The organism is Acinetobacter sp. N1-1 (genome assembly GCF_056711485.1).
This window is the reverse complement of record NZ_JBWXUO010000012.1, coordinates 2017649-2072354: the sequence shown is the minus strand read 5'-3', so window position 1 is coordinate 2072354 and position 54706 is coordinate 2017649. Positions and strand designations below refer to the sequence as shown.

Genomic DNA, 54706 nt, shown 5'->3' with positions numbered 1-54706 from the left:
ATCTGTACCAGATACGAGTACAGGTGATTCATAGCCTTTAGGGATTTTGCATAGTGCACCAAAGCCACCAAGTCCACCCATAACTTCTGGGCGAGTTGTACGCTTTGCGACTGATTTAATGCGACCAACAAGGGCATCACCTGCCTCAATGTCTACGCCTGCATCTTTGTAACTTAAACTGGTATTTTGGTTAGAAGTTGAGTTGCTCATGTATGAAGTCTCCGCTTTGCCCGCACAATTATAACCTATATACGAAACTGTTATGTTATTTATCCAACAAAATGTTATCTTTAAGTGCATTATCCTTATAAATATTTCAAAATTCTAATAGGCGAGTCGCAATGGTTGATCGTACGTTGAGTCGAATTTTTATATTGGCTGGGTTAGTACTCTTTTTTTGGTTGGTTTTTATACTTAAACCAGTAGTCATTCCTTTTGTTGCTGCTTTTGTAATCGCATATCTTTTTAGTGGTTTAGTAGGAAGGCTAACTAAAATTGGGTTACCTCGTTGGCTCTCTACAAGTATTGTATTTATAGGTATAGGCATAGGTATATTTTTTGCGACTTGGTATATTATTCCTGTATTGTGGAAGCAGATCATTTATGCAAGAGATGGTATTCCTAATGTGATTCATTGGATTAATCATACGGTCTTACCATGGGCAACGCATACTTTTCATTTAGAACCAATGTCTATAGATACAAATCAAATTACAGATACCATTATGCAATATGTTCAAACGAACTATAGTGTTAATAGTATTCAAAGCTTAGTTTTACGCTTGGCGCAATCAGGACTCAATTTTATACAATTGGGTGGTACAGTTGTTCTAATACCAATTATTTCATTTTATTTTTTGCTTGATTGGAACAGAATGTTAGAGCAAATTCATCGCTTGATTCCAAGACCTTATGAGCGTGTCACAATACAAATTGTGAAAGAGTGTCATGGTGTATTAGGTGCATTTGTAAAAGGTCAATTCCTTGTTATGTTTTTGCTTGGCGTTGTTTATGCTGTCGGTCTTCAACTTATTGGTTTAGAAGTTGGGCTAATGATAGGAATGATTGCGGGTTTGGCAAGTATTATTCCATATCTTGGGTTTGCTGTTGGTATTATTTCAGCGGTTGCTGCAACATTTTTCCAATTTGGCTTAGACTGGATGCAACTTATTTTTGTTGGAGTTGTCTTTATGATAGGTCAAGCAATTGAAGGATATATACTCCAGCCATTTTTATTGGGAGATAAGATCGGTCTATCTCCAGTTGCTGTTGTTTTTGCAGTACTTGCAGGTGCACAGCTTGGTGGAATTTTAGGTATGCTTATTGCACTACCTGTTGCTGCAATCCTAGTTGTGCTATTGAAGCATATACGTGATTTTTATGAAGGTTCTTCACTATATGGCCAAAAACATGACTTTATGAATATGTCAGTAGATAAAGATATGCATATCTCATCCGAGGAAATTGAAATTAAAACGAATACTCGCTTAAATAAAGATAAAAAATCTACAGATCGTGAATAGGTTGTGTCTAAATGCGTCAACTACAATTAAATATTGAACCTCAATTAGATGCACGTATTAGTGATTTTTCAGGCCCAAGTTGGGGAGGTGTCATTGATGCTGTACGTCAATTGCATACAGGGCTTATTCAGCAATTTTATATTTATGGTGAAGGTGGTGTAGGTAAAAGCCATCTACTATCTGCAATTTGTGACTCTTATTTAGAGTTAGGAAAATCTGCAATACATGTTTCTTTACTGGAACTACTAGATGCGCCAATAGAGGCCATTACATCCCTTGAAAAATATGATTTGGTTGCTTTAGATGATATTGAAACAATTAGTGGTGTTAAACATTGGCAGAAAGCTGTTTTTCATTTGATTAACTATAATAATCAAGAAGGTGGTCAGCTTATTTTTTCGTCAAGATGTGCACCTATTGAACTTAAACTAGAGCTTCCTGACTTACAGTCACGCCTAATGCAGGCGGTGAGTGTTAGATTACCTGATGGTCAATCTTATTTAGATAGAGCAGCTTTAGTAAAGTCAGTTTTAAATAGGAGGGGAATTCTTCTTGATCCAAAAATAGTTGAATACTTACTAGATCACGGACCTCATAAAACTGCATTGTTATTACAGATCGTTGAAAGGTTAGAAAGCTTATTAAAAGGCGAAAAAACAAAGCTATCGAATGCAACTTTGCGTCAAATCTATGCATTTATTGATGAGTATTAGTAAGAGGCATAGATACCTCAGTTGAATCTTGTTGAGCAATAACTTGATACTTATTTAAGTAGTTTTTGCGGATTTGATCTCTTTCCTCTTTTGAACTGGCCAGTTGCATTTGTTTTTTCATCTGCTGTCGCTCGGAAGTATTCATTTGTTGCCAAGCTTCTCTCATTTTTTGCTGTTCATCTTCAGGAAGCTGAGTAAACCAATCCATTTTTTGTTGTAATGCACTACGCTGTGCCTCAGGGATATCTTTCAGGCTTTGATAACGTTGTAGTAAACTTTCTTGTTGTTGTGTCGAGAGCTCACTCCAGTTGTCATCTACAGGTGTGATATCATTTTTATGAGTAGAAAACGGCCAAAAAATGTCAAAGCGAGCAGAGCTTGTTTGTAAAAAAAATAATGTACCAAACATGAGTAGTAGCTTTTTAGCTTCCATGAGTATGACTATCCTCGCCAAATACCATAACCATTTCTAAATCATCCACCATTTGTGGTGAAAGTTTCGTTGTACTCGTATTCATCATTGTTTGAGCGTTATGTCCTTTCGTTGTTAGGCTTATTGTATTTGGAAAAATAACAATACCTGCAAGTGTGGCTGCAATAGCAAAACCTGTTACTTTCCAAATAGGCGCTAACTTTTTGGAAGGTGTTGCTATTTCTTTTAAGACACTTTCCATAACACGTTGTTTGTTTTGATGTGAGTGTGCAATCTCATCAAGTTTTTGCGTTACATTTTTTGCAAAATCATCTTTATTATTCATGTGATGATCCTCCATATTCGTTATGAAGATGCGATAATTTTTGTTTTAAACTCTGTATCGCACGGTGATAATGTGTTTTGACACTTCCTTCAGTACATTGCATGATTTGGGCTGTTGTTTGCGTGTCAAATTCCTCCCAAGCGCGGAGCATAAATGCTTGTTGCTGTCGGGTGGGTAAGTCTTGGATTGCGTTTCGAATTTCTTCAATTGTAGCTGTTTTTACAAGGTGTAAAGATGGCTCAACTTGTTGTTCATCAGTGATATTGATTTCTTCATCAATTTCATCTTCCGATGGTGCCTTGCGAAAAAAAGAGAAAAGATTAGCATGCCTTTTTTCTTTTCGTCTCCAGTCGTGTAACTTATTATTTAAAATAGTATAGAAGAGAGGGTACCATTCATCTAAGGTCTTATCAGGATAAGCACGGTGTAAAGCAATAAATGCTTCTTGGACTAAGTCCATAGCAATACCTTGTTGATTTTGGGTTGCAGTTTCCATCATAACAAGTGCACGGCCTGTAACATCATGCATAAAAAACTTCAGGCGCTGTTCTACGGAAGTTTTTGGATGGTACACCAATGCTTTGGTTGGTTCATTCTCACTTGGTATTCGATCCATAGAGATGGAGTATCCTGTCATCCAATCCCCATCCTGCTTAATCTAATTGTTCAATATAACGTTAGAGAAGCAGAATAGGTTGACATAATAGAAAGATTTTTAATTTTAAATGATTTCTATATGTGAATAACTTTTTTATACAATAAATGCACGAATTTATTGTCTTTGTCTGACCATTTCAAAAAAACAGATTGAGCCTGCAATCGCAACATTTAATGATTCTTGACCACCAGGTTGTGGAATTGCAACAGCCTGTGCATTCGCTAGAGCATAAGTTGATGCACCTTGTCCTTCATTACCGAGTATCCATGCACATGGTTGAACTAGGTTCTGTGTGTAGAGGCTCTGAGGTTTATGAGAACTTGTAACATAAACTGGAATATTAAATTGAGGCAAAATGTCTTCAAGGTGAATATTTTCAAAGCATTCTAGAGAAAAATGTGCTCCCATACCTGCGCGTAATACGCGAGGTGACCATAAAGAGGCAACACCTTTTGTGCAAATGATCTGTTTAATATTTGCAGCAGCAGCAGATCTAAGTAATGTGCCTACATTTCCTGGATCTTGAACATCATCTAAAATGAGTGTATCCACATTAAAGTTTAGAGGTGAGTTTTGCTGAGGTGTTTCAATGACAGCAAGACAAGGTAGTGTTGTACCCAAGGTACTTAAGTCACGGTACAGCACTTCACTTAAAATAAAAATATGACCTTTATAAAATTGTTGGATCTTTTTTAAATCTATATGTTCAAGAGCAGCTTCAGTTGTAAATAATGAAGTAATAGCTTGATCTTGCTGTAACCAAGCGAGACTTAAATGTGTGCCTTCTAAAACAGTTTGTTTATGTTTTTTACGATAGTTGTTAAGCTCGATTAAAGCGCGTAAATGCTTGATTTTGGCATTTTCTTTTGATTCAAGATAAATAACTGACATAGATAGAGAATACCGATTAGATGTAAAACAGATACTATTTTACATCTAAGTTAAAAATTAGAAAATTAGTGATAGCTTTCGACAAGGCTAACTTCATCTTTTGCACCTAAAATAACAGGAACACGTTGATGTAAGCCTGTAGGTACGACATCCATGATACGCATGCGACCTGTTGATGCGATACCTCCAGCCTGTTCAATAAGCATACTCATTGGGTTTGCTTCATACATTAAACGTAAACGACCAGGTTTTTCAGGATTTTTTAAGTCATATGGATACATGAAAATACCACCACGGCTTAAAATACGGTGAATATCTCCAACCATACAAGCAATCCAGCGCATATTAAAGTTTTTACCACGTATACCAGTTTTACCTTCTAAAAGTTCATTAATATAGCGTTTAACGGGTTCTTCCCAATGACGTTGATTTGAAGCATTAATCGCAAATTCTTGTGTTTGTGCAGGAATAGTGAGTTTTTCCTGTGTAACCACAAATTCTTTGATATCAATGTCATATGTAAATAGAGTAACGCCATCGCCAAAAGTAAGTGCAAGCATTGTTGATGGACCATACATCACATAACCTGCTGCAACTTGACTTGTACCCGGTTGCATGAAGTCTTCTAAATCTGGAATGCTTTTTTTAGCAGGGAGCACAGAAAAGATTGTACCAACACACATATTAATATCAATGTTACTTGAACCATCTAATGGATCAAACAAAACAAGATATTCGCCATTTTCTTGTGCAGGTGTAAATTCTTCTAGCTCTTCTGATGCAAAAGCACCCACATTGGGGTGCTTTTGTAAGGCATCAATGAACTGTTGATTAGAGAAGATATCTAGTTTCTTTTGTGTTTCGCCTTGTACATTTTCATGTTCTGCACTTCCAAGAATACCTGCGATAGCACCTTGTTGTAGATTGTAGTCAATAACTTTACAGCATTGTGCAATTGTATCTATGACACTCGCCAGTTTAGGTGTTAATGTTCCCGTTTTTTGTTGTAAGTATTGGGATAAAGTTGTGTTCGACATACTGAGAATGCTCCAAAAACTGTGCAATTTTTTCTTGGCTAAATAAAAACTTGGCTATTTTAGATGAGATTTGTGAAAAATAAAATTTTTCTTAGTCATATTATCAATTTTTTTATACTTACAGGGTCTAAATAACATGCTATGTTAAATAATCATCGCAATTTACCAATGCGGGAGAATATCATGACAGTAAAAAAATTTGATGCAGTACCAACACCATCGGAAGCTTTAGACTTAGAAGGTATATCAGAAGAGTCTATAAAGCTTGCTTGGGAGAGTTATGAATCAAAACCTGAGTATAAATTATTTAATAAACATGACATGATTGAATTAATTCAAACTAATATCCATCTAAAAATAGATGAGAAGACCTCAAATTAAAAAGCGCCCAAATTGAGCGCTTTTTTATATTTTAGCGTAATAAAGGTGGTACTGCTTCGTAGTTAATTTCTACGCGGCGGTTTTCAGCCCAAGCAGCAGGAGTGTGTGCTGGATTAATAGGCATTTCTTTACCATAACTGATTGCTTCAAGTTGGCTTGGACTTACACCAATTGAAATAAGGTAACTTTGAACTGCTTTTGCGCGGCGTTCGCCTAAAGCCATATTGTATTCACGTGTACCACGTTCATCTGTATGACCTGTAAGTGCAACGTGTGATGTTGGATTTGCTTGTAAGAATTGAGCATGTGCTTGTAGTGTTTGATAGTCTTGTTGTGAGATAGAGCTACTGTCAAAGTCAAAGTGTACAACACGGTTAGCAAGGAATGCTTTATTTTCAGCTGTAACCCCTTTAGATGATGCACCAGTTAAATTTTTTGCATCAAGTGCAGCATCATCACTTAGACCATTGGTATTTACAGGCATAATAGGTGCTGCTGTAGATGGGTTCTGTGTTGTTGTCGCTTCTGTTGCAGGTTTACGACTTGCACAACCTGTAAAAAGGAGTGAAGAGGCAATCATCGGAATCACTAAATATTGAACTTTCATGTTATTCTCCATGTATAAAATAGGTTCTTATCAAGTTATTTAGGTGCCCAAGCAGGCTCTCGTACTTCTCCTTGTTCACTTGGCAAGTTCATTCGAAATTGCCCATTAATTGAAACGATAGATAATAAACCACGACTACCTTCTTGGGTTGCGTAAACAACCATTTGCCCATTTGGTGAAAAGCTAGGTGATTCATCTAATGTTGTTGGGGTTAGTATATTTACAACGCCACTATTTAAATCTTGAACAGCAATTTTATAATCGCCATCTGCCTGACGACTGACCATCGCAAGTTTACTACCATCTGCATTTAATGTGCTACGTGCATTAAATGAGCCTCTAAAGGTTAAACGTTTGCTTGAACCATCTGCAAAGTTATATCTGTAGATTTGTGGAGAACCTCCACGGTCAGAGGTAAAGATAAATGATTTACCATCTGGTGCATATCTTGCTTCGGTATCAATTGCAGAATCATTGGTAAGACGTTCAATTGCATGTGTTGCAAGGTTCATCTGATATATATCTGGATTGCCATCCATTGAACCTGTAAACAACATGGATTTACCATCTGGAGAAAAGCTAGGTGCGCCGTTTAAACCTTGATAATGGGTAAGTACTTGGCGTTGCCCTGTAGAAAGGTCTTGTAAATAAATACGAGGACGTTTTGTCTCGAAAGATACGTAACCTAGCTGTTTTCCATCGGGTGTCCATGTTGGAGATAAAATAGGATAGTGAGAGGATAAAACTGTAAAAGGTCTTTCGCCGTCAGTATCGGCAATTTGTAATGTATAGCGTTTGTCTGGTGTTGAAGCATTTCGTAGTACGTATGCAATACGACCGCTAAAGCTTCCAGGAACACCCGTTAGAGCTTGATATATTGCATCACTAATTGCATGTCCTGCTTGACGTGTACGTGAAGTAGGTGCAGTTAAAACTTCATTCAATAAGTATTTCTGATTATTGACATCATAAAGTTGATAGTGAATTTGGTTTGTGTTGGCATCTAATGCCGTAACTTTACCAACGACAACATAAGGAATATTGGCATTTTTCCAGCTATCTGCATTAATTTGACTGAGCTCTGCCGTTGTTGGTAAGCCTTGAGATGCGCTTGTAAATCGACCTGAATGGTTTAAGTCATTTTCAACAATAGGATAAATAGTCTGGTCGGTGGAGAATGGCACAATAGCAATTTTAGGTGCAGCATCCGGTGCTTTGGCAATTTCTAGATGTAGTTGAGCAGACGCAGTTTGTACAAAAAGAGGGGACGTCGCTAAAATAACTAAAGCCAGTAAAGATTTACGATTCATTTCCATAATTATTGTGCACACATAATGAGGTTTTGAATAAATGATTTTAAAGTAACATCATTTACATGACTGTAAATGATGTTACACCAATAAAGTATTACTTTGCTGTAAACGTTGCACTAAAAGAACGTGCATCACGTCTAGCGTCAGGGTTGCTTGGCATTGGGTAAGGTGCAGCCTGACGAATGGCTGCTTCGACACTGGCTTGTACATCAGGGTCACTTGAGTTTACTAGTACAGAAGTAACACTTCCTGAATCACTGAGGGTTACACGAACACTTGCGGTTTTTCCTTTTGAACCTGTTGGTACATCCCAAACATGGTAAATCTTCTGTTGAAAGTCATGCTTAGCTGATGATGCGATTCTTCGAGATTCAGCCTTTTTATTTGCTGCTGCCTCAGCAGCTTTCTGCTTGGCTTCGGCAGCGGCTTTTTCTTTTGCTTCAGCCTTTTGTTTAGCTTGTAAAGCTTCTTGGTGTTTCGCGTCAGCAGCTTTCTGCTTGGCTTCTTCAGCAGCTTTTTCTTTTGCTTCAGCGGCAGCCTTTTGTTTAGCTTGTAAAGCTTCTTGGTGTTTCGCGTCAGCAGCTTTCTGCTTGGCTTCGGCAGCGGCTTTTTCTTTTGCTTCAGCGGCAGCTTTTTGTTTAGCTTGTAGAGCTTCTTGGTGTTTCGCGTCAGCAGCTTTCTGCTTGGCTTCGGCAGCGGCTTTTTCTTTTGCTTCAGCGGCAGCTTTTTGTTTAGCTTGTAGAGCTTCTTGGTGTTTCGCTTCAGCAGCTTTCTGCTTGGCTTCTTCAGCGGCTTTTTCTTTTGCTTCAGCGGCAGCCTTTTGTTTAGCTTGTAAAGCTTCTTGGTGTTTCGCGTCAGCAGCTTTCTGCTTGGCTTCTTCAGCGGCTTTTTCTTTTGCTTCAGCGGCAGCTTTTTGTTTAGCTTGTAGAGCTTCTTGGTGTTTCGCTTCAGCAGCTTTCTGCTTCGCTTCGGCAGCAGCTTTTTCTTTTTCTTCAGCATCAGCCTTTTGTTTAGCTTGTAGAGCTTCTTGGTGTTTCACGTCAGCAGCTTTCTGTTTGGCTTCGGTAGCAGCTTTTTCTTTTGCTTCTAAAGCTTTTTCCTTAACTTGTTCAGCAGCGAGAAGCTGATTTAAATTAGGCTGTGGTGGTGTATCAGGTTTTGATTCAGGAGGCGTTGTAGGTTGAACCTGTGGAGATGGTTGGCTCTCTTTATTATTGTTAGTGTCTGCAATTTGATCGGCACTGACTAAATATGTTGTTAATTCTTTTTTAGGTTTAGGTGGTGGTGTTGTACCAAAATAGAGCAGAGCAATAAGAGCAACCGCATGTACACCAAGTGTAAATCCGATTGCTTTAGCTTTTTGCTGATCAAATGGCTGTTTATCAAATTTTTTCATATTACTTTAGATTACTTAGCAGGGTCGGTAAGTAGGCCAACTTGAGTCAAGCCTGCATCTTGTAAATTTGCCATAAGAACAACAACTTCACCATAAGGTCGAGATTGTGTACCATTAATGAGTACACTAAGTTCCTGCTGGTTATCTTGAGCATGCTGTTGTGCTTCAGACAATGTTTGCTTTAGCTCATCTAAAGACATCTTTTCATCTTTATGTTCATGATAGCGGAGTAAGTAGTTACCGCTTGCATCTAAGGTAACAATTGCAGGTGTATCTTTAGACTGAAATGGTGAGCTTTTTGCTTTAGGAAGATCAACCTTTAAACTGCTAGAGATCATTGGCGCAGTTACCATAAAAATCACAAGTAAAACGAGCATTACATCAATATATGGTACTACATTCATATCGCTTTTTAACGGCTTTTTGATGCGGCCAAAACGCCCACTACGCTGTATTGCCATTTTATTCAGACTCCTGAGAAGAGCCCATAGATTGACGTTGTAGTAATGCAACCATTTCTTCAGCAAATAATGCACGGTCTGAGTAAACAGCTTCACTTTTTGCAGTAAAGTGGTTGAAAGCGAGTACAGCAGGAATCGCAGCAAATAAACCAATTGCAGTTGCAATAAGTGCTTCAGCAATACCCGGTGCTACTGTTGCTAATGTAACTTGCTCAACACCTGCAAGACCAATAAAGGCATTCATAATGCCCCAAACTGTACCAAATAGACCAACATATGGTGCAACAGAACCAATACTTGCTAGACCATTTAAACCTGATTCAAGTGTGCCTTGATCGCGACTTAAACCGACACGTAGAATTCTTTCTGTACCATCTATTTTTTGTTGGATTGATGCCTGACGTTTTTTAAGTTTTAAATACTCTGAATAGCCTTCATAAAAAATATCTTCTAATCCACGGCGTTCTGAGTTGAGCTGTGCATTATTATAAAGCGTATTTGTTTCTGCGCCTGACCAAAACATTTTTTGGAAATGGTCATCCTGACGCGTCGCTTTTTTAAAGCCCATAGATAGTTTAGCAATAACATACCAGCTATATATTGAGGCAAGAAAAAGTAAAAGCATGACCAGTTGTACAACAGGACTTGCTTGTAAAATCAAATTGGTTATATGCAGTGTTGTTTCTACGTTTTGAGTGGTCATATCTAAAAAGCCATTGATGCCTAATTTTGTTCCATTTCTTTTTTAAGCAATGAACTAATTTCTTCAGGGAGTCTACGTGGCAGCATATTTTTATTTAAGCAAGCCAGTTCAACTTCACCCGTTGCAAGCAAGATTTCACCACGATAAATATTCTGTTGCAATATAAAAGATGCAGCTTTACAAGAAATAACACGAGCAGTTACAGTAATAAGATCGTCCATTAAAATTGGGCGTAAGTATTTTAGGCTAATTCCACGTACAACGAAATTATAGTCTTTTTGGTGCCAATAGTGATCTATGCCAGATGCACGTAACCATTCTGTACGTGTTCTTTCCATATATCGAATATGATTTGCATGATAGACAATGCCACCTGCATCTGTATCTTCAATATAAACACGAATTTTAAATTCAAAATGGCTAGGCATGAAAATTTTCCTATACAATAGGTTGAGGTTAAATATTTGAAAATAAATCAAATATTTACGATTTATTGGCGATATGTTTCTGCTTGCATTGCCCATATTTTAATATTATCGGTTGAAGCAGAATGCATGTAGAGTTATGTCTGTAGCCTGATGGATAAAGGATATATGTGTATATACTTTATTGGTGGGGAATTCTAACAGAATCCGTTGAGTGGACTATGGCACAAGATATCAATATCTTTGAGTGATGAAGCGATGTTTGGTGGATTTTTTAAGGTGAATAACAATATTTTTGGTTTTTTTGAGTAAAGAGATACATCTAAAATTACAAAAATATTTATAAATATGGTTGAGAGGTAATAGCTACTTTTTTGAGTTATGTAATAACGGAAAATTAAATAACCTAAGATTTACACATACACAATCATTTGAAATTTCAATTGACCCAAAATAATAGCTATTTATTTGAAGAACGGCGGTAGTAAGCTGATTTAATTGTATGAAAAGTTTCAACCGCTATGAACAATAGTCATAACGGTATTGCTTGAAATTTAGGATGCTTTAGGGTCTTCAGGAGGCGTAAGACCAAATTGCAAATAAGATTGTGTTGTAGCAATTCGTCCACGAGCGGTACGCATTACATAACCTTGCTGTATAAGATAGGGTTCAATAACATCTTCTAATGTACCGCTGTCTTCGGCCATAGCGGCTGCAAGTGCTTCAACACCTGCAGGGCCACCATTAAAACGTTCTAAAAGCATAGTTAAATAACGGCGATCTAACGTATCTAATCCTGATTTATCTACATTTAACATGTCTAATGCACGTTGAGCCATGTCTTGAGTAATTTCTCCTGTCCCCTTAACTTGAGCATAGTCGCGTACTCGGCGTAGTAAACGGTTTGCAATACGAGGTGTACCACGAGAACGACGTGCGATTTCTTGTGCACCACTACTTGTAATACCAACATCCATTAACCGAGAGGAGCGCTCAACAATATATGTAAGGTCTTCAACTGAGTAAAACTCTAGGCGTTGAACAATACCGAAACGATCACGCAATGGTGAGGTAAGTAGCCCTGCACGTGTTGTTGCAGCAACGAGAGTAAATGGAGGCAAGTCAAGCTTAATAGAGCGAGCAGCAGGCCCTTCACCAATCATAATATCTAATTGGTAGTCTTCCATTGCAGGATAAAGAATCTCTTCAATGACTGGTGATAGGCGGTGAATTTCATCAATAAATAAAACATCGCCTTCCTCTAGGTTTGTGAGTAAAGCAGCAAGATCACCCGCACGTTCTAAGACAGGCCCAGAGGTAGATTTTAGACTTCCACCCATTTCACGTGCAATAATATTGGCAAGGGTTGTTTTTCCCAAACCGGGAGGGCCAAAAATAAGCGTATGGTCTAGTGCTTCACCACGACCGCGTGCAGCACCAATAAAAATTTCCATTTGCTCACGTACAATGGGCTGACCAATATAGTCGCTTAATGTTGCAGGTCGAATGGCACGGTCAATTTGATCTTCAGGTTTTTCATGTCCGTTAATGAGTCTGTCTTGCATAACTTAGGATTTCATCATTGATTTAAGTGCAGCACGAATAATATCTGCAACTTCTGTATGTTGATCTTTGACGCTTGCAACCACTTTTTTAGCTTCTTGAGGTTTATAACCTAAAGACAGTAGAGCAGCCTCGGCTTCGGCAACTGCTGAGTTGACAGATTGTTGTAAAGGCATAGTGGTATTATTTGACTGATGAGGTGTATCTTGTTGTAAAGATTTTATACGATCTCTTAACTCGATAAGTAAACGCTCGGCTGTTTTTTTACCCACACCTGGTACTTTAACGAGCGTGTTAATATCATCATTTTCAATGGTTTGAATAAGTAAATCTGCACTAAGGGTAGAAAGTATACCAAGAGCCATTTTAGGGCCAACACCATTCACTTTAAGTAGTGTTCTAAAGAAAGTTTTTTCGCGTAAATCTAAAAAGCCATACAGAAGTTGAGCATCTTCTCTAACTGCAAGATGTGTCCATAAGGTAACTTTTTGACCTTTTTGTAGTTGGCAGAAGGTAGAAAGAGGTGTATCTATTTCATAACCGATGCCATTTACATTTAAAATCACGGTAGGAGCCTCTAATGCGAGGACTTCACCAATAAGGCAACCAATCATTTATTTTCCTATGAAGTAAATGCAGGGCGGTGACCCTGTAGTATTTGTGCAAGATGATATGCTTGATGATCGGAGAATTTACCAATAATGTCGAGAACTTGCATAATATTTTGGTAGTGATTGTCCCCAAAATGAACACCAGATTGTTCTAGCATAAGCATAAACTTACGGTCTTTATAACTTGTCGATTTATTTGGCAGGGTGAGTGGCATAAATGCATCTAAAATGTGCTGTAAGCTCATGTGAGCAATGACTTCTAAATCAATTTTTTGGCGATGACCGAAAATCTTTTGTCTTGCAAGGTCTTTGGCTTCCTCAATACCTGCTGAGATATCTGTTGGGCAGTATTGTAGTAATGTTCCTTGCAATTGCCCCATAAGAATTGTTGTTTGATGGCGTGAGAAAGCATTTGTTACTTCTTCTACAAGTCGTTTCATTGCACGACCACGTAATGCAGCAATTTTCTGTTGCCATGTTGTCCAAGGTAAAGACAATTCATTTGGAATGCCATAGTCGGCAATCAGTTTTATAAAAATAGGTTCAACTTCTTCATAAGTTAAAATATTTAAGCTAATCGCATCTTCAAGATCAATCAGTGCATAACAAATGTCATCGGCTGCTTCTAACAGGTAAGTAAGCGGATGGCGACAATAATGATATTCAGCAATTTCAATAAGCCCTAAGCGATTTGCAATTTCGCCAAGAATGTTTTTCTCACTTTGATAACAACCAAACTTAGCACGATTTTGTGCAGATTCATTTTCTTGAATAGGTTTTGAGAGCCAAGGATATTTAAGATAAGCACCAAGTGTTGCAGCAGTTAGGCGCATGCCACCGTCTTCGGGGTGATGGTCTACACGAGTGAGTAGGCGTAAGCCTTGCGCATTGCCTTCAAACTGTCTTACATCGGCAGATTCTTCGGGAGATAGTGCATCAAGAAAATTATTTTGCGCTGCCGCATCAAACCATTCTCGAATTGCATATTCACCTGCATGGCCAAATGGAGGATTTCCAATATCATGTGCTAAACAAGCCGCTTGAATAATTGCACCCAGATCAGCAGATGAAATCCAAGAAGGAAGATCATCTTTGATTTTTTCGGCAGCAAGCATTCCTAAAGAGCGACCAACGCATGAAACTTCTAAAGAGTGTGTTAGTCGAGTATGTACACCATCATTTTGTGTGAGTGGGTGAACTTGTGTTTTACGGTTTAGTTGTCTAAAGCTTTGCGAAAATATAATTCGGTCATAATCTTTATGGAATGGGCTTCGACCAAGTTCGTTTTGATTTTTTTTACTTCCTAAACGGGTCGCTGAAAGTAGTTCTAACCAGCGCATTTCTTTCATTCGTCATAGAATCAATTGTTGAGTTTCATCCATCATGCCAAAAAAAGGATCGATTCTCTAGTTACACACGTCAAAGGTTGTCGTTTCATTTGTGATTAAATGGTAATTTTTGCCTGATCTATTTGCATTTAGATCATTCAAAAATCACGCTACAATAAAATATACAATTTATTATTATAAGTAGAGAAAAAAGATGTCTCGTCATTCTCATCATGAAGAAAATCATTATACAGAGCGTTCGGGATGGTTACGTGCTGCGGTACTTGGTGCAAATGATGGAATTATTTCAGTAACAAGTTTAGTTGTTGGTATTTCTGCAAGTGGAGCATCAGTACACACACTTTTAATTACATGTATTGCGGGCGTTATTTCAGGTGCTGTTTCTATGGCAGCAGGTGAATTTATTTCTGTGAAATCTCAGCAAGATATCGAAGATGCAGATTTGAGAATGGAGGCTAAAAGTTTGCATTTATCCCCTGATTTAGAGTTGTTGGAATTAACTAAAATTTATATTCATCGTGGTTTAGATAAAGAATTGGCTTTTGAGGTTGCTAAACAGCTTACAGAGCACAATGCGCTTGCTGCCCATGCAAGAGATGAAATAGGTATTAATGAAGAAACAGCAGCACAGCCATTTTTGGCAGCTTTTTCATCTGCAATTTCTTTTTCTTTGGGTGGGTTATGTCCATTGTTAGCGATCTTATTGTTACCAAGAGATCACTTTGAATATGGAATTATTATCGTTGGTATTATTTCTTTGGGTGTGCTGGGTGTTGTTTCAAGTTATGCAGGTGGAAGTAATATGATTAAAGGAGCAATTCGTGTCATGTTATGGGGAGTTGTTGCTATGACATTTACTTTTTGGATTGGTTCTTTATTTAATGTTTCTTTGTAGATTTTAATTAATTGATTTCTATTATAATTTTTTTGTTAATTTAGGGTTTGTTGTATTTTTGTGTTAGAGTTTGTGCCCACATAATTAGCTTAATGCTTATCACAAGTGATTTGAGCGATGTAAGAGTTATCTTTCTAATTCAATACAGGGTGTTTAATGCAAACAGCAACTGATAAAAGTAATGAAGTGGGACTCGACGATATTAATATTGTCGAAAGTGCCAAAACAAAAAAAGCAATTACAGCCGCTGCTTTAGGTAATACCATTGAATGGTTTGACTTCGGTGTATACGGCTATGTCGCATATGTATTAGGAAAAGTTTTTTTTCCTAATGCATCTGATGGGGTTCAAATTATTGCAACGCTTGCAGCATTTTCTATTCCTTTTCTATTTCGTCCTATAGGCGGTATCATCTTTGGATTCTTAGGTGATAAATATGGTCGTAAACATATTCTTGCAATTACGATTATGATTATGACGTTAAGTACTTGTGGTATTGGTCTTATCCCAAGCTATGAAAGTATTGGTATCTGGGCACCAATTTTATTGCTTATTGTAAAAATTGCACAGGGTGTATCTGTTGGTGGGGAATATGCAGGTGCAGCAATTTTTGTTGCAGAGTATTCTTCAGACCGTAAGCGTGGTTTTATGGCCAGCTGGTTAGACTTTGGATCAATTGCAGGCTTCTTAATTGGTGCTGGTACAGTATCACTTATTAGTTTAATCGTAGGTGAGCATAGCTTTGCAGATTGGGGATGGCGCATCCCATTTGTATTGTCTTTACCACTGGGTCTGGTTGGAATGTATTTGCGTAATACATTGGAGGAAACGCCTGCATATAAAAAAGCGACTGAAAATGCAGAAAAGAAAATTCCTTTTAGGGAAGTGCTCACCACACACAAGCGCAGTCTTTGGGTATGTGTGGGTATTGTTGTAAGTACAGATGTTGTTTATTACATGCTACTGACGTATTTACCAAGTTACTTTACGCATAACTTGCATTACCCAAGTGATCGTGGGGAAATGGTAACAATAGGTGTTATGTCCGGCATGCTATTTTTACAACTATTGATCGGTTGGTTGAGTGATAAAATTGGTCGTCGCCCATTCATTTTTGCAGGTAGTTTCTCACTTATATTTTTATCATATCCAGCATTCATGCTTATGACATCTGGTGTTGAGTCTTTAATGTTTGTAGGGCTATTTATTTTAGCACTTTCGGTAAACATGCTATTGGGTATTATGGCTGCGACAATTCCAGCATTGTTTCCGACAGATATTCGTTATTCTGCACTTGCTGCCGCATTTAATATTTCCATTGTATTTGCAGGCTTAACACCGACAGTAACAGCATATCTTGTAGAATGTACAGGCAATTTGATGATTCCTGCTTATTATCTTATTGTTTTTGGTTTTGTTGGTTTAATAACAGCATTTTATTTTAAAGAAACTGCAAATAAGCCACTTTATGGTACAGCACCAATTGCAGAAGATCATCAAGAAGCACAAGAGTTATTAGATGTGTTTCATGAAAATATTGAAGAAAAAGTGCAAAAAATTGATGAAAAGATGGATCAACTGAGTCAAAAGCGTGAAAGGTTGGTGAGTCAGCATCCTGAACTAAAATAGTATATTTTTTAAATAAATATTTTGACCGATCTCATTCCGATCTCATTTAAAAATAGGTGAGATCGGTTTTTATTTGGCTGAATATTAGAGTTATCTTTATTAATTTTAATAAATTTTCATATATCTTTTCGATTATGTTGGTTTGAACTAGCTCAATAGACGAATAAGCAGTATTATAGACGCTCTTCTCAAAGTCACATTGCGGTAAGGTGTTAAGACTTACCCGTGGAGCCAAAATCAACATGTTTATCGTGGCCGGTGCGGTAGCACATTCTACTTTCAAAAAAACTCAACTATTATCACGTTTATCGTCTCTTAGTTCTGTTCAATCAATCGAAAGCCAGTGGGTTTATCTGTTTGATCAAGCGCTCAACGAACAAGAATTACAAGCAGCTCAACAGTTATTAAATGATGGTTCAAGTTTTGAACTTCACCAAGCTGCAAGTGATGAAGTACAAATTTTAGTAACACCACGTGTGGGTACAATTTCACCTTGGTCTTCTAAAGCAGTCGATATTTTTAAAAACTGTAATACGCCTGTTCATCGTGTTGAACGCGGTATTTTGTATACGCTAAAAGGTGTAAATACTGTAAGTGATGCGGTAAAAGCAATTTTACATGACCGTATGACTGAAAATGTATTTAATCAGGTAAATGATGCGCAGGTACTATTTAGTGAAACTTCGCCAAAACCATTAAATACGATTGATGTACTTGGTCAAGGAAAGTCTGCACTTGTTCAGGCAAACCAAGAGTTTGGTTTTGCACTTTCTGAAGAAGAAATTGACTATTTAGTGGAAGCATTCACTCAGTTACAACGCAATCCAAATGACATCGAACTAATGATGTTTGCTCAAGCAAACTCAGAGCATTGTCGTCATAAAATCTTTAATGCAGAATGGACAATTGATGGTGAAAAACAACCATTGTCATTGTTCAAAATGATTAAAAATACGTATAAAGAATCTCCAAATGATGTGTTGTCTGCATATAAAGATAATGCATCTGTAATTGTAGGCTATGACACAATGCGTTTTTATCCAAAACCGGATGAAAATGGTCATCATGTCTATAAATATAAGAGTCAAGCCGCTCATATTTTAATGAAGGTGGAAACACATAATCACCCAACTGCAATTTCTCCATTTGCAGGTGCTGCAACAGGTTCAGGCGGTGAAATCCGTGATGAAGGTGCAACAGGTCGTGGTGGTAAACCAAAAGCAGGTTTAACAGGCTTTACTGTATCTAACTTAAATATTCCTGGTTTTGAACAGCCATGGGAAGAGCAGTATGGCAAACCATCTCGTATGGCATCACCATTACAAATTATGATTGATGGCCCACTTGGTGGTGCTGCATTCAATAATGAGTTTGGTCGTCCAAACCTAAACGGTTATTTCCGGACATTTGAACAAAATGTAAATGGCGATGTGAAAGGTTTTCATAAGCCAATTATGATTGCAGGTGGTTACGGTAATATCCGTCCAGATCATGTTGAAAAAGATCCAATTCAACCGGGTGATTTACTCATTGTGCTGGGTGGCCCTGCGATGCTAATTGGTTTAGGTGGTGGTGCTGCATCATCTGTAGATAGCGGTACAATGGGTGAAAGCTTAGACTTTGCTTCTGTACAGCGTGAAAACCCAGAAATGGAACGCCGTTGCCAAGAAGTTATTGATACGTGTTGGCGTTTAGAGAATGAGAACCCAATTGTTTCTGTACACGATGTAGGTGCGGGTGGAATTTCAAATGCAATGCCTGAGCTTGTGAATGATCATGAGTTAGGTGCTGTATTAAACTTACGTAAAATTCCATCTTTAGAACCGGGTATGTCTCCAATGGAGATATGGTCAAATGAAGCGCAAGAACGTTATGTTTTGGCGATCCGTCCAAGTTCTTTAGCTGAATTTGAAGCAATTTGTGAGCGTGAACGCTGTCCATTTGCGGTGTTGGGTGAAGCCACTGAAGCACGTCATTTAACTGTAGAAGATCCATTATTTGAAAATAATGCGGTAGATATGCCAATGCAAGTGATGCTTGGTGGTACACCGCGTATGCAACGTAGTTACAAAACGACTGAACGTATTGGTAATACTTTTGATACTGCAAAAATTGATCTTAAAGATGCAATTTTCCGTGTATTAAAAAATCCAACGGTTGCTTCAAAATCGTTCCTAATTACGATTGGTGACCGTTCTATTACAGGTATGGTTGCAAGAGATCAGCTTGTTGGTCGTTGGCAGGTGCCTGTAGCAGATGCTGCGGTAACAACAACCAGCTTAGAAGGTTATACAGGTGAGGCGATGGCAATGGGTGAGCGTCCACCTGTCGCATTGTTAAATCCTGCTGCATCTGCACGTTTGGCAGTTGCAGAAGCAATTACCAATATTGCATCGGCAGATATTGAGCAGTTAGCAGATATTAAATTATCTGCGAATTGGATGGCTGCTGCAGGTCAAGAAGGTGAAGATCAAGCCTTATTTGAAGCAGTAAAAACCATTGGTATGGAAATTTGCCCTGCGTTAGGTATTGCGATTCCTGTAGGTAAAGACTCATTGTCTATGCGTACGACATGGCAGGATGAAGGTGAAGACAAGTCTGTAACATCGCCAATGTCATTGGTAATTACTGCATTTGCACCTGTAAATGATGTACGTAAAACATTAACACCTGAGCTTAAAGCAATTGAGGATACTGTACTTGTACGTATTGATCTTTCTAAAGGTCAGCACCGTATGGGTGGTTCGATTCTTGCGCAAGTTCATAAAGCAATTGGCACAACTGCGCCAGATGTAGACAGTTTTGAGGATCTAAAAGCATTCTTTGCTTTAATCCAAGACTGGAATACACGTGGACTCATTCAAGCTTATCATGACATTGGTGATGGTGGTTTACTTGCAACGGTAAGCGAAATGATGTTTACAGCACGTCTAGGTGTAAACTTAGAAGCACTGTCTGTAGATAGCTTATTCTCTGAAGAAATTGGTGCAGTCATTCAATTAAAAACGTCTGATTGGAAAGCTTTAGAGGCTGAAATTGCTGAATCTCCATTAAGAGATGCAATTGAAGTTGTAGGTCAAGTGAATACATCTGATGCATTGACTGTAAATGGTCTTAAATTGAGCCGTACAGAGTTACAGCAAGCATGGTCTGAAGTATCTCATCAGATCCAACGCTTACGTGATAATGCAGAAACAGCTGATCAGGAATATGCCTTAATTGCAGATCAAGCACATAAGGGCTTAATTGCAGAACCAACGTTCGATTTAAATGAAGAAGTTGAAGCACCCTTTTTGAACTTACGTCGTCCAAATATGGCGATTTTACGTGAGCAAGGTGTGAACGGTCATATCGAAATGGCAGCAGCTTTTGATAAAGTTGGCTTTAATACTGTTGATGTGCATATGAGTGATCTGCTTGCAGGCAGAATTAGCTTAGAAGACTTTGAAGGTCTAGTTGCATGTGGCGGGTTCTCATATGGTGATGTGCTTGGTGCAGGTGGTGGCTGGGCGAAGTCAGTTTTATTTAATGAAAAACTGCGTGACCAGTTTGAACGTTTCTTTAACCGTAATGAAACCTTTAGCTTAGGTATTTGTAATGGTTGTCAGATGTTATCGCAACTTGCACCGCTTATTCCGGGTGCAGAAGCATGGCCTCGTTTTCATCGCAATACCAGTGAAGTATTTGAAGCACGTAGTATTAACGTGAAAATAGAAAAATCTAAGTCTGTATTATTACAAGGTATGGAAGGTTCTATTTTACCAATTGCTGTTGCACATGGTGAAGGTCGAGTAGTTGCGCCTGAGCAAAGCATTGCGAATTTAAATGCGAATGATCAAGTTATTTTACGTTACGTAGATAGCCATGGTCAGCCAACGCAGCACTATCCAATGAATCCAAATGGTTCGCCTGAAGCAATTGGTGGTGTAACATCTACAGATGGTCGTGCAACGATTATGATGCCTCATCCAGAGCGTAACTTCCGTGCCTTACAGCACTCTTGGTCGCCTGAATCGTGGGATAAAGATGGTGCTTGGTTACGTATGTTCCGTAATGCACGTAAATTTATTGGTTAATTTTTTAAAATACCTTGCAAAAAGCATGCCTTAGGGTATGCTTTTTTTATGTCTATAATAAAGTAAAACAATATGATAAAACTATATACCACTGCGCTTTCAGGGCATGGACATCGTGTAGAGCAGCTCTTAAATTTATTGGAGCTTGATTACGAAAAAATAGATGCACCCCATGAAGTAAGAATAACGACAGAATTTTTGAAGATTAACCCACTTGGGCAAATTCCTGTACTCATTGATAATGAAGTCGTTTTAAGTGATAGCAATACAATCTTACTATATCTCGTACAAAAGTATGATCTTGCCTGTATGTGGTACTCAAAGAATATAATAGGACAAGCAGAAATTCATAGATGGTTATTTATTGCATCGGGGGAAATTGCATTTGGTCCAGCATTAGCAAGAAGAACTAAGCTGTTTAATGGTGATGCAAACTTAGAAGAAGCACAGGCTCGTGCATATAAAATTTTAACCTTTATGAATAGTCATTTGAAAAAGTATACTTGGCTTGCACTCGATAAAATCACAATTGCCGATTTGGCTTGTTATCCTTACATTACCGTCGCAGATGAGGGTGGAGTTTCTTTAGATGAATATGAACATGTAAAGCGTTGGATTAAACAGATTGAAGAAATACAAGGTATTTCACCTATGCCAAGAATAAAGCAGTAGTCTATTTATCATTGGCTCAAAGTGTAGTAGTTGCGTACATTAAAAGAGACAGATATTGATTTTCTTTATAAAGCCCTCATATTATGGAATATATTCATAAAATTATTCGGGGAATGTATGTTATTCCAACTGCCTAAATTACCAGCAGAAATTCATATAACGCATTTAAATGCACGTTTAAATGAGCAAAAGAAAAAACTTGCTTCACAAGGAAGTAGTACAAAGTTTTCAATAGGCAGTTTAATTAAAGCAACCAAAGCACGTAAAAAGTCTAAAGATAAAGTCTATGTTATTGACTTTAAAGGTGATGTCCAGGCTTCTGCTGTCGCAAATTTACGTGAAGAAGTGACACTGATTATTGCTGCAGCGGATGCAAGCAAAGATAAAGTGGTCATTCGTCTAGAAAGCCCAGGTGGTATGGTACATGGGTATGGTCTTGCAGCAGCACAAATTGTTCGCTTAAGAGATGCAGGCTTCTATGTAACGATCTGTGTTGATAAAGTTGCTGCAAGTGGTGGCTATATGATGGCATGTATTGCCAATCAAGTGATTGCTGCGCCGTTTGCGATTCTAGGATCTATTGGTGTTGTTGCACAAGTACCAAACTTTAACCGTCTTCTAAAAGAGCATAATGTTGACTTTGAGTTGTATACAGCAGGCCAGTACAAGCGTACGGTTACGATGTTTGGTGAAAATACAGATGAAGGTAAAGCAAAGTTTGAAGAAGAACTACAGCAGACGCATCAGTTATTTAAACATTTTGTTGAAAAGTACAGACCTCAATTGAATGTAGAGCAAGTTGCCACAGGTGAGCATTGGTATGGTGAAGATGCTGTAGAATTAAATTTAGCAGATCAATTACATACTTCAGATCAAGTCATTTTAGACTTAATTCATGAAAATGATGTGTATTTGATTAGCACACGCCGTAAACCAACAGTAGGTGAGAAGTTAGGTCTACAAGCAGCCCAAATCGCAGATCATGTCGTACCAACAGTACTAGATAAGCTGACGCAATATGCAACAAAAGCCAGTCAGTCATTGGTGCAGTTTAAAGACCCGAAAGCATAATAAAAAAAGCCAGCAGTTGCTGGCTTTTTATTTAAAAACAATATTATTTCTTGAGTGGTTCTTCCCATGCTTTTAGAGTATCTTTACTCCAAGCACCATAACTAGAGTTTGGTAAAACAATCCAGTCATGTCCAAAATGGTGTTGGTTCTTGAGAACACCTTGTTCGCGCTCAACTTTACTTTGTTTGCTTGTAAAGTCACTTGAGAAGTCAGGTAAACTATCGCCAAGAAGCATAATAATATTATAGTCTTTAGCAATTTTCTCGCGACGCTGTTGTTTTGGTGAGTCATAAAGTAAGACATTATCCATGCTTACTTGCGGTAGCTTTAATTCTTTTAACGTCGCAACTGTCGATGCTTTATGTTCTTGTGTACGATCAGAAACATAGAAAATTTTAATACCACGCTCATTTAAAAAATTGAAGAAAGCAAGGCTACCTGGAATAAGTGTCGGGTGACCATTTATTTCCCAATCATTCCAAGTATCCCATGTTCTCCAGTCATGACACTGTTCTGTATCTCGTACAAGTAAAGCACTATTGTCGAGGACTGTTTCATCTAAGTCAGTTACAACTGCAATATTTTTTGCATTTGGATGCTGTTGTAAATATTGTTGAATACGTAGGGTTGCAAGCTCATAGCTTTGAAGTTGTAATGCATGAATCTCAGCAGATTGCTGTTGGTATTTTAGCCCCATAATGTATTGTTGCATTTCTGCACATTTATTGTTGCTTACATTAGGTGTTTCTGCTGCATGTACTGCTGTACCGAAAAATGCAGTCAATAATAAAGGTAAAATTGTTTTGGTTGCTTTAAGTCGAATAGACACTTAAATCTCCAGAGTTCAGGTTTTTATATAAAAAATAAGCCCAGAAAACTCTGAGCTTATTTAAGAATAATCTATAATTATTCCAAGAATTTGACAATTGTACCTGATTTTACTTTTCTGCCAAGATCATTTGCATCCCAGTTGGTAAGACGAATACAACCATGTGAAGCTGTTTTAGATATTAAGGATGGGTTAGGTGTGCCATGTATACCAAATGATTTTTTACTTAAGCCAATCCAAATATTGCCGACTGGTGTATTAGGGCCAGGTGGTAAAGAAAGTGGTTTTAAGTTATTACCTTGAATATAGTTACTTGGTGAGTAGCTATACCAAGGATTTGGAGTTACACCTACAACTTTATAACTACCTGTTGGAGATGGTGTATCAGAGCTACCAATAGTGGCAGGGAATGATCCAACCATTTGATTTTGTGAGTTAAAAAGATATAGTTGTTTTGCACCTTTATGGGCAACAATTAAATGAATATTTTCAGGCAAGTTATTGCGAACGCTCGTAACAATAATTTTTTGTCCGAGCTGATTAAAATTCGCTTTTGGATTGAGTTGCTTTAAGAAACCTTCATCCATATGGAATTTTTCACCAAGCATTTCAGGTACACTGGTATAGTATAAGCCTTTCATTTTTGCTTGTAGTGCGTAATCATGTGGAATTTCTTTCGCATATGGTCCTTTCAAGTCATCTTCTGAAATAGTGTATTCTATATATGCTGGTTTGTCCCCTTGAGAGGCAAGCAATGCATTCCATGTATCTTCATCTAATACACCAGTTGGTTGAATACCATGCATTTGCTGAAAAGAAGCAATTGCTTTTAGGGTGTTTTTACCACTAGAGCCATCAATTGCGCCCGGTGAAGCATGTGCGTTATTAAGCATCACTTGCGCGCGCGCATAGATAGGGAATTGACCTTTTCCAATATGACTATACCACTCAACATTATTTAGGTTATCTAAAGTCCACGCTGTTTTAGCGAACTTAGTTGCCGATTTAGTTGTTGATTTTTCAGGTGTATTATCAATATTTTTTACAGTCTTTGCGACATCATTTAGATTGTTTTGTTCTTGTGTAGTAATTTGAGCTTCAGAAGCACTTACAACATCAGATGAAGAAGTATCTGCAGCACCAGCCATAATCTCAGATGCACTTTTATTATCTAAAGATAATGGATCTATTGGATCTGTTGCTGTAGGCGTTGAAGCAACTTGTTCAGATGTTCCTGCTGCTGATTGCGCCACATCAGAAGCGGCAAAAGCAGTATTGATCATCAAGTAGCTTAAACTCACAGCGAGTAATGAGCGAACAAACATGTAGTAAACCTTAGAATTATATTGTTGTAAAACGTGCTCAGTATTACAGAGTTTATTATTTTCTGCATTAATTATTTCGTACATGTATAGTTTCAATAATCATTATTGGTAGGCTCGGTTATCTTATGTAGATGCTTTTTTGCTATAATATATTGAAATAATTCAATGATTGAGAAAGGCATGACGACTTTAAAAAATGATCGTTTTTTGCGTGCATTATTACGTGAATCTGTTGATACAACACCTATTTGGATGATGCGTCAGGCTGGTCGTTATCTACCGGAATATCGTGAAACACGAGCAAAAGCAGGTGATTTTTTATCTTTATGTCGAAATACTGAATTTGCTTGTGAAGTGACATTGCAACCACTACGTCGTTATAATTTGGATGCAGCTATTTTATTTTCAGATATTTTAACTGTACCTGATGCATTGGGTTTAGGGCTTTATTTTGAGACTGGGGAAGGACCAAAGTTTAAAAAAACAATTCGTACAGAACAAGATATTCAAAATTTACCAAAAGTTAATGTCAATACCGATTTAGACTATGTCATGAATGCGGTAACGGCAATTCGTTCAGCATTGGGTGGAAGTGTTCCCTTAATTGGTTTTTCGGGTAGCCCTTGGACACTTGCAACGTACATGATTGAGGGTGGTTCAAGTAAAGATTACCGTTTTACCAAAGAAATGCTTTACAAAACGCCAGAGCTTTTGCATGCATTACTTGATCGTTTAGCAGATGCTGTCACTGATTATTTAAATGCGCAAATTGAAGCGGGGGCTCAAGCGGTTCAAATTTTTGATAGTTGGGGTGGTGCATTAGCACATCGTGAATATATCGACTTTTCACTGAATTATATGAAGAAAATTGTGAATGGTTTGATCCGTGAAAAAGATGGCCATCGTATTCCTGTCATTTTGTTTACCAAGGGCGGTGGTCAATGGCTAGATGTCATGTTAGATACTGGGGCGGATGCTTTTGGATTAGATTGGACAACACGTTTAGATGAGGCTCGTAAACTTGTTAACGGTCGTGCAGCATTACAAGGTAATTTAGATCCTGCAACATTATATGGGTCTAATCATACTATTGAAAAAGCAGTGAAAGCAATGCTTGATGATGCTTATGCGAATGGAGAAAAAACAGGATATATCGCAAATTTAGGCCATGGTATTACCCAATGGGTGAATCCTGACATGCCAAAAATATTTGTAGATACAGTGCATGAGTATAGTGCAAAATATCTTTGATAAAATAGAAGTTATTAAAAAAGGATAAGTAAAAACTTATCCTTTTTTGTTTCTAAGTTATATTTAATAGCTTTCAGGAACAGCACTTAAAAACTCACGACGAGTTTCTGTATTTGTTTTGAATTCACCGACAAATGAAACGGTTCTTGTTGTTGAACTTTGTTTGCCAACGCCACGCATCATCATACACATGTGTGCAGAGTCGATGACTACAGCCACACCACGTGCACCTGTGATTTGTTCAATAGATTCGGCAATTTGTTGCGTTAGGTTCTCTTGAATTTGTAAGCGACGAGCAAACATTTCAGTAATGCGCGCAAACTTTGAAAGCCCTAATACTTGCCCTTCAGGTAGATATGCAATATGAACACGACCGTAAAAAGGTAGTAAATGATGTTCACATAAAGAATAAAATTCAATATTTTTGACTAAAACCATTTCACGGTTATCTGAAGGGAAAACCGCGTCATTGGTAACTTCTTCGAGTGTTTTATTATAGCCTGACGTCAAATACGAAAATGCTTTTGCGGCACGAAGAGGTGTGTCTTTGAGGCCCGGACGTTCAAGGTCTTCACCAACGGCTTCAAGAATATTTTCGTAGGATTGCTGCATAGACATAACAGGTGTTCACTTACACAAATTGAGCAAGGGCAGTATTGTAGCAGAAAATTTTCTTTCTAAAAGATTTAATATTCATATCAATTACTGCTGTTGATATTTAGGGTTTTTCTCTGCACGTTTTAAAAGTACTAATACAGCACCTGTACCACCTTGGTTTTCAGGAGCACTTACAAAGGCCAGTACATCTCTATGCTGTCGAAGCCAGCCATTAACGTAGGTTTTTAGTATTGCTTCTGGTCCTTTGCCATGCACAATTTTAACTACATTCTGGTTTTCGTTTTTTGCCATTTGAATGATTTGTAAGACAGCTTGACGTGCTTCCTCTACAGTACAGCCATGTAAATCGACTGCTTCAAACCAGCGTATTTTACCTGTTTTTAAGTCTTCAAATATACGATGTTGTAATGTTGCAATACGATAGCTAAGAGTTTGTTGACTTCCTACAGGGTTGAGGGCAGCTTGTGTATCTGACAGTTCTGCATGATCTTGGGTTGCATCTCCTTCGGCAGCAACTCGTTTTGCTAAAATTTGTGCATTTACTTTCTTTGTTTTGGGCTTAGTAATAGGAGCAATATTGGCAGGATCTAATTTTTTTACACCTTGTACTGCTTGTTTAAATAAAGCAGTTGCATCTTCTTCTTGGGGAGAAGTAGTAATGGGTATCTCTTTTTTTATAGAAGTGTCTTGAGATGAGTTAGCATGAGGGTATTGAATTTGTTTGCGAAATTGTTTTAAAAGACTTCGCTGTTCTTTCGAAAGAAAACTATCTGAATTACTCATAGTTAATCATGCTCAATAACAAATGAAAAAAATAAGACTGAAATAAAAAGGCAGCCATATGTTATGGACTGCCTTTTTATTGTATATAGTCACGATTATATAAGAGAAGGTACGCCAAACAAATCATAAAATGCTTGTTGAGGATTTTCTTGTTTCATAAAGCTTTCACCAACGAGAAAGTGGTGAATATGATGCTTTTGCATTTGAGCTACATCTTTTGGTGTTGCGATGCCACTTTCTGTAATAAGCATGCGTTCAGCAGGCAAGAGTTCTTTGAGACGAATAGAGTTTTTTAGATCAACTTTAAAAGTTTTAAGATCACGATTATTGACACCAAGTAAACATTTTTCATTCAGCTTTAATGCACGCTCAAGTTCATGTTCATTATGAACTTCAACGAGTACATCTAGGCCATACTCGAAGGCTGTTTTCGACATTTCTTCAAGTTGTTGATCCGATAGACATGCAACAATAAGTAAAATACAGTCAGCATGTAAAGCACGTGCTTCAACCACATTATATGGGTCGATCAGAAAATCTTTTCGCAGTGCGGGCAAGTTACAGTTTTGTCTTGCAATATGAATATTTTTATCTGCACCCTGAAAGAAATCTTGATCTGTCAGTACAGATAAACATACTGCACCTGCTTGCTCATACTGCTGTGCAATTTCAGCAGGATCAAAATTTTTACGTATAATACCTTTCGATGGTGAAGCTTTTTTAATTTCAGCAATAACGCCCGGTGTTTTGCGATTGAGTGCTTCTGAGAATGAACGAATTGGGCTGGCATTTTTTGTAAATTGTTCTAAGTCATATAAAGTGTATTGCTTACGACGTATAGCAAGCTCTTCAACTTTACGGTCAATGATTTTACCTAAAATGGTGTTGGAGATATCCATAAGCTTACTCAGTTGTTGTTGGATCAACAAGTTTTAAAGTTTTTGTATATTCGGCAAATACACTCATTTTCTCAAGAGCTTGTCCGCCGTCGATAATGTCTTGTGCGAAAGCAACACCTTGTGCATAGTCTTTTGCAAGTCCAGAAACATAAATACCAGCACCTGCGTTGAGTGCAATGATGTCTGCCGCTTTTTGACCTATTTCAGACTTTTTACGACCAAGTGCATCTTTAATGAGTTTCAGACTATCTTGAGAGCTATCTACACTTAATCCGCTTAATGTTTGTATTTGAATACCAACATCTTCAGGGTAAATTTGCCAAGTTGTTATTTCACCGTTTTTAAGCTCAGCAACGGTTGTTTTTGTGGCTAGGCTAATTTCATCTAAACCATCTTGTGAATGTACAACCATAACATGTACCGCACCAAGGTTTTTCAGTACTTCAGCAATAGGAATACATAACTCTTCAGAGAAAACACCTACAACTAAACGTTGTACACCAGCAGGGTTTGTAAGTGGTCCTAAAAGGTTGAATATAGTGCGAATACCTAATTCTTTGCGAGGAGTAATGGCATATTTCATTGCTTTGTGATGGTTAGGTGCGAATAAAAAGCCTATCCCCATTTCATTTAAACAGCGCTCAGTTTGAGAAACTGATAGATCTAAATGAATACCTGCTTTTTCAAGTAAATCTGACGATCCAGAGTGACTTGAAACACCTCTGTTCCCATGTTTGGCAACAGTTGCACCTGCTGATGATATGACAAAGCTTGCAGCCGTAGATACATTAAATAGGTTTTGTCCATCGCCACCTGTACCTACAATATCGATAAGGTGTTTAGTATTCTTAGGTTTAACCTGAATAGCAAGTTCACGCATGACCTGAGCTGATGCTGTAATTTCTTCGATAGTTTCACCTTTTAAACGTAAACCCATCAAAAATGCACCAATTTGGGCATTAGTCGTTTCGCCTTGCATGATGCTATACATTACATCTTTCATTTGGGGTTTAGTCAAATGGATGTTTTTTGTCATATTTTTTATAGCTTGTTGAATATTCATGATGTCACTTGTATGTCTCTAAAAAGTTCTTGAAAATTTGATGTCCATGTTGGCTTAGAATAGATTCAGGGTGAAATTGAACACCTTCTATAGGAAGTGTTTTGTGTTTTACACCCATTATTTCTTCTATTGAGCCATCAGATTGATTTGTCCAACAAGTAACTTCTAGACATTCAGGAAGTGTATCTTGATCTATAACAAGTGAATGGTAGCGTGTTGCAGTAAAGGGTGAAGGTAGATTAGAAAAGATACCAACATCTTTATGGTACATCTCTGATAGTCTGCCGTGCATAACTGTTTTGGCTCGAACAGTATTACCACCAAATGCTTGTCCAATACTTTGATGCCCTAAACAAACACCAAGTATTGGAATTTTTCCAGCGAAGTGCTGAATGGCTGCAATTGAAATACCTGCTTCGGTTGGAGAGCATGGCCCAGGACCAATGACAAGGTATTGAGGTTGCCATCGTTCGATATCCTCTAATGATATTTGGTCATTGCGAACAACTTTAACTTCTTGGTCTAACTCGCCAAAGTATTGGACGATGTTATAGGTAAAGCTATCGTAGTTATCAATCATCAGAAGCATGTTAATGGCAACCTTTTGAAAATTAAAATATTATTTGCAGTATTTGTGTTTATTACCCGTTCTATTACCCGTTTTGGTGAAAATTACAGGCACATGATAATAAAAAAGCCACTTGGTTAAGTGGCTACTATATCAGATTTTTTATGTTCTTCTACTTTTTGCTTTACATACGATGAATACCAAAAAACATCCCTTTCAGAAATCTTAATCGGGCTTTGAATATCACCTTTATTAATTAGCTCGTAAAACTTGTATCTAGTAACACCAAGAAAGTACATAAACTCTTTTGCTCTAATTCTGCGATCAATCTCCATTTCACACCTCACGCATACCGATAACTAACATCATTACATTTCTTCACCCAAGGCTTGAAGCGTTGCTTGTAACAGTCTTTGCAATTCGATTCTAGAATTTGGGTGCCATCTTTTTTAATACGACCAGTGCCGTAGAAAAACTCTTTCGTAGCAGGGAAGTACTCACCGCAGTGAATACATTGTTTTTCTGTGCCGAGTTCGGTTTGGATGTATTTAGTCATGTTCTACAACCTTATATGAAACATGGCATCCAACCTCAACCAATGTCCCTCCACCACAACTTTGGCAATTAATTTCTATGACTGCACCATCATGAAAATAACCACAATGGGCATGCTCATTAGCAACTTCGCTTACATCAATTGCTCTGTTGCAATGGCTGCACTCTATATACTTTTGTGTACTCATATGCTTGGCTCTGCTTCGACCATGGACCGTTGCAATCTTTTACGTTCATAAAGCTCACCAAGCTTCATTGCTTTTGCAACAAGCATTTCAAGTTCTTCTTCACCATTATTAATGAGTAAGTCTGCTATAAGTTCATTTGACTTTTGAGTTATTTCTGCATCAATCAAGTTTGTATCATCATCAGATACTTTTATGCCTAATAGTTGTTTCGGCACCAAAACAAACTCACCACTTTCAATTTTTTCGAGTTTTTGTTTTAGCTCGGTGATTTTGTTCAAGCAGTCACTTAAAACAACATCTATATCCGTATCTCTTGGTGGAACGTGCATTGCATCTATTTTGCTACAATACATATCCATCGCACTTTCAATTCTTTTCTCTAAATCAATCATTTCCAAAGCTCCTAACGTCCGTATCCATAGCCCTGACTAGGGTTGCCATAGTTATTATTTTGCTGACCATCTTGACGCTGACTATCTAGCATCTGCATTTGATCACCCCGAATCTCCGTCGTATATTGAGTCTGACCGTTTTGATCAGTCCACTGACGAGTACGAAGAGAGCCTTCAATGTAGACCTTTGAACCTTTATGCAAATACTGCTGTGCTATTTCACCAAGGCGATTGTTTAGAACGATACGTATCCACTCAGTATTTTCTTTACGCTCACCGCTATTTTTATCAACCCAGCTCTCTGAAACAGCAATAGAGAATTGGGTAATTGAACCACCATTAGGGAAACTCTTAGTTTCAGGGTCTTTACCCAACGTCCCGACAAGAATTACTTTATTTACGCCACGCATTATTCAGCCCTCAATACTTAATCGAAATATGTGGAATTTCATTTTTATAAATGGCTTTAATCAATCCCTGAGCCTGTTCTTCAGATAAACCTAAGTTGGCCATAGCCAAAACAATGCTTTTATTTACAGAACGCATGTGCTCTTTATCTGCAATTCTTTTTGCCTCAGCCTTTTGTTCAGCTTCTAGTCGTTGCTGTGTTTCACGTTCAATGCGAATACGTTCAGCCTCAACCGCTTTCTGTTTGTCAATTTCAGCCTGTTTTTTACGCTCCTCAGCCTGACGTTGCAATTCAATTTCACGTAACTCAGCAGCTTCTTTCTGGGCTTTTAGCAGTTCTTCACGTTTCAATGCCTCAGCCTTTTCACGCTCTACACGTTCAGCCTCAGCCTTGGCTTTCTTTTCAGCTTCTTGCTTGGCTTTCTCAACTGCTTCACGTGCAATGCGTTCATCATGTTCACGTTGTAGTCGCTCAGCTTCTTCTTTACGAACACGTTCTAATTCAACTTGTTCAGCTTCATACTTCTCACGATCTGTTAGGGCAGTGCGTAACTTCTCAAGTGTTTCGTATTTAGCAAGTTTGGCTTCTTGTTCAAATTCTTCATATCTTGAATCAATAATTAGATTCTCTATGAAAGCTAAATCACCTTTGATTTTCAAAAGGGTAGTGTTTAAAAAATCAGTTAAGGCATAATTTTTAATAAGCTGAATAGCATCTTTATGCTTGGCTATACGGTCCTTTTCTGCTTGCTCCCAAGCATCACGAGGCGCTAAGATTTCAGCACGTAAAGCATCAAACTTTTTAGTCACCGAAATACGGTCATCATCAATCATTTTGATTTGTGCTTTCTGTTCAGCAACAAGCTCTTTGCCATGCTTTTCAATTAGTGTTTTAGTCTTGCTAACTTTCATTGCAAGAGAGCCAATAGCATCACGACCTTTTTTAGTTGTCACGTCGGGAACATAAGAACGTGCTTCTGTTGCAATACGTTCAAACAGTTCATCTGTACCACCACGTTTTGCGAATGCTGAAACAATTGCATTCTGTTCAATAATTTGTAATTCGTTCATCTTCTTATCCCAAAAACTATATATGTATAACAAGCGACACATCGACCTTTCGTATCTGCTTGCATGAGTTGCTTACAGTGGAAGCAGTATTCAAATTTCATCTAAGCGTTGCCGTGAGCTTGAATTAATGACTGCTTCTTATTGCCACAAGCACTCACAATTTCTGCTTCATAATCTGTGTTTTTGAACTGTGAGTAGATAATTCCAAGTTCAGCTACATCTGATGTTTTTTCTATGCGTTGAATTGCTTCATCGAATGCAGCTTGCATCGCTTCTTCTTGGCTACGACCATCATTAAGCCAAGCAAGAATACGTTCACCTGTTTCAGCTGTAATAACTTCACCATTTGTGCTGAATAGCTTGGTACGATCTTTTGTAGGCAGAGCAGAGTGACCATCATGAACAACATCAAGTGCGACAGTTAATTCATACTCAAAACCATCGCGTTGCTCAGCTTTCATACCCAGCTTAAGAATCTTTTTACCCTCACCTTGTACCGTCTCAGTTTTGGCACGTGTTGTGGTGATGATATGCATATCCGTTTGAAGTAACGCATCAATAAACTTGCGATGGCGTGGCGTAGTTTCAGACCATGCACTCCAAGAGTTTCCACGGAAACGTGTTCTAGCTATTTCATCATTGATTTCTAAACAACCACCTGTACCAGTCCATTCGTGTGTTACGGAGTCAATAATAAGAACGTCATAACCCATGTTGTGTGCGGTTTGGATCGCACCGACATATCGCTCAGGTGTGTAGGGTGGGCGTAGTGGCAACGTATCAAAAACAAACTCATTGGCGTACAAAGAAGCCGATTCATTTTCTGTATCAATAACTGCAATTTTCTGACCTAAACCACTTGCTAAAGTAAGTGCAGAGTAGGTTTTACCACTACCTGATGGGCCATTTAAGTTAAGCTTTAATTTCGCTTTTTTGCGCTCAGCCTTAGTAAATACAAAGTGTTCCATGATTAATCCCCTTTATATTTTCTTGATGAGTAGATTTCAGGTTTTTGAGTAGATCTCTCAGCCAACTCCTGGGAAACACGAATATAATTCGGATCTGAAACAGGTAATCCTTTTGCATTACGCCATAAACTATAGATAGCCTGTGTCTTAGGATTTCCATAAACCAAGTTGTCATGCTTATGAAAATCTACATGAAGCTCGTATTTTCTATATGTAAGCTCAAACTCAGCTTGATCAGGAGTAACAACATCAAGTGATTGAATGTGTGATTTAGGGATAACCTCACCATCTAGGTTTTTGAAGTTCCCACTCTCTTTTACAGCTTTGATAAATTCATAGCCTGTGAGTGCAGTAGTCACTAGATACATTTTCATGCGTACACCTCACCAAATAGTTCAGCTTCTTCCTGTTGACGCACCTGGTCTTTAATGTGCATCGATTCTTGGGTGAGCTTGGTATGCTCAGCATTGGTTAAGTGACCAAGCATGTAGAGTGTTTCGACAACGGCTTGTTTTTCTTGCCACGTATCGTTTTTGAATACGTTAAGAACGTGTTGTGCTTGAGAGTCTTGAACATTCATTAGAAATTCACTCCTAAAAACACAGCGATAGAAACCAAAATAGAGAAGGCGGTTAGAGTTTTAGCATCCTCAATCAGACGCTTTTTAAATAACTTCTTGTTTTGACTGCGGATTAGCTTTTTAACTAATCGCTGTTGATTTGCTAGATTGTTCTGTTGCATAATTACCTCGTTACGATGGAAAGCCCATGTTTGATTTCGAAGGTCTACATGGGCTTTTTATTGTCTTGGTAATGCAATTATGCATAAATGCATTAAATAATGCAATACTAAATTATGCATAATTGCATTATTTTGTTTTTTTCATTTATAATACCCAAAAGAAAGCCCCGCATAGTGCAGGGCTGAAGGTGTGTTAATAATTTATTTTAAAACTCAAGATTTCCTTGTCTTACTATCTTATGTTCTAAGACTTCAATAATTTCATAATCTATTTTTAGTTTGCCATGCGAGAACTTTTGGCTTGTTCTTAGTTTAACTTTTAATAGATCGCCTTTTCCAAATCTAATTTCTCCATTATCAATATTTTGAAGAAATAGGTCATCTAAGATCGAGGCACTAATAGTTGTGTCGCCATAAGCAAATTTCCATTTATTTTTTTCTCTAAAAGTAAGGGAATCTATTTGCAAATAAGAGATAGAAATATTTTCTCCTAGATCATCTTCAGTATCTTGGAACTTAAAATATGGAACTTCATCACTTGAAATAAAGAGGGCGACATTTTCTTTATCATCATCTTTTACAACATAAAATGAATCAATCCCATCTTTATCTAAAGGTTCTAGCATTTTCTTTAAGTCTGATGCGATTGTTTTATTGCGATATAATCGTAATACCTCTTTGGAGACTTCCATGTACTCTGTTTCACTATAGAATACTTTAGCTCCATTCAAATTTTCTTCAATTTTTAAAGGTGGTTCGCCTTTGAGTTTTTTATAGAGGGCGATTACACCACCGCCAAATAAACCAATCAAACCAATTAAACCGCTTGCGTTTGCGGCTGCTGTAACAGCATCACTAAGCAAAAGATGCTTAACTTGACTAACCCAGTGTAGGTGCTCAATAAACTCAATTCCAAAGCTACCTTGTTTAAAGTTTGCCTTAACTTTAAGCTCGACTTTAAGTTTATCTCCATTAATTTCTTTATTGGCATTAGTCAAAAGGTCATTAATAGCTAACATAGCAGGTGCAAGATCACGCACGTCCATTACGTGAGTATCCAATGCACTACCATCATAAACTATATGAAATCTCTGACTCATATCTTCTTCAACCACGCATAAATCTTTAGCCATATTATTTTAACCGTTAAACTCAAGCAAATCCTATTTAGTTATTTCTTTTTCAGCAATTGGTATTCAATTTCTTCTATCACGTTTTGATCTTGAACCACCGAGTGGTCTAAATGCATCAATTACTAAACCAACCAATTCAGCACCTTCTTCAAATTCAATAATATTCGGCTGAAAATTAGGATTAAGTGCTTGTAAGTATTTGCGCCCATCAGTCTCTATAACTAATTTTTTAAATGTGGCATCAGTATTGTGGCGAACAACAATTAGATCACCTGAGATAAGCTCTGAGGCGCATAGGGTGGGATTTATAAGAATGTAATCGCCTTCCATGTATGTTGGGAAATTACTAATGCCAACAACTCTTAAATAAAAACACTCTGCAGGATCATCCATGCTTAAAGGTGGTAGCCATTCATTAATTTCTGATCTGTCTACTGTCTCAACAGAAGTCATTGAGCCTGCTTGTACCCAAGAAAGTACAGGCAATAATTTTGATGTTACTGGGACGACGTTGTTGTCTAGCTTAGCGGAGTTTGATTCGTCTTTGCTCTCTACACTTAAGTCTTTGTCAAATAAGTCACTAATAGATATTCCTGCCCATTGAGCAAAAGGCTCCAGAGTTGATCTTCTAGGGTCTTTTGTTACCCCTGTCTGAATGCGAAATATAGTGGATTGCTTAATCCGAGGGTTTTTTTGCTCAAGATCGTTAGGATTGGTTTTGTACTTATTTAAAAGAAATTCAATATTTGATACTAGAAAGCTCATATCACTACAGCCATTGTTTTAATACATTTTATGCTAAAAAGCATAAAACTAAAGTAATAACTCACTAATGCATTGACAATTATGCAAACATGCATAAAATAGAAAAATAAAGTGAGAGGAAATAAATCATGACTTTGAAAGAGAAAATAGAATTTCTGCACTCAAAAGGTTACACGCAACAAAAAATCGGTAATGAAACAGGAATTGGGCAAAGCTCAATCTCAAGAATTTTGCGTGGTGAGCAACAGAGTGTTGGATACGAAAAAGGTAGGAATCTTGACTGCCTTGTTGAAAAAAACCAAACATCATTTTTAGTGGCTTAAGGAAAAAAATATGAGTCTTGAAAAGAAATCTACACATGTTCGGTTGTCTCCTGAAATCCATAAGCGAGCCAAAGTTATGGCCGCCATTAAAGAAAAAGATCTTGCTCAATATCTAGCATTTCTTATTGAAAAAGAAATCGTTGGCGAGTGGCATGTACTTAATTTACAAGCAAAAGCATTTGAGCGCTTGGGATTAGGAGCTTTAATGCGGGAGTTGTCCACAGAAGTTGATCTTCAAGAGGAGTCAGAGGGGATTCATGGGGATTCAGACAAAGAAAAAGCCTGATGTCGAAGATCAGGCTTTTGGTATTCAAACATAGAGGCGAATGAATATGAATAATTTAGCAGAAAAAACTTTACAAGAAAAGGTTTTAAAAGTGCAAAAGGCTTTTGCTCTATTTTCAGAGCAACGGACTTTAGAAAATGCCCAAGCCTTATCTGTTGCAGAGTGGGAATTATGTGCATATGTGACTGGGAGTATGAAATGAGTCATTATGAAACGCTTAAAGGGCTTGGACGAGCTGTAGCTTACTATCCGAAGCTCGGTAACATGCTAGGCAATCCACTTGCAGGCATTTTTCTATGCCAACTGGTTTATTGGAATGATAAAACGGACAATAAGCTTGGTGTGTACAAGACGGCTGAAGAGTGGAAAACAGAAACAGCTATGTCGTATAGCCAACAGAGCACAGCAAGAAAATTACTGCGCTCACTTGGTATTTTGATTGAAACAGAAAAGCGTTTAGAGCACAAAATATTCTTCAAATTAGACGTTGTTGCTTTCGATAAATGGTTTCAAAAAAACCTAGAAAACAATGATAAAGAGCTAGATAAAAACAGTGAATCTCGCGAACAACAAAACGTTAATTCCCGAAATGATGATTTCGAGTTCGGGAGTCAAGGAAACGTAAGTTCGGGGGCACTAAATTCTAATTCCGTTATACACAAGATTACTTCACTAGATTACAAACACAAGAATACAAGTAAAAAACATGGGGGGTATTCAAAAACCTTTGAAAAATTCTGGTCAAGTTATCCAACGTGTAAACGCAAATCTGATAAATCGGGAACAGCAAAAACTTTTGCAAAATACGAATCGAGTGTTGATCTTGATTTACTGATTTCTGTTCTTGAAAAACAAAAACAAGATGCATCTTGGATAAAACAGGATGGTGAGTACATTCCATCACCGTCAGCATGGTTAAACCAAAAACAATGGGAAAATGATTTCTGGGTTACTAGAGCCAATGGTTCACCTGAAAAACAAGAAGCCCAAGGAACAGGATTCACTTTCCAACTTCCTACCAAACCAAAAGGTTTTTTAGGAGGTAATCAATGATTGGCTCAAAAATTCATAACGTACAGATCGAGCAGTTTGTTTTGGCAACACTGATGTCGGTTGAAAACTCATACGGCACGGTTGAAAACCTACTCACTGAAAACGAATTTTACTCAATGCGTCACCAAGAGATATTTAAATCAATCGTAGCGCTTGATAAACAAAACTCATCATACGATGCAATGATCGTTAAACAGTACCTTGAGTCACATCAAAAACTAGAATCTGTTGGTGGTGAGCAGTATTTGATTGAATTGCTCAGTGAAGTACCTGCAAGTGCATCAAATCTTAAATCGCATGTTGAGCAACTTAAAAACCTCTCTGTATGCCGTGCTGTAGAGTCACAAGCTGAGAAGATTATGCAACAAGCGAGAAACCTCACAGTAAGCCGTGGTGACTTGGTGATGAATGCTCAGTCGGCTTTTGCTGAAATTACAGCAGAGCAAGAAACAGAAAACTTATTCCATATTCATGATGCTGCTGCAAACACCTTTGAAGAAATGGCTAGAAAAATGGAATTGGCAATTGAAGGTAAATCTGCGATTACAGGTATTCAAACAGGAATTTATGATTTAGATAAAAAACTCGGTGATGTTGAAAAGGGTTCACTTGTTGTTTTAGCTGCACGTCCTGCCATGGGGAAAACAACCATGCTTCAGACAATCGCAAGTCATGTATCTATTCACCAAGGTAAGCCAACACTCATCATGTCAGGCGAAATGCCGAAAGAACAAATTGCAATGCGTCTGTGCTGCTCAATCGCACCTGCCAATATCGGGCTTGTACGCAACACACCGCACCTTTTGCCTAAAGAGGAGTACTCGGCATACACACAAGCCGTAGTCGCGCTTAAAAACGTTCCTATGGAGATTAACGACACGTCTAGACCGTCAATCTCAAACATTCGTGAAGCTCTAAGAAAAACTAAGCACAAATACGGGTCTGTCGGTGCAGTGTTTATTGATTACTTACAGATTATGAAAACAACCAAACAGTTCGCACGTGAAGATCTAAAGATTGCATATTTCACTGGTGAGTTGAAAGCCATGGCGAAAGAATTTGATTGCGTTGTTGTTCTACTTTCTCAGCTCAACCGTAGTTTGGAAACACGCAACGATAAACGTCCACTCATGTCGGATTTACGTGAATCTGGAGCAATTGAGCAAGATGCAGACCAAATCATATTTCTATACCGCGATGAGGTTTATCACAAGGAATCGAAATACCAAGGTATTGCCGAAGCGATTGTGGGGAAAAATAGACATGGGGAAATTGGTACTGCAATGATGCATGCACAATTAAATTACTGCCAATTTTCTAATTTAGATGCAATGGCACTTGAGCAACTACATGGGGAAGCAGCATGAAAACAATCCAAGTCACTGAGCTAGATTTGAAATCAGATGATTTAGATTTATTTGCTAAAGCAGCTGCGAAATGCAAACACGGTGCTGGGTATTGTCAAGTTGATGGATTTTGTTGGGCAAATGGAGTGTGTTTTAAAGAACCATCACATGAGGATGCATTGGTGGAAATCGAAAAGCTAAAAGCTGAACTGTCTGAGATTACAGTCAAATATAACCTTTTAAGGTTTTGTCACGCTCGAATTATTGATGTCTTAGAAAAAAATATTGCAGAAAGAGTAAATAAAAAGGACGACAAAGTATTCTCTTTGAAGTTTGTTCTGAATTTGGTTAAGAGGGAATTGGCATGAAAGCGAATGAATTAGACAATCGTTTGATGGGCATGAATTTAAGCGAATTACAACAAGAACATGCCGAACTATTAGCATTCAATGAAAAGCTAGACCGTGAACGTAATCAGTACCGAGATCAGGCAACTAAGTATCGTAGAAAAGTGGAAATGATAGCTGGTTTATTTGTCGCACCAGGTGATGACCATGAGCTAACACTTAAAGCTATAAAGACAATAATTGATACGGTGGGTGGGTAATGAGTGAATTTAAGGTGGGTGATTGGGTTTTTGATGTTCTGCTTGATGATGTAGTTAGGTATCACAGCGGTTATGACAACCTTAGTGATGCACATAAAGACATGGTGCTAAGACATGCTACACCAAAAGAAATTGAAGAAATCAAAGCAGGGAAGCGATTGCCATGAGTGAAGATAAATTTTTAATAATCATGATAACGGTGATTATCTCAGTAATGATGATTTCTAGTACGTGTGTGGCGATTTGGGGTAAATAGCCATGAATAAGTTTAAGAAAGGTGATGTTGTTGTACATACTGAATTTGAAGATTTATGGCCAGACATCTATGAGGTTACTGGGGTGTTTGATCAAGATATGCGTCAAACGGTTTTTGTAACTAATCATCGTAGTTTTGAGATTGGATTTAGAGCTGAACACTTGCGTCATGCTACATCCGAAGAAATACACCAAGGATATAGAAATGACTGAATATAAGGTGGGTGATTTGATTTGCCACAATAAATACCATCGTGGATTATTAGAAATTATTGAAGTGCATGATTGGTATGTGGTTATTGGTAAGCATTCAAGAGTGGTGTTAAGCAAAAATATGATTAGACACGCAACCCAAAAAGAAATCAAAGCAGGGAGACGGTTGCCATGAATAAACATGACCAAACAGAGGCAGACAATGCGTAGAGCTGCCAAAGTCGATGCCAATCAAACAGAGATTGTTCAGGCATTACGTCAGATCGGGTGCACAGTAGAACACTTGCACTCGGTGGGGCGAGGTTGTCCCGATTTGTTGTGTGGATTTCGGAACAATAACTACCTACTCGAAGTGAAGGACGGAAGTAAGCCAAAATCAAGTAGAAAGCTAACACCTGATCAGATGGTATGGCATGAAACATGGCGAGGTCGGGTTTATGTGGTTGAGAGTGTAGATCAAGCAATAACAGTAATACAAAAAGGATAAGGGTTAAAGATGAACGCAGTTGCAGAAAAATTTGAAAACTTTGAGTGGTATATGAAGGGGTTGACTGCTTCATCTCCAAACTTTGAACCAAACATACACGGTACAGGAGCAAAACCTTTGGATTATCAAGACCGACTTGGCGTAATTGCTAAGATTGAAACACAACTTGCTAAGTCGGTGGCTTCGCTGGTGTTATTTGGGTATAAGTCGCAGAGTGATTATGAATATGTGCGTAATCATTTGGCGAATGTGATGATTTTAAATGCGACACAGGATAAGAAGCGAGAGCCACAAGGTATAGCTATGTATCACATGGCATGGTTGGTTGCACGTATGGTGATTGACTTTGCCTTAGATCCTGAATTAGAAAGTGCTTATACAGCAAAAGGGCGTTTGTTCTATGCAGGTATTAGAGATAATCAGATGACTCATAATGTGTATCGCCTTACATGGAAGCCATATGAGGAACTTATGGTTTTAGCTTTAGAGAGTGCAATCGAAGAAGCCAATAAAACTATGGTGGAATATAAAAAAGAAACGATAAAAGAAGCAAAAATATAAGCTATCATTTTTGTGATAGGTAAGGTATAGTTTCACTAAGATGGTCGTATTATTAATTATACTTAGTGGTTTGATTAAACTGCGGTCATCTACTTCGTTTTGGCTTGGATATCCGAGCGCCTGAAAAGGTTGCACTGTGATTTAGCAGTGGGCGGAGAACAAATAGGCTCACTTTATGTGGGCTTTTTTATTGCCTATAGATTTACCAACTATAGAACATGCCATCGAGTAAAACCCCTCGAATTCGAGGGAATTAAAACTAGGGCTATTGGTATGCCCGACCATAAAAGGAACGAAAGCAAGTAAAGCAGACCGTGCATGTTAGGTTTGTGTGATTGTGAGTAGCGGTGTATTAGCAGTTGGCCGAGCTAATATGTCGAATGCTAAGGCTGTCATGAATGGGGACGCAAAATAATTATGCGTCCCTTTTTTTGGCTTTAATCTGGTGTAGTTCCACCATTTTAAACCATCCAAATTAAAGGGTGTGGCAATCCGCCACATGCTTAGAACTCACTCAGCGCAAAGTTGCGCCCAGTCAAACCAATACATGTTTATAAAAACCTAAAAAATCGACATGACAGTTAGAACGTGTCGATAGGATAAATACAAGGAGTGCTTATGAACATCATAGAAGCACGTAAGCACTTAAAAAAATACCAAGTAGAACTCAACAAATACCAAAGCTTATCTCGTGAATTAATGGGCTATGACGATTTAATTCATACAGACAAGAAGATTACCTATTTCAAGAAATGCATAGCGAACATTAGAGAACAGATCAATGCTCACTAAGATATTCAGCATATTCGCATTCTTCATACAGTTTTTTAAACCCCAACAAAAGGAAGTCATCATGACTGATTTAGAGCAACAACCACAAACAGCACAACCAGTAGCAGAGCAATCTGCAGAAAGCACAATTACGACTATCGCAACAGAAGCAGAAAGCGTAATTAAAAAAGGTGTTGAAGATTTAGAAAAGGCTTATAACTTCATTCAACATGGTGTTGATCTGCTAGGCCCTGATGCTAAGTCTGAACTTTTAACACTTGCAATTAAGTTTCTTTAATTCAACAACTGCTCAAGGACGAGCAACTATGCGAAGTAATCAACGTTTAAACGCGGTTAGATCATTGCCTTGTGTGAAGTGTGGTAGTCCTTACTCTCAAGCAGCACATAGCAATTTTACCGAGCATGGGAAAGGTCGAGGTATTAAGGCCAGTGATGAATTTACGATACCGCTTTGCCATAAGTGCCATTACGAGTTTGACACGTACTCAAGTATGAAACGCGATGAGTCGAAGTTATGGTTTGAACAGATGCTGATTAAGACGAATCGGATGTTAGCGATGGACGAGAGTGAGATTTTCTAATGTTAGAAGTACCGAGTGTTTTATTTTTACTTGCTATAGCATTCTTTGCAGGTTTTGCATATTGCTATGCAGATTTTAGAGAGTCTGCTGAAAATGGAAAGACTATCGTATTTCATGGCGAACCTTATAAGATCGTAAAGCAACAATTAGAAGACAAGTAATTGGGCAACTAAACGTGGGGAAATGACGATGGACCTAAAGCAAATATTCGTCATTAAGTCCTTTACTGATGTAATGAAAGTTCACTCATTTTTAGGTCAGCACCATAGTGAAGCAGTGAGTGATAGCAAGCCTCTAATTGTGAGAGTTGATCAAAAAGAAGAAACACGTACTAAAGCTCAAAACAGATTAATTCACATGTGGTTTGGTGAGATAGCTAAACATACGGGTGATACACCAGAGCAAATGAAGTTCCTAATGAAAAAGAAATTCTTTGCGTCAATTATGGTTCGGGATAATGAAGAATCAAAAGAGCAATACGACTCGGTGATTCAGTTTAAAAAAGTGATTGAACGATTAGGTGAGAATGAGCAGAAGCACTACTGGGTGCAGTACAACAATCTTGTAAAAATGTTTGTTAAAGATCATCTAAAAACCAGTACAGCAAATACGAAGCAACTGTCAGAGTTTTGCGACAAGATACATGACTTTGCATCGATTACTTTAGGGTTATATTTGACATGCCCAGAAAATTTGAAGTGGGCTGTAGAATAATTAATATTAAATGATATATTGTTTGTTTTAAAAAATCAGAAGGAATAACAATGTATATCAGACAAGATGATACTTTGATTAACTTACAGCAAATAGACCTTATTAGACTCAATGAAAAATTGCTTAAAGTTGATATGCACTATGATGCAGATGCACCACGAATAAGAAGTGATTTTACTTTTCAATTTGAAAATATTGATCAATTTAATGAGTTTGTTGATAAAATATTGAATAGTTAATAATAACCACCTTCGGGTGGTTTTTTATGGGAAAAACAAAATGACAGACGCAACACAAGGCGCTGAACAACTTAAAAATGAGCGTCATGAGTTGTTCTGCCAAGAGTATTTAAAAGACTTGAATATTTCACAAGCTGCAGTTCGTGCAGGGTTTAGTGAGCGCTCAGCTAAACAGCATGGTTTTGATGTTTATAACCGTGAAGAAGTTCAAGAGCGTATCCAGTATTTAAATGGCCATCGTTTAAATCGAGTTCAGGTTGATGCTGATTATGTCTTACAGCGTTTGGTCGAAATTGACCAGATGGATGCATTAGACATTATGGATGATAGCGGTAAATTGCTACCACTAAGTGAATGGCCAAAGATTTGGCGACAGTACATTTCTAACTTTGAAAGCATCGAATTGTCTGATGCTAATGGTGCTGTTAAGAAAATAAAATGGCCAGATAAAGTTAAAAACCTTGAGCTACTCGGTAAGCACATTGCAGTTGGTGCATTTAAAGATCGCTTAGAACATACGGGTAGAGACGGTGGGCCTATTGAACACTCTGTAGAAGCTAAACCAAAACTTACACCTGAAGAACTATCAAAACTCACAGCACAAGAGTTATCTCGATTAGCAATTAATGGGGAGATTTAATGTATGCACTTGAAGAAATTACACCTCTCTTAAAAGACTGGACAATCAATACAAGACTTCCTGAAGTCATTGCTGAGATGACTAGACGGTACTACTACAAAGCAGTCACTGAGCAATCAGAAGAATCCAAGAAAGCAGAAATCGAGAAATGCAGAAAAGACCCTATTCATTGGTTTAACCACTGGATATGGACTTATGATCCTCGTGGTATGGCTTATGGCTTGCCAGCGAATCTGCCTTTTGTACTTAGACCTAAACAAGTTGAATTGGTTGAATGGTTACTTGATCGAGAGAATACGCAGACCAGTGGTCTAATTGAGAAGTCACGAGACGAAGGTATGTCTTATGTAGTTTTGGGGTTCTTTTTACATCACTGGTTGTTTGTTGATGGTTTTGCTGCAGGTGTAGGCAGTCGTAAAGAGGATCTAGTTGATAAGAAAGGCGATCCTAAAACACTACTTCATAAGTTTAGAGATATGTTCTCTAAGATGCCCTCTTGGATGAAGCCCAAAGGTTTTAGTGAACGAGACCATGACAATTATTTGCGTATTGTAAACCCTGATAATGGGGCAACGATTACAGGTGAAGCTGGCGATAATATTGGTCGTGGTGGTCGTACCTCAATGTACTTGCTTGATGAATGGGCATTTACAGAGCGTCAAAATGCTGTAGATGCTGCAATATCTCAAAACACAAATGTGCACATCAAAGGTTCAACGCCAAACGGTATTGGTGATCGATTTTATCAAGATCGTTTTAGTGGTCGTTATCCTATTTTTACAATGCCTTGGCGTGATAACCCTGATAAAAATTGGTCGGTTGAATACAAAGGTAAAAAGATTCACCCATGGTATGAAAAGCAACTTGCCACATTGGATGATGTTGTCCTGGCTCAAGAGGTAGATATTAACTATGCAGCTTCGGTTGAAGGTGTGCTTATTCCTGCGGAATGGGTTCGATCTGCAATAGATGCTCATAAGACGCTAAATATCGAGCCGACTGGCGACAAGATTGGTGGGCTTGATGTAGCAGATGAAGGTAAAGATAAAAACTCATTTGCTGGTCGTCATGGGATTCTACTCAAACGCTTAGATACATGGTCAGGCAAAGGCGATGATATTTTTGGTACAACACAAAAAGCTATGGATATTTGTGTTGATGATACCTACTCAACATTATTCTACGATGCTGATGGTTTAGGTGCTGGGTGCCGTGGCGATGCCCGTGTGATTAATGAGAAAAACCGAGAGATTGGAAGATCAGAAATTACAGTTGAGTCATTTCGTGGTTCTGCATCGGTACATGATCCAGATGGGGAAATGGTAGAGAAACGCTTAAATAAAGACTTCTTTGCAAACCTTAAAGCACAGTCTTGGTGGTCTTTGCGACTACGTTTCCAAAACACGCATCGTGCTTTAAATGGTCGTGACTATGATGCAGATAATCTTATTTCACTTTCTAGTGATGATCTTGATAAGAATGAGATAACACAGCTCATCATGGAATTATCACAACCGACATACAGTAAAAATGGTGTGGGGAAAATACTTGTAGATAAGCAGCCTGATGGCTCGAAATCACCTAACCGAGCTGATGCTGTAATGATCTGCTATAACCCTCAACTCTCAAACATTGATGTTTGGAGTAAGCTTTAATTCGAGTCTTATATGAATATCTTAAAACGTACTACTGATAGTTTTCAGAACTTTGCGGCTCGGGTTGGCTTGGGCACAGGAAATCAGCATGACGATTCAACGTATGGCTTTAACTTTCTAAGTCGTAACCGCTTAAAACTTGAAGCAATGTATCGCTCAAGTTGGGTGGTTGGTCAAGCGATTGATGTTGTTGCTGATGATATGACCCGCGAAGGCATTAATATTCGCGGTTTAGATGATCCAAGTGAAGCTGAGATTATCAATGACACGATGGATCAACTAGAAGTTTGGGATCGTCTGAATGAAACCATTAAATGGGGGCGTTTATACGGTGGCGCATTGGCAGTCATGCTTATTGATGGACAGGACAACTCAACGCCACTTAATCCAAAAACTGTCGGTAAAGATCAATTCAAAGGACTGCTTGTTCTTGATCGTTGGATGGTTCAACCCACATTACAGGACTTAGTTACTGAGTATGGGCCACATTATGGCAAGCCTAAATACTATGATGTGTTTTCTGATTCAGTTGGATTATGCAATGAGCGAATTCACTACTCACGTGTGATTCGTATTGATGGTGTGAAACTCCCATACTGGCAGTCAATTGCTGAAAACTTATGGGGACAGTCTGTTATTGAGCGCCTAGAGGATCGTTTAACGATTTTTGATAGTGCGACACTTGGTGCGGGTCAACTTGTCTATAAGGCGCATTTACGCACGTATAAAGTGGATAAATTGCGCGACATTATTGCGACAGGTGGTCGAGCTTTTGAGGGCTTGGTTAAGCAAATTCAGCAGATCCGTTTATGGCAATCCAATGAGGGCTTGACCCTGATGGACTCCAAGGATGAGTTCGCAACCCACCAGTACAGCTTTGCAGGCCTTGATAATATTTTGATCCAATTTGGACAGCAGTTATCAGGTGCGCTAGGTATTCCGTTAGTTAAGTTGTTTGGACAATCTCCTGCTGGATTTAATGCAACGGGCGAAAGTGATCTATCTAACTACTACGATGGGATTAATCAATCTCAAGAAGGTCGATTAAGAACACCGCTGAATATACTTTTAGAAGTTATTTCGATGTCCAAGCTTGGCAAACCATTGCCTAGCTCATTTAAGTTTGACTTTGCATCGCTTTGGCAAATTGATGATGAGACTAAAGCAAATGTTGCAGATAAGGTATCCACTGCGGTTTCTCGTGCTGTAGAAGATGGATTAATTTCTCGTCAAACAGCATTGAAAGAGCTACGTCAATCATCAGAAGTGACCAACATTTTCTCTCATATTACTGATGAAGAGATTGATCAAGCTGAGGATGATCCACCACCTCTAAGTGAGATGACAAATGAAAAACCAACTGACGCGGATCAATCCCCATCGAGCGAGGAAGGTGGAGATACGGTACGGCCAACAGCTTCGAAAGATAGCGTTTTACATTGATACGATTGTTAAAGGGTTTGATTTAAATAACCTAGATAATTATCCAATCATTGCAAACGCACTTAACCAGTATGCATCGACATTGCATGAATGGGCTGTAAATACCGCAGGTCGCATCATGATGGATGTGGCTTTGCGGGATCAAAAGACATGGCTTATTTATGCAAAGGATATTTCAAAAGGCGTTCAGCATGAAATACGGAATACGCCTATAGGTGCAACGTATCAACAGCTACTTGATGAGCAAGTTAATCTCATTAAATCTTTGCCTTTAGAATCTGCCCAACGTGTTCAAGATCTTGCAACCAAAGCCGTCATTGGTGGTGGCCGCACAAAGGAGATTGTCGACATGGTTATGGAAACTGGTCATGTTGCAAAGTCTAGAGCAAATACAATCGCACGAACCGAGATAAGCAGAGCACAAACGAGCTTTACGCAAGCACGTGCTGAGCATTTAGGTTCTGAAGGTTATATCTGGCGTACAAGTAAAGATTCTGATGTTCGTCACAGTCATCAGGAAATGGACGGAAAATTTGTACGATGGGATAGTCCACCAACGTTAGACAATATGACAGGTCATGCTGGATGCTTTCCGAATTGTCGGTGTTATGCCGAACCTGTTATTCCTGAAGATTACTAGAGCCGAAAGGCTCTTTTTTATTGCCTAAATTTAGGTGAAACATATGTTTAGAAAGAAAACGAAAGATAGTCGAACACTAGATCGATCAAATCTTTATACCACTGGCAAGATTGGACGTACACGCGAAACCACACCTGAAGGCTATTTGCTATGTCGTGATGTTGCTGTCGCACGAATTGGTGTTCTGCAGTATGGCAAAGGTGAGGTTCCTGTTACTGCTGACAATACAGGTTTGATCTTGATTGAGCGTGGTGAGGATGAGTTGTTCGATCCAAAAACGATTTCAAGTTTTGAAGGCAAGTCAGTTACAGATGATCATCCTGATGAATGGGTGAGTCCTAAGAACTGGAAGCAACTTACAGTAGGTACAACACAAAATGTTCATCGTGGTGAAAGCCCCGATGATGAATTTTTGCTTGCCGATCTACTTATTACAGATAAAGCAACCATCGATAAAGTTATGGATGGGAAGGTTGAAATTTCTCTTGGCTACGATGCTGACTATCAAGAGGTTAGTGTGGGTAAAGGGGTTCAGAGCAACATTTTAGGTAATCACGTTGCATTAGTTGATAAAGGGCGTTGTGGTTCGCGATGCCGTATAGGAGATAGTTTTATGGCGACAAAGCCTAATAAAAAACGAGTAAGTATTGGTGATCGAATTCGTAGCCTTGTTTTTACACGTGATGCTGATGAAGCAGAAAAAATCGCTAAACAGGTTGAAGATGAAGAAAACCGAGACCCTGAACAGGATCGACCCACTTCAGATGAAGAGCCTGAAAAAACTTCTGATGAAGAGGAAGAAGGAAAAACCAAAACAGGTGATGCAGCACTTCGTAGTGATATGCGAAAACTGATGAAAACCATGGATGCTTTCATTCGTTCACAGGCAAAAGATAAGACCAAGGATGAGGGCGAAGAGGGTAAGGAAACTTCTGATGAAGATGGCGACCCTAAAGAAACCAAAGATGATGGTGACTTAACAGAACCAGGCGCAGGTAAAAAGCTCTCTGATGAAGGTGTTCGTACATACACAGGCGACTCTCTTACAGAAGTATTGTCTCGTGCAGAAATCCTTTCGCCAGGCTTTCGCACCCCAACATTTGACAGTGCAAACAATGGTAAGGCTGTATTAAACACAAAGCGCCAAGTACTAAAACAGGCAGTTAAAACACAAGATGGATTAAGTGCAATCACACCATTTACAGGTGGTAGTACTGATTTTGACAAATTGCCAAGCCATACCATTGATGCTGCGTTTGTTGGCGCATCAGAACTCATTAAGCAAAAAAATAATGCAAAAGGTATCCGCTCAGGCATTTCAACCAAAGACTTTGGTCGTCAGCCAATGAGCATTGCCGATATCAATGCAAAAAACCGCGAATTTTGGAATAAATAAGGACTCTATAATATGGGCAATTCAATTCTATACCGTATGCCTTCAGGTATTCCGGGTGATGTTTCTCGTAAATCACAATCAACTATCGAAGCACATCGTTTAGGTGCACAGCCTGATGCACAGTTTGCATCATGTGGCTTGTTTGGAATCATTGATGCAAATGGGGATTTTGTTCCACCAACAGCAAATACAACTCAGCCATATGGGTTATTGGTTCGTGCTTATCCATTCCAAGGACAGGCAACATCACTCGGTTCATCTGCTCCAACATCAGGAACAATTAATGATGTTCTTGTTCGTGGTTATATGACTGTACTTAATAATGCAGGCGTTGCGAAAAAAGGTGCGCCAGTTTATGTGCGTGTGACCAATGCATCAGATGCCAAACCACTGGGTGGCATTGAGGCGATTGCGACAACAAATGAAACTATTGCAGTCAATGCTCACTTTATGTGTGATGCCGATGCTGATGGCAATGTAGAAATCGCTTACAACATTTAAAAAATACCAAATATGCACAGCACCGAAAGGTGCTTTTTTTATGTGCGGAGACAAATAAATATGAGTTCTTTAATTTTACCCAAAACTCGCGCCCAAACACGTGATGGACTCCAAACCTTTGATGCAAAGACCGTTGATAGTACTGGTGCATTTGTTGTTGGTGAGTTAGAACGACTAGATCAGACCATGCATGAGCCATTGGCATCTGTGACTTGGACTCGTGACATTGATTTGCGTGAAGATGTATCGATTGCTGATGAGTTATCATCATTCACAAATTCTCGTTTTGCGGCACCAGGTAGTGCATCGCCAAATGGTAAGAATTGGATTGGTAAAGAAACTGATGCGATTCAGGGCTTGGCATTAGATATTGGTAAAACAGCTAATCCATTAACATTGTGGGGGATGCAATTAGGCTGGACACTTCCAGAACTTGCATCAGCTCAACAGGTTGGCCGTCCAATTGATACGCAAAAATATAACGGCATGATGCTGAAATACAATATGGATGTTGATGAACAAGTCTATATTGGTGATGGTATTTTAGGTGTCGAAGGCCTTGTAACTAGCACTAAAGTTGGTTCAACCAATGTTCCTGTAGGCGCATCAGGCAAGGCAGATTGGAAAAATAAGACTGCAGATGAAATTCTTGCAGATGTAAACTTGATGCTTAATCAGTCATGGGTTGCAACAGGCTTCGCAATTGTTCCTGATAAACTTCTGATTTCACCAACACAATTTAGTTTATTGGTCACTCGTAAAGTATCAGAAGCTGGCAATATTTCAATTCTTGAGTTTTTGAAAGCAAACAGCTTGTCAAACAGTGCTAATGGTCGTCCTTTAGATATTCAACCGTTGAAATGGCTATCAGGTCGTGGGGTTGGTGGTACGGATCGTATGGTTGCTTATACAAAAGATAAAAACCGCGTTCGATTCCCATTGGTGCCACTACAACGCACCCCGCTTGAATATCGCGATTTACGTCAGCTTGTGACTTACTATGGTCGTTTAGGTGTTGTCGAATGGGTATACCCTGAAACAGCATTCTATGCAGATGGCATCTAAGGAGTAAGACATGTCAAAAGTACAGATTCTTTTATCCAAAGATTTGCTGATCCATCTTTCTGCTGAGGATTCAGTCGAACTAAAGTCAGGGTTACAGGAGGTCGAGCAAGAAATTGCCGAACATTGGTACGTCAAATCACACTCTCAGCCAATCACATCAGATGCAGTTAAGGATGATGCTCATAAAAAAGAGGTTGAATCTTTAAAGGCGGAACTTGCTGCTGCACAAAAAACGATTGCTGATCTGCAAAAACAAATCGACGATACGAAGGCGAAGTAATCATGTTAACAGAATCATCTTTTCGTGAATCAATGCCGATGTTTGCGGATGTAAATGCCTACCCACCATCACAGTTTAATTTTTACCTAAATTATGGTGTGAAATTGTTGCCTGAGAATCGTTGGGATGATCTGTTAGATGAGGGGTTAACCTTCTTTGTTGCTCACTACCTAACACTATATAAACGTGCAATCGGTGCTTCACAGATTGGTGCGGATGCAGGAAAGGTTGTGGGCAATGAGACCTCCAAGTCTGTTGATAGTGTTTCTAAGTCAATGGATGTTTCAGGCGTAACGCTTGATGATGCAGGGCAATGGAATCAAACAACATGGGGCATTCAATTTCTGCAACTTGCTAGAATGGTGGGAGCAGGTGGTGTTCAATTATGAGTGGTGTCACATCAACAGGTGTGGGGCTAATTGATATTTTAGAAGCAGTCTCACAGCTCTCAAAAACAGATGTACTTGTAGGTGTTCCTGATAGTGGTGCTGAAAGAACAGATAGTGAATTAACCAATGCCCAAATTGGTTATTTGCTAGAGACTGGATCACCAGCAACAAACTTACCGCCTCGTCCTCATTTGGTGAGAGGTGTTGAGGAAGTTCAGGACTCTATTTCGCAACAGCTTACAAAGGCTATAGATGCAGCACTCGATGGCAACCAAAAGAAAATGTATTTCTATTTGAATACTGCGGGCATGAAAGCAATGAGCAGTGTTAAAAATATCATCAATGAAGGTGATTTTATTCCACTTGCACCGGCAACGATTCGTAATCGCTTATCTCGTGGTAGAACTTCAACAAAACCGCTTGTAGACACAGGTCAATATAGAAACTCTCAAACATACATTGTCATGGATGGGGATAAGGAGGTGAATCGTGCCCAATCTTGATGTATCTGATGTATTGCTTGATCCTGACTTTATGACGACTGATTTAATTTGCAATCGTATTCAGGTAGTTCCTCAACAAAATGGTACTGCTAGTACATCAATACAAAGCACTCCATTTGCAGGTGTTGTGACGACAAATAATGGCCTGAATATGGATCGTAGAGAAGATGGTACTTTGATTAAAGGTGCTATTAACATTCATACACAGTTCAATCTCACTTCAGGTGATAGCTCGACTCGTGCTGATGAGATTCAGTGGCGAGGAAAAACCTATATTGTTTCACAAGTACTTTCAAATGCTCACTTTGGACAAGGTTTTGTTAAAGCAGTTTGTGAGCTAAAACCACTCTCAGGATAGAACATGACAGACTCCACAACTGGTGGCTACATTGTGCCAACGGGTGGGGTTGCTTACGATCAAGAGTTAAGAGACATATTTCAAGCTTTCATTCGTGCAGTCGTTGCAATGGATGGCACTTTGGTTCGCCCACGATGGCAACAAGTTCCCTTACCCACACCTGACATCAATACAGATTGGTGTGCTTTTGGTGTAAAGGTTACAGAGCCAAACGATTCTCCATACTTTGAACAGCAAGATGATTCAGCCGTATCTATTCGGCATGAGTCTATACAAGTGCTGATTTCATTTTATGGCCCATCATCTGAAAGCAATATCAACTTACTCAAAGATGGATTAGCAATTCCACAAAATATCGCCCAACTCAGTCAATCTCAAATTAAGTTCGTTTCTGTTGATCAAATCATTGCTGCACCTGACTTTCTAAACCAGCAGTGGGTACAACGGCATGACATGACTGCCACGTTTAGACGTAAAACACAACGAACAGTTCCAATTCGCACATTTGAAAACTTTCAAATTAACTTAAAAAATAGCTAGGAGTCATCAATGACACTCCCTACTTCTAATGTCGTAAATGTCAGTGTTTCTATTGCTGCTTTAGCGGCAGGGCCACGATCATTTGGCTCTCTACTTATTTTGGGTACCACGCCAAACGTAATTAGTACAACTGAGCGCATTCGCCTATATTCGGATGCTGTATCTGTGGGTAATGATTTTGGTACGGACTCACCTGAATACAAGGCTGCGGTTGTTTATTTCTCTCAGTCACCAAAGCCACGCACGTTGTATATCGGGCATTGGGATAAGACATCTGCAACACCTGAAAAGGTTACTGATGCCGTATCTGCATGTTTGGATTCCTTAAAATGGTATGGCCTTGTTATTGCAGACGATCTTGTTGATAGCGATGTTCTATCAGTTGCATCACTGATTGAAGCTGCAAGCCCAAGCCGTTTATATGGCCATACAACACAAGATGTAAATGTGCTTGATAAGACAAACACTGACAACATTGGTGTGAAGTTATCTAAAGCAGGGTACAAACGTACATTTTGGATTTACTCAAGTTCTTCTAAATATGCTGATGTCTCAGTATTTGGTCGTGCTTTTACTGTGAATTTTGAGGGTACAAATACCACCATTACCCTGAAGTTTAAGCAACTACCTGGTATTGCTCCCGAAGATCTAAAGGTTTCACAAGCAGCCAACATCACTGCAAACAATGGCAATGTCTTTGCTGAATACAACAATGACACGGCAATTCTGCAAGAAGGCGTAATGTCTAATGGCTCATTCTTTGATGAAGTCCATGGTTTGGATTGGTATCAAAACGCCTTAGAAACTGCATTATGGAATCTTTACTACACATCAACCACCAAAATTCCGCAAACACCTGCAGGTGTAAATCGCCAATGTGCCGTACTTGAAAAAGTAAGTGAGCAAGGTGTTACCAATGGATTGCTTGCAGGTGGTGTATGGAATGGTGATGAGTTTGGGACACTTAAATCAGGTGACTATCTCACAAAGGGTTATTACGTCTTTGCCAATAGTTTAGATGATCAACTTCAAGCAGATCGTGAAGCGCGTAAATCACCAGTATTCCAAATCGCATCAAAACTTGCAGGTGCAACACACTTTGCTGATGTGATTGTGTCAGTAAACCGCTAGGAGAAAAATAATGTCAACTTGGTCTTTTATGGACACACATGCCACATTGGTTAGTGATGATGGCTCGATTGACTTGGGGTATGGTGCTGCGATTGCAAAAGAAGGCATCACCATTTCCATGTCAGAAAACAAAAACACGATGACAACTGGTGCAGATGGAGAGGGTATGCACTCTCTACACTGTAGTAAGTCCGGGACGATTACAGTACGTCTTTTAAAAACATCACCTGCCAATGCCAAACTGATGAATTTGTATAACACGCAGTCGGCAAGCTCTAAAAAATGGGGAAAAAATAACTTTACTTTAAACAACGATGCTTCAGGCGATAACGTCACAGGCACTAAGCTTGCTTTTCAAAAAGCACCTGATTACAACGCAGCGGAAGATGGTGCAACAGTTGATTGGGTGTTTGATGCAA

Annotated in this window: 73 protein-coding genes and 1 pseudogene (2 of these 74 cut by a window edge); 41 read left to right on the top strand and 33 right to left on the bottom strand. The window is 38.6% G+C overall.

The window, feature by feature from the left end; all coding sequences use genetic code 11:
• Positions 1-210, bottom strand: the beginning of a protein-coding gene (gene purM, locus AC1MPL_RS10310; RefSeq protein WP_479765829.1) for a phosphoribosylformylglycinamidine cyclo-ligase. 861 nt of this gene lie to the left of the window's left edge; 210 of the gene's 1071 nt are visible here — the first part of the coding sequence; it begins with the start codon at positions 208-210; its stop codon lies off the left edge, out of view.
• 131 nt (positions 211-341) lie between these two features.
• Here purM and AC1MPL_RS10305 point away from each other — a divergent pair, with 131 nt between their 5' ends.
• A complete protein-coding gene (locus AC1MPL_RS10305; RefSeq protein WP_479765828.1) occupies positions 342-1523 on the top strand; it encodes an AI-2E family transporter in 1182 nt (393 codons plus the stop codon).
• An 11-nt stretch (positions 1524-1534) separates the two neighbouring features.
• Positions 1535-2236, top strand: coding sequence for a DnaA regulatory inactivator Hda (gene hda, locus AC1MPL_RS10300; protein WP_479765827.1), 702 nt, complete (start codon positions 1535-1537; stop codon positions 2234-2236).
• Here the strand turns inward: hda and AC1MPL_RS10295 are convergent.
• From AC1MPL_RS10295 to AC1MPL_RS10275, 5 genes are all read right to left on the bottom strand, one after another.
• A complete protein-coding gene (locus AC1MPL_RS10295; RefSeq protein ID WP_479765826.1) occupies positions 2220-2669 on the bottom strand; it encodes a DUF3106 domain-containing protein in 450 nt (149 codons plus the stop codon). The genes hda and AC1MPL_RS10295 overlap by 17 nt on opposite strands.
• Positions 2659-2994 (bottom strand): hypothetical protein, encoded by a 336-nt coding sequence (locus tag AC1MPL_RS10290; RefSeq protein WP_479765825.1) that lies wholly within the window; start codon positions 2992-2994, stop codon positions 2659-2661. The genes AC1MPL_RS10295 and AC1MPL_RS10290 overlap by 11 nt, the downstream gene beginning before the upstream one ends.
• Complete coding sequence (locus AC1MPL_RS10285; RefSeq protein ID WP_479765824.1) at positions 2987-3631, bottom strand: RNA polymerase sigma factor; 645 nt, start codon at positions 3629-3631, stop codon at positions 2987-2989. The genes AC1MPL_RS10290 and AC1MPL_RS10285 overlap by 8 nt, the downstream gene beginning before the upstream one ends.
• Positions 3632-3766: 135 nt before the next feature.
• Entirely contained in the window at positions 3767-4543 is a 777-nt protein-coding gene (locus AC1MPL_RS10280; RefSeq protein WP_479765823.1) for a TrmH family RNA methyltransferase, read from the bottom strand.
• A 65-nt stretch (positions 4544-4608) separates the two neighbouring features.
• Positions 4609-5580, bottom strand: a complete 972-nt coding sequence (locus AC1MPL_RS10275; protein ID WP_479765822.1) for a class 1 fructose-bisphosphatase — start codon at positions 5578-5580, stop codon at positions 4609-4611.
• A gap of 183 nt (positions 5581-5763) precedes the next feature.
• Here AC1MPL_RS10275 and AC1MPL_RS10270 point away from each other — a divergent pair, with 183 nt between their 5' ends.
• Positions 5764-5961 (top strand): NF038105 family protein, encoded by a 198-nt coding sequence (locus AC1MPL_RS10270; RefSeq protein WP_479765821.1) that lies wholly within the window; start codon positions 5764-5766, stop codon positions 5959-5961.
• Between the two features lie 31 nt (positions 5962-5992).
• Here the strand turns inward: AC1MPL_RS10270 and pal are convergent, their stop codons facing one another.
• The 9 genes from pal to AC1MPL_RS10225 form a co-directional block, all read right to left on the bottom strand.
• The gene (gene pal / locus AC1MPL_RS10265) at positions 5993-6568 is read right to left on the bottom strand and encodes a peptidoglycan-associated lipoprotein Pal (protein WP_479765820.1); all 576 of its coding nucleotides are present in this window, start codon (positions 6566-6568) and stop codon (positions 5993-5995) included.
• 35 nt (positions 6569-6603) lie between these two features.
• Positions 6604-7884, bottom strand: a complete 1281-nt coding sequence (gene tolB / locus AC1MPL_RS10260) for a Tol-Pal system beta propeller repeat protein TolB (protein WP_479765819.1) — start codon at positions 7882-7884, stop codon at positions 6604-6606.
• A gap of 91 nt (positions 7885-7975) precedes the next feature.
• Complete coding sequence (gene tolA / locus AC1MPL_RS10255) at positions 7976-9277, bottom strand: cell envelope integrity protein TolA (protein ID WP_479765818.1); 1302 nt, start codon at positions 9275-9277, stop codon at positions 7976-7978.
• Positions 9278-9288: 11 nt separating this feature from the next.
• Positions 9289-9738 carry a protein TolR gene (tolR, locus tag AC1MPL_RS10250; protein WP_023271610.1) on the bottom strand — a complete coding sequence of 150 codons (450 nt, stop codon included), beginning with the start codon at positions 9736-9738 and terminating at the stop codon, positions 9289-9291.
• 1 nt (position 9739) lies between these two features.
• Positions 9740-10441: a protein TolQ gene (gene tolQ, locus AC1MPL_RS10245; protein WP_479765816.1), complete on the bottom strand. Its 702-nt coding sequence runs from the start codon at positions 10439-10441 to the stop codon at positions 9740-9742.
• Positions 10442-10461: 20 nt separating this feature from the next.
• Entirely contained in the window at positions 10462-10869 is a 408-nt protein-coding gene (ybgC, locus tag AC1MPL_RS10240) for a tol-pal system-associated acyl-CoA thioesterase (RefSeq protein WP_479765814.1), read from the bottom strand.
• A 551-nt stretch (positions 10870-11420) separates the two neighbouring features.
• The gene (gene ruvB / locus AC1MPL_RS10235) at positions 11421-12431 is read right to left on the bottom strand and encodes a Holliday junction branch migration DNA helicase RuvB (protein WP_479765812.1); all 1011 of its coding nucleotides are present in this window, start codon (positions 12429-12431) and stop codon (positions 11421-11423) included.
• 3 nt (positions 12432-12434) lie between these two features.
• Positions 12435-13043 carry a Holliday junction branch migration protein RuvA gene (gene ruvA / locus AC1MPL_RS10230; protein ID WP_479765811.1) on the bottom strand — a complete coding sequence of 203 codons (609 nt, stop codon included), beginning with the start codon at positions 13041-13043 and terminating at the stop codon, positions 12435-12437.
• Between the two features lie 8 nt (positions 13044-13051).
• Complete coding sequence (locus AC1MPL_RS10225; RefSeq protein WP_479765809.1) at positions 13052-14389, bottom strand: deoxyguanosinetriphosphate triphosphohydrolase; 1338 nt, start codon at positions 14387-14389, stop codon at positions 13052-13054.
• 193 nt (positions 14390-14582) lie between these two features.
• Between AC1MPL_RS10225 and AC1MPL_RS10220 the strand changes: the two genes are divergently transcribed.
• From AC1MPL_RS10220 to sohB, 5 genes are all read left to right on the top strand, one after another.
• Positions 14583-15284: a VIT1/CCC1 transporter family protein gene (locus tag AC1MPL_RS10220; protein ID WP_479765808.1), complete on the top strand. Its 702-nt coding sequence runs from the start codon at positions 14583-14585 to the stop codon at positions 15282-15284.
• 156 nt (positions 15285-15440) lie between these two features.
• On the top strand, positions 15441-16913 hold the full coding sequence (gene proP, locus AC1MPL_RS10215) for a glycine betaine/L-proline transporter ProP (RefSeq protein ID WP_479765807.1): 1473 nt from the start codon (positions 15441-15443) through the stop codon (positions 16911-16913).
• Between the two features lie 242 nt (positions 16914-17155).
• Positions 17156-20989, top strand: coding sequence for a phosphoribosylformylglycinamidine synthase (gene purL / locus AC1MPL_RS10210; protein ID WP_479765806.1), 3834 nt, complete (start codon positions 17156-17158; stop codon positions 20987-20989).
• A 72-nt stretch (positions 20990-21061) separates the two neighbouring features.
• Complete coding sequence (locus AC1MPL_RS10205; RefSeq protein WP_479765805.1) at positions 21062-21661, top strand: glutathione S-transferase family protein; 600 nt, start codon at positions 21062-21064, stop codon at positions 21659-21661.
• A 117-nt stretch (positions 21662-21778) separates the two neighbouring features.
• Complete coding sequence (sohB, locus tag AC1MPL_RS10200) at positions 21779-22732, top strand: protease SohB (RefSeq protein WP_479765804.1); 954 nt, start codon at positions 21779-21781, stop codon at positions 22730-22732.
• A 43-nt stretch (positions 22733-22775) separates the two neighbouring features.
• Here sohB and AC1MPL_RS10195 read toward each other — a convergent pair whose 3' ends face one another.
• Positions 22776-23561 (bottom strand): 5'-nucleotidase, lipoprotein e(P4) family, encoded by a 786-nt coding sequence (locus AC1MPL_RS10195; protein WP_479765803.1) that lies wholly within the window; start codon positions 23559-23561, stop codon positions 22776-22778.
• A gap of 77 nt (positions 23562-23638) precedes the next feature.
• A complete protein-coding gene (locus AC1MPL_RS10190) occupies positions 23639-24886 on the bottom strand; it encodes a L,D-transpeptidase family protein (protein WP_479766218.1) in 1248 nt (415 codons plus the stop codon).
• Between the two features lie 180 nt (positions 24887-25066).
• Between AC1MPL_RS10190 and hemE the strand changes: the two genes are divergently transcribed.
• Positions 25067-26137: a uroporphyrinogen decarboxylase gene (hemE, locus tag AC1MPL_RS10185; protein ID WP_479765802.1), complete on the top strand. Its 1071-nt coding sequence runs from the start codon at positions 25067-25069 to the stop codon at positions 26135-26137.
• Between the two features lie 63 nt (positions 26138-26200).
• On the opposite strand, the gene folE is transcribed toward hemE, so the two are convergent.
• From folE to AC1MPL_RS10105, 16 genes and pseudogenes are all read right to left on the bottom strand, one after another.
• Positions 26201-26749, bottom strand: a complete 549-nt coding sequence (gene folE, locus AC1MPL_RS10180) for a GTP cyclohydrolase I FolE (protein ID WP_479766217.1) — start codon at positions 26747-26749, stop codon at positions 26201-26203.
• A 90-nt stretch (positions 26750-26839) separates the two neighbouring features.
• The gene (locus tag AC1MPL_RS10175; protein WP_479765800.1) at positions 26840-27538 is read right to left on the bottom strand and encodes a Smr/MutS family protein; all 699 of its coding nucleotides are present in this window, start codon (positions 27536-27538) and stop codon (positions 26840-26842) included.
• A 95-nt stretch (positions 27539-27633) separates the two neighbouring features.
• Entirely contained in the window at positions 27634-28437 is an 804-nt protein-coding gene (gene trpC, locus AC1MPL_RS10170) for an indole-3-glycerol phosphate synthase TrpC (RefSeq protein ID WP_479765799.1), read from the bottom strand.
• 4 nt (positions 28438-28441) lie between these two features.
• A complete protein-coding gene (trpD, locus tag AC1MPL_RS10165; protein ID WP_479765798.1) occupies positions 28442-29500 on the bottom strand; it encodes an anthranilate phosphoribosyltransferase in 1059 nt (352 codons plus the stop codon).
• A 4-nt stretch (positions 29501-29504) separates the two neighbouring features.
• Positions 29505-30089, bottom strand: a complete 585-nt coding sequence (locus AC1MPL_RS10160; protein WP_479765797.1) for an anthranilate synthase component II — start codon at positions 30087-30089, stop codon at positions 29505-29507.
• A gap of 116 nt (positions 30090-30205) precedes the next feature.
• A complete protein-coding gene (locus AC1MPL_RS10155) occupies positions 30206-30403 on the bottom strand; it encodes a helix-turn-helix transcriptional regulator (protein WP_195774037.1) in 198 nt (65 codons plus the stop codon).
• A gap of 213 nt (positions 30404-30616) precedes the next feature.
• Positions 30617-30811, bottom strand: coding sequence for a hypothetical protein (locus AC1MPL_RS10150; protein WP_479765796.1), 195 nt, complete (start codon positions 30809-30811; stop codon positions 30617-30619).
• Positions 30808-31203, bottom strand: a complete 396-nt coding sequence (locus AC1MPL_RS10145) for a hypothetical protein (protein WP_479765795.1) — start codon at positions 31201-31203, stop codon at positions 30808-30810. The genes AC1MPL_RS10150 and AC1MPL_RS10145 overlap by 4 nt, the downstream gene beginning before the upstream one ends.
• 23 nt (positions 31204-31226) lie before the next feature.
• Positions 31227-31613: pseudogene (gene ssb, locus AC1MPL_RS10140) on the bottom strand (single-stranded DNA-binding protein); the annotation flags it as partial.
• A gap of 10 nt (positions 31614-31623) precedes the next feature.
• Complete coding sequence (locus AC1MPL_RS10135; protein ID WP_479765794.1) at positions 31624-32682, bottom strand: hypothetical protein; 1059 nt, start codon at positions 32680-32682, stop codon at positions 31624-31626.
• A 101-nt stretch (positions 32683-32783) separates the two neighbouring features.
• Positions 32784-33650, bottom strand: coding sequence for an ATP-binding protein (locus AC1MPL_RS10130; protein WP_479765792.1), 867 nt, complete (start codon positions 33648-33650; stop codon positions 32784-32786).
• Between the two features lie 2 nt (positions 33651-33652).
• A complete protein-coding gene (locus AC1MPL_RS10125) occupies positions 33653-34024 on the bottom strand; it encodes a hypothetical protein (RefSeq protein WP_479765791.1) in 372 nt (123 codons plus the stop codon).
• Entirely contained in the window at positions 34021-34230 is a 210-nt protein-coding gene (locus tag AC1MPL_RS10120) for a hypothetical protein (RefSeq protein ID WP_479765072.1), read from the bottom strand. The genes AC1MPL_RS10125 and AC1MPL_RS10120 overlap by 4 nt, the downstream gene beginning before the upstream one ends.
• Positions 34230-34391, bottom strand: coding sequence for a hypothetical protein (locus tag AC1MPL_RS10115; protein ID WP_023272323.1), 162 nt, complete (start codon positions 34389-34391; stop codon positions 34230-34232). The genes AC1MPL_RS10120 and AC1MPL_RS10115 overlap by 1 nt, the downstream gene beginning before the upstream one ends.
• Positions 34392-34597: 206 nt before the next feature.
• Positions 34598-35524 carry an LAPAL motif-containing putative phage structural protein gene (locus AC1MPL_RS10110; RefSeq protein WP_479765790.1) on the bottom strand — a complete coding sequence of 309 codons (927 nt, stop codon included), beginning with the start codon at positions 35522-35524 and terminating at the stop codon, positions 34598-34600.
• A 63-nt stretch (positions 35525-35587) separates the two neighbouring features.
• Positions 35588-36289, bottom strand: a complete 702-nt coding sequence (locus AC1MPL_RS10105) for a S24 family peptidase (protein ID WP_479765789.1) — start codon at positions 36287-36289, stop codon at positions 35588-35590.
• A 128-nt stretch (positions 36290-36417) separates the two neighbouring features.
• On the opposite strand from AC1MPL_RS10105, the gene AC1MPL_RS10100 reads away from it, so the two are divergent.
• The 32 genes from AC1MPL_RS10100 to AC1MPL_RS09945 form a co-directional block, all read left to right on the top strand.
• Positions 36418-36612, top strand: a complete 195-nt coding sequence (locus AC1MPL_RS10100) for a helix-turn-helix domain-containing protein (protein WP_479765788.1) — start codon at positions 36418-36420, stop codon at positions 36610-36612.
• A gap of 10 nt (positions 36613-36622) precedes the next feature.
• Positions 36623-36898: a hypothetical protein gene (locus AC1MPL_RS10095; protein ID WP_479765787.1), complete on the top strand. Its 276-nt coding sequence runs from the start codon at positions 36623-36625 to the stop codon at positions 36896-36898.
• Positions 36899-36944: 46 nt separating this feature from the next.
• On the top strand, positions 36945-37100 hold the full coding sequence (locus AC1MPL_RS10090) for a hypothetical protein (RefSeq protein ID WP_479765786.1): 156 nt from the start codon (positions 36945-36947) through the stop codon (positions 37098-37100).
• Positions 37097-37951, top strand: a complete 855-nt coding sequence (locus AC1MPL_RS10085) for a hypothetical protein (RefSeq protein WP_479765785.1) — start codon at positions 37097-37099, stop codon at positions 37949-37951. The genes AC1MPL_RS10090 and AC1MPL_RS10085 overlap by 4 nt, the downstream gene beginning before the upstream one ends.
• A complete protein-coding gene (locus tag AC1MPL_RS10080) occupies positions 37951-39318 on the top strand; it encodes a replicative DNA helicase (RefSeq protein WP_479766216.1) in 1368 nt (455 codons plus the stop codon). Before AC1MPL_RS10085 ends, AC1MPL_RS10080 begins: the two co-directional genes overlap by 1 nt.
• Complete coding sequence (locus AC1MPL_RS10075; RefSeq protein ID WP_479765784.1) at positions 39315-39665, top strand: hypothetical protein; 351 nt, start codon at positions 39315-39317, stop codon at positions 39663-39665. The genes AC1MPL_RS10080 and AC1MPL_RS10075 overlap by 4 nt, the downstream gene beginning before the upstream one ends.
• Positions 39662-39904, top strand: a complete 243-nt coding sequence (locus AC1MPL_RS10070) for a hypothetical protein (RefSeq protein ID WP_479765783.1) — start codon at positions 39662-39664, stop codon at positions 39902-39904. The genes AC1MPL_RS10075 and AC1MPL_RS10070 overlap by 4 nt, the downstream gene beginning before the upstream one ends.
• The gene (locus AC1MPL_RS10065) at positions 39904-40071 is read left to right on the top strand and encodes a hypothetical protein (RefSeq protein WP_479765782.1); all 168 of its coding nucleotides are present in this window, start codon (positions 39904-39906) and stop codon (positions 40069-40071) included. Before AC1MPL_RS10070 ends, AC1MPL_RS10065 begins: the two co-directional genes overlap by 1 nt.
• 91 nt (positions 40072-40162) lie before the next feature.
• Complete coding sequence (locus AC1MPL_RS10060) at positions 40163-40372, top strand: hypothetical protein (protein ID WP_479765781.1); 210 nt, start codon at positions 40163-40165, stop codon at positions 40370-40372.
• Entirely contained in the window at positions 40365-40547 is a 183-nt protein-coding gene (locus tag AC1MPL_RS10055; RefSeq protein WP_479765780.1) for a hypothetical protein, read from the top strand. The genes AC1MPL_RS10060 and AC1MPL_RS10055 overlap by 8 nt, the downstream gene beginning before the upstream one ends.
• A 6-nt stretch (positions 40548-40553) precedes the next feature.
• A complete protein-coding gene (locus tag AC1MPL_RS10050; RefSeq protein ID WP_479765778.1) occupies positions 40554-40859 on the top strand; it encodes a PDDEXK family nuclease in 306 nt (101 codons plus the stop codon).
• 9 nt (positions 40860-40868) lie between these two features.
• Positions 40869-41420 carry a hypothetical protein gene (locus AC1MPL_RS10045; RefSeq protein ID WP_479765777.1) on the top strand — a complete coding sequence of 184 codons (552 nt, stop codon included), beginning with the start codon at positions 40869-40871 and terminating at the stop codon, positions 41418-41420.
• A 618-nt stretch (positions 41421-42038) separates the two neighbouring features.
• Positions 42039-42212, top strand: a complete 174-nt coding sequence (locus AC1MPL_RS10040) for a hypothetical protein (protein WP_479765087.1) — start codon at positions 42039-42041, stop codon at positions 42210-42212.
• A gap of 61 nt (positions 42213-42273) precedes the next feature.
• Entirely contained in the window at positions 42274-42489 is a 216-nt protein-coding gene (locus tag AC1MPL_RS10035) for a hypothetical protein (protein ID WP_479765776.1), read from the top strand.
• Positions 42490-42517: 28 nt separating this feature from the next.
• Positions 42518-42793 carry a DUF968 domain-containing protein gene (locus tag AC1MPL_RS10030; protein ID WP_479765774.1) on the top strand — a complete coding sequence of 92 codons (276 nt, stop codon included), beginning with the start codon at positions 42518-42520 and terminating at the stop codon, positions 42791-42793.
• Positions 42793-42954: a hypothetical protein gene (locus AC1MPL_RS10025; protein WP_479765773.1), complete on the top strand. Its 162-nt coding sequence runs from the start codon at positions 42793-42795 to the stop codon at positions 42952-42954. Before AC1MPL_RS10030 ends, AC1MPL_RS10025 begins: the two co-directional genes overlap by 1 nt.
• A 28-nt stretch (positions 42955-42982) precedes the next feature.
• The gene (locus AC1MPL_RS10020; protein WP_479765772.1) at positions 42983-43507 is read left to right on the top strand and encodes a NinB/YbcN family protein; all 525 of its coding nucleotides are present in this window, start codon (positions 42983-42985) and stop codon (positions 43505-43507) included.
• 50 nt (positions 43508-43557) lie between these two features.
• Positions 43558-43746, top strand: coding sequence for a hypothetical protein (locus AC1MPL_RS10015; RefSeq protein ID WP_479765771.1), 189 nt, complete (start codon positions 43558-43560; stop codon positions 43744-43746).
• A gap of 40 nt (positions 43747-43786) precedes the next feature.
• Positions 43787-44386 (top strand): terminase small subunit, encoded by a 600-nt coding sequence (locus AC1MPL_RS10010; protein WP_479765770.1) that lies wholly within the window; start codon positions 43787-43789, stop codon positions 44384-44386.
• Positions 44386-46041: a terminase large subunit gene (locus AC1MPL_RS10005; RefSeq protein ID WP_479765768.1), complete on the top strand. Its 1656-nt coding sequence runs from the start codon at positions 44386-44388 to the stop codon at positions 46039-46041. Before AC1MPL_RS10010 ends, AC1MPL_RS10005 begins: the two co-directional genes overlap by 1 nt.
• Before the next feature lie 12 nt (positions 46042-46053).
• On the top strand, positions 46054-47484 hold the full coding sequence (locus AC1MPL_RS10000) for a DUF1073 domain-containing protein (RefSeq protein ID WP_479765767.1): 1431 nt from the start codon (positions 46054-46056) through the stop codon (positions 47482-47484).
• Positions 47435-48124: a phage head morphogenesis protein gene (locus AC1MPL_RS09995; RefSeq protein WP_479765766.1), complete on the top strand. Its 690-nt coding sequence runs from the start codon at positions 47435-47437 to the stop codon at positions 48122-48124. Before AC1MPL_RS10000 ends, AC1MPL_RS09995 begins: the two co-directional genes overlap by 50 nt.
• 43 nt (positions 48125-48167) lie before the next feature.
• Positions 48168-49520, top strand: coding sequence for a DUF2213 domain-containing protein (locus AC1MPL_RS09990; protein WP_479765764.1), 1353 nt, complete (start codon positions 48168-48170; stop codon positions 49518-49520).
• 12 nt (positions 49521-49532) lie between these two features.
• Positions 49533-50021: a structural cement protein Gp24 gene (locus AC1MPL_RS09985; RefSeq protein WP_479765763.1), complete on the top strand. Its 489-nt coding sequence runs from the start codon at positions 49533-49535 to the stop codon at positions 50019-50021.
• Positions 50022-50081: 60 nt separating this feature from the next.
• A complete protein-coding gene (locus AC1MPL_RS09980; protein ID WP_479765762.1) occupies positions 50082-51086 on the top strand; it encodes a DUF2184 domain-containing protein in 1005 nt (334 codons plus the stop codon).
• A 10-nt stretch (positions 51087-51096) separates the two neighbouring features.
• Positions 51097-51366 carry an STY1053 family phage-associated protein gene (locus tag AC1MPL_RS09975; RefSeq protein ID WP_479765761.1) on the top strand — a complete coding sequence of 90 codons (270 nt, stop codon included), beginning with the start codon at positions 51097-51099 and terminating at the stop codon, positions 51364-51366.
• Positions 51367-51368: 2 nt separating this feature from the next.
• Complete coding sequence (locus AC1MPL_RS09970) at positions 51369-51755, top strand: DUF4054 domain-containing protein (protein ID WP_479765760.1); 387 nt, start codon at positions 51369-51371, stop codon at positions 51753-51755.
• A complete protein-coding gene (locus AC1MPL_RS09965) occupies positions 51752-52258 on the top strand; it encodes a hypothetical protein (RefSeq protein ID WP_479765758.1) in 507 nt (168 codons plus the stop codon). The genes AC1MPL_RS09970 and AC1MPL_RS09965 overlap by 4 nt, the downstream gene beginning before the upstream one ends.
• On the top strand, positions 52245-52616 hold the full coding sequence (locus AC1MPL_RS09960; protein ID WP_479765756.1) for a hypothetical protein: 372 nt from the start codon (positions 52245-52247) through the stop codon (positions 52614-52616). The genes AC1MPL_RS09965 and AC1MPL_RS09960 overlap by 14 nt, the downstream gene beginning before the upstream one ends.
• Before the next feature lie 3 nt (positions 52617-52619).
• A complete protein-coding gene (locus AC1MPL_RS09955) occupies positions 52620-53156 on the top strand; it encodes a phage neck terminator protein (protein ID WP_479765755.1) in 537 nt (178 codons plus the stop codon).
• Between the two features lie 9 nt (positions 53157-53165).
• Entirely contained in the window at positions 53166-54287 is a 1122-nt protein-coding gene (locus AC1MPL_RS09950; protein ID WP_479765753.1) for a DUF3383 family protein, read from the top strand.
• Between the two features lie 10 nt (positions 54288-54297).
• Positions 54298-54706, top strand: the 5' portion of a protein-coding gene (locus tag AC1MPL_RS09945) for a phage structural protein (RefSeq protein ID WP_023272294.1). The gene runs 35 nt beyond the window's last position; the window shows 409 of its 444 coding nt (coding positions 1-409); the start codon lies at positions 54298-54300; its stop codon lies off the right edge, out of view.

Bases quoted from the DNA above. Each gene is read 5' to 3' on its own strand.
- AC1MPL_RS10305 (WP_479765828.1), top strand. From the start codon at position 342: ATGGTTGATCGTACGTTGAGTCGAATTTTTATATTGGCTGGGTTAGTA.
- hda (WP_479765827.1), top strand. From the start codon at position 1,535: ATGCGTCAACTACAATTAAATATTGAACCTCAATTAGATGCACGTATT.
- AC1MPL_RS10295 (WP_479765826.1), bottom strand. From the start codon at position 2,669: ATGGAAGCTAAAAAGCTACTACTCATGTTTGGTACATTATTTTTTTTA.
- AC1MPL_RS10290 (WP_479765825.1), bottom strand. From the start codon at position 2,994: ATGAATAATAAAGATGATTTTGCAAAAAATGTAACGCAAAAACTTGAT.
- AC1MPL_RS10285 (WP_479765824.1), bottom strand. From the start codon at position 3,631: ATGACAGGATACTCCATCTCTATGGATCGAATACCAAGTGAGAATGAA.
- AC1MPL_RS10280 (WP_479765823.1), bottom strand. From the start codon at position 4,543: ATGTCAGTTATTTATCTTGAATCAAAAGAAAATGCCAAAATCAAGCAT.
- AC1MPL_RS10275 (WP_479765822.1), bottom strand. From the start codon at position 5,580: ATGTCGAACACAACTTTATCCCAATACTTACAACAAAAAACGGGAACA.
- AC1MPL_RS10270 (WP_479765821.1), top strand. From the start codon at position 5,764: ATGACAGTAAAAAAATTTGATGCAGTACCAACACCATCGGAAGCTTTA.
- pal (WP_479765820.1), bottom strand. From the start codon at position 6,568: ATGAAAGTTCAATATTTAGTGATTCCGATGATTGCCTCTTCACTCCTT.
- tolB (WP_479765819.1), bottom strand. From the start codon at position 7,884: ATGGAAATGAATCGTAAATCTTTACTGGCTTTAGTTATTTTAGCGACG.
- tolA (WP_479765818.1), bottom strand. From the start codon at position 9,277: ATGAAAAAATTTGATAAACAGCCATTTGATCAGCAAAAAGCTAAAGCA.
- tolR (WP_023271610.1), bottom strand. From the start codon at position 9,738: ATGGCAATACAGCGTAGTGGGCGTTTTGGCCGCATCAAAAAGCCGTTA.
- tolQ (WP_479765816.1), bottom strand. From the start codon at position 10,441: ATGACCACTCAAAACGTAGAAACAACACTGCATATAACCAATTTGATT.
- ybgC (WP_479765814.1), bottom strand. From the start codon at position 10,869: ATGCCTAGCCATTTTGAATTTAAAATTCGTGTTTATATTGAAGATACA.
- ruvB (WP_479765812.1), bottom strand. From the start codon at position 12,431: ATGCAAGACAGACTCATTAACGGACATGAAAAACCTGAAGATCAAATT.
- ruvA (WP_479765811.1), bottom strand. From the start codon at position 13,043: ATGATTGGTTGCCTTATTGGTGAAGTCCTCGCATTAGAGGCTCCTACC.
- AC1MPL_RS10225 (WP_479765809.1), bottom strand. From the start codon at position 14,389: ATGAAAGAAATGCGCTGGTTAGAACTACTTTCAGCGACCCGTTTAGGA.
- AC1MPL_RS10220 (WP_479765808.1), top strand. From the start codon at position 14,583: ATGTCTCGTCATTCTCATCATGAAGAAAATCATTATACAGAGCGTTCG.
- proP (WP_479765807.1), top strand. From the start codon at position 15,441: ATGCAAACAGCAACTGATAAAAGTAATGAAGTGGGACTCGACGATATT.
- purL (WP_479765806.1), top strand. From the start codon at position 17,156: ATGTTTATCGTGGCCGGTGCGGTAGCACATTCTACTTTCAAAAAAACT.
- AC1MPL_RS10205 (WP_479765805.1), top strand. From the start codon at position 21,062: ATGATAAAACTATATACCACTGCGCTTTCAGGGCATGGACATCGTGTA.
- sohB (WP_479765804.1), top strand. From the start codon at position 21,779: ATGTTATTCCAACTGCCTAAATTACCAGCAGAAATTCATATAACGCAT.
- AC1MPL_RS10190 (WP_479766218.1), bottom strand. From the start codon at position 24,886: ATGTTTGTTCGCTCATTACTCGCTGTGAGTTTAAGCTACTTGATGATC.
- hemE (WP_479765802.1), top strand. From the start codon at position 25,067: ATGACGACTTTAAAAAATGATCGTTTTTTGCGTGCATTATTACGTGAA.
- folE (WP_479766217.1), bottom strand. From the start codon at position 26,749: ATGCAGCAATCCTACGAAAATATTCTTGAAGCCGTTGGTGAAGACCTT.
- AC1MPL_RS10175 (WP_479765800.1), bottom strand. From the start codon at position 27,538: ATGAGTAATTCAGATAGTTTTCTTTCGAAAGAACAGCGAAGTCTTTTA.
- trpC (WP_479765799.1), bottom strand. From the start codon at position 28,437: ATGGATATCTCCAACACCATTTTAGGTAAAATCATTGACCGTAAAGTT.
- trpD (WP_479765798.1), bottom strand. From the start codon at position 29,500: ATGAATATTCAACAAGCTATAAAAAATATGACAAAAAACATCCATTTG.
- AC1MPL_RS10160 (WP_479765797.1), bottom strand. From the start codon at position 30,089: ATGCTTCTGATGATTGATAACTACGATAGCTTTACCTATAACATCGTC.
- AC1MPL_RS10155 (WP_195774037.1), bottom strand. From the start codon at position 30,403: ATGGAGATTGATCGCAGAATTAGAGCAAAAGAGTTTATGTACTTTCTT.
- AC1MPL_RS10150 (WP_479765796.1), bottom strand. From the start codon at position 30,811: ATGAGTACACAAAAGTATATAGAGTGCAGCCATTGCAACAGAGCAATT.
- AC1MPL_RS10145 (WP_479765795.1), bottom strand. From the start codon at position 31,203: ATGATTGATTTAGAGAAAAGAATTGAAAGTGCGATGGATATGTATTGT.
- AC1MPL_RS10135 (WP_479765794.1), bottom strand. From the start codon at position 32,682: ATGAACGAATTACAAATTATTGAACAGAATGCAATTGTTTCAGCATTC.
- AC1MPL_RS10130 (WP_479765792.1), bottom strand. From the start codon at position 33,650: ATGGAACACTTTGTATTTACTAAGGCTGAGCGCAAAAAAGCGAAATTA.
- AC1MPL_RS10125 (WP_479765791.1), bottom strand. From the start codon at position 34,024: ATGAAAATGTATCTAGTGACTACTGCACTCACAGGCTATGAATTTATC.
- AC1MPL_RS10120 (WP_479765072.1), bottom strand. From the start codon at position 34,230: ATGAATGTTCAAGACTCTCAAGCACAACACGTTCTTAACGTATTCAAA.
- AC1MPL_RS10115 (WP_023272323.1), bottom strand. From the start codon at position 34,391: ATGCAACAGAACAATCTAGCAAATCAACAGCGATTAGTTAAAAAGCTA.
- AC1MPL_RS10110 (WP_479765790.1), bottom strand. From the start codon at position 35,524: ATGGCTAAAGATTTATGCGTGGTTGAAGAAGATATGAGTCAGAGATTT.
- AC1MPL_RS10105 (WP_479765789.1), bottom strand. From the start codon at position 36,289: ATGAGCTTTCTAGTATCAAATATTGAATTTCTTTTAAATAAGTACAAA.
- AC1MPL_RS10100 (WP_479765788.1), top strand. From the start codon at position 36,418: ATGACTTTGAAAGAGAAAATAGAATTTCTGCACTCAAAAGGTTACACG.
- AC1MPL_RS10095 (WP_479765787.1), top strand. From the start codon at position 36,623: ATGAGTCTTGAAAAGAAATCTACACATGTTCGGTTGTCTCCTGAAATC.
- AC1MPL_RS10090 (WP_479765786.1), top strand. From the start codon at position 36,945: ATGAATAATTTAGCAGAAAAAACTTTACAAGAAAAGGTTTTAAAAGTG.
- AC1MPL_RS10085 (WP_479765785.1), top strand. From the start codon at position 37,097: ATGAGTCATTATGAAACGCTTAAAGGGCTTGGACGAGCTGTAGCTTAC.
- AC1MPL_RS10075 (WP_479765784.1), top strand. From the start codon at position 39,315: ATGAAAACAATCCAAGTCACTGAGCTAGATTTGAAATCAGATGATTTA.
- AC1MPL_RS10070 (WP_479765783.1), top strand. From the start codon at position 39,662: ATGAAAGCGAATGAATTAGACAATCGTTTGATGGGCATGAATTTAAGC.
- AC1MPL_RS10065 (WP_479765782.1), top strand. From the start codon at position 39,904: ATGAGTGAATTTAAGGTGGGTGATTGGGTTTTTGATGTTCTGCTTGAT.
- AC1MPL_RS10060 (WP_479765781.1), top strand. From the start codon at position 40,163: ATGAATAAGTTTAAGAAAGGTGATGTTGTTGTACATACTGAATTTGAA.
- AC1MPL_RS10055 (WP_479765780.1), top strand. From the start codon at position 40,365: ATGACTGAATATAAGGTGGGTGATTTGATTTGCCACAATAAATACCAT.
- AC1MPL_RS10050 (WP_479765778.1), top strand. From the start codon at position 40,554: ATGACCAAACAGAGGCAGACAATGCGTAGAGCTGCCAAAGTCGATGCC.
- AC1MPL_RS10045 (WP_479765777.1), top strand. From the start codon at position 40,869: ATGAACGCAGTTGCAGAAAAATTTGAAAACTTTGAGTGGTATATGAAG.
- AC1MPL_RS10040 (WP_479765087.1), top strand. From the start codon at position 42,039: ATGAACATCATAGAAGCACGTAAGCACTTAAAAAAATACCAAGTAGAA.
- AC1MPL_RS10035 (WP_479765776.1), top strand. From the start codon at position 42,274: ATGACTGATTTAGAGCAACAACCACAAACAGCACAACCAGTAGCAGAG.
- AC1MPL_RS10030 (WP_479765774.1), top strand. From the start codon at position 42,518: ATGCGAAGTAATCAACGTTTAAACGCGGTTAGATCATTGCCTTGTGTG.
- AC1MPL_RS10025 (WP_479765773.1), top strand. From the start codon at position 42,793: ATGTTAGAAGTACCGAGTGTTTTATTTTTACTTGCTATAGCATTCTTT.
- AC1MPL_RS10020 (WP_479765772.1), top strand. From the start codon at position 42,983: ATGGACCTAAAGCAAATATTCGTCATTAAGTCCTTTACTGATGTAATG.
- AC1MPL_RS10015 (WP_479765771.1), top strand. From the start codon at position 43,558: ATGTATATCAGACAAGATGATACTTTGATTAACTTACAGCAAATAGAC.
- AC1MPL_RS10010 (WP_479765770.1), top strand. From the start codon at position 43,787: ATGACAGACGCAACACAAGGCGCTGAACAACTTAAAAATGAGCGTCAT.
- AC1MPL_RS10005 (WP_479765768.1), top strand. From the start codon at position 44,386: ATGTATGCACTTGAAGAAATTACACCTCTCTTAAAAGACTGGACAATC.
- AC1MPL_RS10000 (WP_479765767.1), top strand. From the start codon at position 46,054: ATGAATATCTTAAAACGTACTACTGATAGTTTTCAGAACTTTGCGGCT.
- AC1MPL_RS09990 (WP_479765764.1), top strand. From the start codon at position 48,168: ATGTTTAGAAAGAAAACGAAAGATAGTCGAACACTAGATCGATCAAAT.
- AC1MPL_RS09985 (WP_479765763.1), top strand. From the start codon at position 49,533: ATGGGCAATTCAATTCTATACCGTATGCCTTCAGGTATTCCGGGTGAT.
- AC1MPL_RS09980 (WP_479765762.1), top strand. From the start codon at position 50,082: ATGAGTTCTTTAATTTTACCCAAAACTCGCGCCCAAACACGTGATGGA.
- AC1MPL_RS09975 (WP_479765761.1), top strand. From the start codon at position 51,097: ATGTCAAAAGTACAGATTCTTTTATCCAAAGATTTGCTGATCCATCTT.
- AC1MPL_RS09970 (WP_479765760.1), top strand. From the start codon at position 51,369: ATGTTAACAGAATCATCTTTTCGTGAATCAATGCCGATGTTTGCGGAT.
- AC1MPL_RS09965 (WP_479765758.1), top strand. From the start codon at position 51,752: ATGAGTGGTGTCACATCAACAGGTGTGGGGCTAATTGATATTTTAGAA.
- AC1MPL_RS09955 (WP_479765755.1), top strand. From the start codon at position 52,620: ATGACAGACTCCACAACTGGTGGCTACATTGTGCCAACGGGTGGGGTT.
- AC1MPL_RS09950 (WP_479765753.1), top strand. From the start codon at position 53,166: ATGACACTCCCTACTTCTAATGTCGTAAATGTCAGTGTTTCTATTGCT.